At 45.2% G+C, this 56717-nt stretch carries 61 protein-coding genes and 1 riboswitch (2 of these 62 cut by a window edge); of the genes, 38 read left to right on the top strand and 23 right to left on the bottom strand.

Translation table 11 applies throughout. The features are described 5' to 3' along the window. The 4 genes from MSG38_RS20020 to MSG38_RS20005 form a co-directional block, all read left to right on the top strand. Nucleotides 1-714, top strand: the 3' portion of a protein-coding gene (locus MSG38_RS20020) for an ornithine carbamoyltransferase (RefSeq protein WP_248402459.1). It extends 291 nt beyond the left edge of the window; the window shows 714 of its 1005 coding nt (coding positions 292-1005); its start codon lies beyond the left edge, outside the window; the stop codon is at nt 712-714. 287 nt (nt 715-1001) lie between these two features. Next, nucleotides 1002-1931 carry an aspartate carbamoyltransferase gene (gene pyrB / locus MSG38_RS20015; RefSeq protein WP_012604860.1) on the top strand — a complete coding sequence of 310 codons (930 nt, stop codon included), beginning with the start codon at nt 1002-1004 and terminating at the stop codon, nt 1929-1931. Between the two features lie 12 nt (nt 1932-1943). Next, nucleotides 1944-2405 carry an aspartate carbamoyltransferase regulatory subunit gene (gene pyrI / locus MSG38_RS20010; protein WP_017058927.1) on the top strand — a complete coding sequence of 154 codons (462 nt, stop codon included), beginning with the start codon at nt 1944-1946 and terminating at the stop codon, nt 2403-2405. Between the two features lie 136 nt (nt 2406-2541). Next, entirely contained in the window at nt 2542-2931 is a 390-nt protein-coding gene (locus MSG38_RS20005) for a RidA family protein (RefSeq protein ID WP_004735319.1), read from the top strand. A gap of 126 nt (nt 2932-3057) precedes the next feature. Here the strand turns inward: MSG38_RS20005 and MSG38_RS20000 are convergent, their stop codons facing one another. From MSG38_RS20000 to mlaF, 8 genes are all read right to left on the bottom strand, one after another. Continuing rightward, complete coding sequence (locus MSG38_RS20000) at nt 3058-3783, bottom strand: 1-acylglycerol-3-phosphate O-acyltransferase (RefSeq protein WP_017058926.1); 726 nt, start codon at nt 3781-3783, stop codon at nt 3058-3060. 152 nt (nt 3784-3935) lie between these two features. Next, complete coding sequence (gene murA / locus MSG38_RS19995) at nt 3936-5201, bottom strand: UDP-N-acetylglucosamine 1-carboxyvinyltransferase (protein ID WP_248402458.1); 1266 nt, start codon at nt 5199-5201, stop codon at nt 3936-3938. Between the two features lie 8 nt (nt 5202-5209). Beyond that, nucleotides 5210-5464 (bottom strand): BolA family iron metabolism protein IbaG, encoded by a 255-nt coding sequence (gene ibaG / locus MSG38_RS19990; RefSeq protein WP_017058924.1) that lies wholly within the window; start codon nt 5462-5464, stop codon nt 5210-5212. 13 nt (nt 5465-5477) lie between these two features. Beyond that, nucleotides 5478-5786: a lipid asymmetry maintenance protein MlaB gene (locus tag MSG38_RS19985; RefSeq protein WP_019821470.1), complete on the bottom strand. Its 309-nt coding sequence runs from the start codon at nt 5784-5786 to the stop codon at nt 5478-5480. After that, the gene (locus MSG38_RS19980; RefSeq protein WP_157367687.1) at nt 5786-6415 is read right to left on the bottom strand and encodes a phospholipid-binding protein MlaC; all 630 of its coding nucleotides are present in this window, start codon (nt 6413-6415) and stop codon (nt 5786-5788) included. The genes MSG38_RS19985 and MSG38_RS19980 overlap by 1 nt, the downstream gene beginning before the upstream one ends. A 70-nt stretch (nt 6416-6485) precedes the next feature. Beyond that, the gene (gene mlaD, locus MSG38_RS19975) at nt 6486-6977 is read right to left on the bottom strand and encodes an outer membrane lipid asymmetry maintenance protein MlaD (RefSeq protein ID WP_017058921.1); all 492 of its coding nucleotides are present in this window, start codon (nt 6975-6977) and stop codon (nt 6486-6488) included. 2 nt (nt 6978-6979) lie between these two features. After that, on the bottom strand, nt 6980-7759 hold the full coding sequence (gene mlaE / locus MSG38_RS19970; RefSeq protein WP_008220420.1) for a lipid asymmetry maintenance ABC transporter permease subunit MlaE: 780 nt from the start codon (nt 7757-7759) through the stop codon (nt 6980-6982). Nucleotide 7760: 1 nt separating this feature from the next. Continuing rightward, nucleotides 7761-8555 carry a phospholipid ABC transporter ATP-binding protein MlaF gene (gene mlaF, locus MSG38_RS19965; protein WP_050652136.1) on the bottom strand — a complete coding sequence of 265 codons (795 nt, stop codon included), beginning with the start codon at nt 8553-8555 and terminating at the stop codon, nt 7761-7763. A gap of 265 nt (nt 8556-8820) precedes the next feature. Here mlaF and MSG38_RS19960 point away from each other — a divergent pair, with 265 nt between their 5' ends. From MSG38_RS19960 to mgtE, 12 genes are all read left to right on the top strand, one after another. Further along, a complete protein-coding gene (locus tag MSG38_RS19960; RefSeq protein WP_050622165.1) occupies nt 8821-9786 on the top strand; it encodes a calcium/sodium antiporter in 966 nt (321 codons plus the stop codon). 34 nt (nt 9787-9820) lie between these two features. Then, nucleotides 9821-10792 carry an arabinose-5-phosphate isomerase KdsD gene (gene kdsD, locus MSG38_RS19955; RefSeq protein WP_017632284.1) on the top strand — a complete coding sequence of 324 codons (972 nt, stop codon included), beginning with the start codon at nt 9821-9823 and terminating at the stop codon, nt 10790-10792. Then, complete coding sequence (gene kdsC, locus MSG38_RS19950) at nt 10792-11349, top strand: 3-deoxy-manno-octulosonate-8-phosphatase KdsC (protein ID WP_048605890.1); 558 nt, start codon at nt 10792-10794, stop codon at nt 11347-11349. The genes kdsD and kdsC overlap by 1 nt, the downstream gene beginning before the upstream one ends. Continuing rightward, the gene (gene lptC / locus MSG38_RS19945; protein ID WP_019821456.1) at nt 11346-11909 is read left to right on the top strand and encodes an LPS export ABC transporter periplasmic protein LptC; all 564 of its coding nucleotides are present in this window, start codon (nt 11346-11348) and stop codon (nt 11907-11909) included. Before kdsC ends, lptC begins: the two co-directional genes overlap by 4 nt. After that, nucleotides 11890-12384 carry a lipopolysaccharide transport periplasmic protein LptA gene (gene lptA, locus MSG38_RS19940; protein ID WP_048605896.1) on the top strand — a complete coding sequence of 165 codons (495 nt, stop codon included), beginning with the start codon at nt 11890-11892 and terminating at the stop codon, nt 12382-12384. The genes lptC and lptA overlap by 20 nt, the downstream gene beginning before the upstream one ends. A gap of 2 nt (nt 12385-12386) precedes the next feature. Further along, a complete protein-coding gene (gene lptB / locus MSG38_RS19935; protein WP_004735304.1) occupies nt 12387-13112 on the top strand; it encodes an LPS export ABC transporter ATP-binding protein in 726 nt (241 codons plus the stop codon). A gap of 54 nt (nt 13113-13166) precedes the next feature. Then, nucleotides 13167-14627 (top strand): RNA polymerase factor sigma-54, encoded by a 1461-nt coding sequence (locus MSG38_RS19930; RefSeq protein WP_017058913.1) that lies wholly within the window; start codon nt 13167-13169, stop codon nt 14625-14627. Nucleotides 14628-14689: 62 nt separating this feature from the next. Then, nucleotides 14690-14977: a ribosome hibernation promoting factor gene (gene hpf, locus MSG38_RS19925; RefSeq protein ID WP_009847742.1), complete on the top strand. Its 288-nt coding sequence runs from the start codon at nt 14690-14692 to the stop codon at nt 14975-14977. 1 nt (nt 14978) lies between these two features. Continuing rightward, nucleotides 14979-15437, top strand: coding sequence for a PTS IIA-like nitrogen regulatory protein PtsN (gene ptsN / locus MSG38_RS19920; RefSeq protein ID WP_048605899.1), 459 nt, complete (start codon nt 14979-14981; stop codon nt 15435-15437). Nucleotides 15438-15441: 4 nt separating this feature from the next. After that, the gene (gene rapZ, locus MSG38_RS19915; protein WP_048612605.1) at nt 15442-16311 is read left to right on the top strand and encodes an RNase adapter RapZ; all 870 of its coding nucleotides are present in this window, start codon (nt 15442-15444) and stop codon (nt 16309-16311) included. 2 nt (nt 16312-16313) lie between these two features. Further along, on the top strand, nt 16314-16589 hold the full coding sequence (locus MSG38_RS19910) for an HPr family phosphocarrier protein (RefSeq protein ID WP_017066670.1): 276 nt from the start codon (nt 16314-16316) through the stop codon (nt 16587-16589). Between the two features lie 148 nt (nt 16590-16737). Further along, entirely contained in the window at nt 16738-18093 is a 1356-nt protein-coding gene (gene mgtE, locus MSG38_RS19905; RefSeq protein ID WP_048605905.1) for a magnesium transporter, read from the top strand. 128 nt (nt 18094-18221) lie between these two features. On the opposite strand, the gene pmbA is transcribed toward mgtE, so the two are convergent. Beyond that, entirely contained in the window at nt 18222-19565 is a 1344-nt protein-coding gene (gene pmbA, locus MSG38_RS19900; RefSeq protein ID WP_017058910.1) for a metalloprotease PmbA, read from the bottom strand. 118 nt (nt 19566-19683) lie between these two features. Here pmbA and yjgA point away from each other — a divergent pair, with 118 nt between their 5' ends. Further along, nucleotides 19684-20208 carry a ribosome biogenesis factor YjgA gene (gene yjgA, locus MSG38_RS19895; protein WP_017058909.1) on the top strand — a complete coding sequence of 175 codons (525 nt, stop codon included), beginning with the start codon at nt 19684-19686 and terminating at the stop codon, nt 20206-20208. A 108-nt stretch (nt 20209-20316) separates the two neighbouring features. Here yjgA and thiQ read toward each other — a convergent pair whose 3' ends face one another. The 5 genes from thiQ to mpl form a co-directional block, all read right to left on the bottom strand. After that, the gene (gene thiQ, locus MSG38_RS19890) at nt 20317-21021 is read right to left on the bottom strand and encodes a thiamine ABC transporter ATP-binding protein (protein WP_248402467.1); all 705 of its coding nucleotides are present in this window, start codon (nt 21019-21021) and stop codon (nt 20317-20319) included. Then, a complete protein-coding gene (gene thiP / locus MSG38_RS19885; protein WP_248402457.1) occupies nt 21021-22634 on the bottom strand; it encodes a thiamine/thiamine pyrophosphate ABC transporter permease ThiP in 1614 nt (537 codons plus the stop codon). The genes thiQ and thiP overlap by 1 nt, the downstream gene beginning before the upstream one ends. A 92-nt stretch (nt 22635-22726) precedes the next feature. After that, a complete protein-coding gene (thiB, locus tag MSG38_RS19880; RefSeq protein ID WP_048618648.1) occupies nt 22727-23719 on the bottom strand; it encodes a thiamine ABC transporter substrate binding subunit in 993 nt (330 codons plus the stop codon). Between the two features lie 53 nt (nt 23720-23772). Further along, nucleotides 23773-23892: riboswitch (TPP riboswitch) on the bottom strand. A 43-nt stretch (nt 23893-23935) separates the two neighbouring features. Then, nucleotides 23936-24559: a flavin prenyltransferase UbiX gene (locus MSG38_RS19875; protein ID WP_248402456.1), complete on the bottom strand. Its 624-nt coding sequence runs from the start codon at nt 24557-24559 to the stop codon at nt 23936-23938. Nucleotides 24560-24597: 38 nt separating this feature from the next. Then, nucleotides 24598-25956, bottom strand: a complete 1359-nt coding sequence (gene mpl, locus MSG38_RS19870; RefSeq protein ID WP_248402455.1) for a UDP-N-acetylmuramate:L-alanyl-gamma-D-glutamyl-meso-diaminopimelate ligase — start codon at nt 25954-25956, stop codon at nt 24598-24600. Between the two features lie 270 nt (nt 25957-26226). Between mpl and fbp the strand changes: the two genes are divergently transcribed. Next, entirely contained in the window at nt 26227-27237 is a 1011-nt protein-coding gene (gene fbp / locus MSG38_RS19865; protein ID WP_017097551.1) for a class 1 fructose-bisphosphatase, read from the top strand. 88 nt (nt 27238-27325) lie between these two features. Here the strand turns inward: fbp and MSG38_RS19860 are convergent, their stop codons facing one another. The 3 genes from MSG38_RS19860 to MSG38_RS19850 form a co-directional block, all read right to left on the bottom strand. Beyond that, nucleotides 27326-27679 (bottom strand): gamma-glutamylcyclotransferase, encoded by a 354-nt coding sequence (locus MSG38_RS19860; RefSeq protein ID WP_248385003.1) that lies wholly within the window; start codon nt 27677-27679, stop codon nt 27326-27328. 73 nt (nt 27680-27752) lie between these two features. Continuing rightward, a complete protein-coding gene (locus MSG38_RS19855; protein ID WP_248402454.1) occupies nt 27753-31511 on the bottom strand; it encodes a translocation/assembly module TamB domain-containing protein in 3759 nt (1252 codons plus the stop codon). Further along, nucleotides 31508-33220 (bottom strand): autotransporter assembly complex family protein, encoded by a 1713-nt coding sequence (locus tag MSG38_RS19850; protein WP_248402453.1) that lies wholly within the window; start codon nt 33218-33220, stop codon nt 31508-31510. Before MSG38_RS19850 ends, MSG38_RS19855 begins: the two co-directional genes overlap by 4 nt. Before the next feature lie 195 nt (nt 33221-33415). Between MSG38_RS19850 and msrA the strand changes: the two genes are divergently transcribed. Then, a complete protein-coding gene (gene msrA, locus MSG38_RS19845; RefSeq protein WP_248402452.1) occupies nt 33416-34045 on the top strand; it encodes a peptide-methionine (S)-S-oxide reductase MsrA in 630 nt (209 codons plus the stop codon). Between the two features lie 110 nt (nt 34046-34155). Here msrA and MSG38_RS19840 read toward each other — a convergent pair whose 3' ends face one another. Beyond that, nucleotides 34156-34356: a DUF1107 family protein gene (locus tag MSG38_RS19840; RefSeq protein WP_017632273.1), complete on the bottom strand. Its 201-nt coding sequence runs from the start codon at nt 34354-34356 to the stop codon at nt 34156-34158. A 252-nt stretch (nt 34357-34608) separates the two neighbouring features. Here MSG38_RS19840 and MSG38_RS19835 point away from each other — a divergent pair, with 252 nt between their 5' ends. The 7 genes from MSG38_RS19835 to MSG38_RS19805 all read left to right on the top strand — a co-directional run bounded on the left by MSG38_RS19835 (nt 34609) and on the right by MSG38_RS19805 (nt 40387). Continuing rightward, nucleotides 34609-35160: a YtfJ family protein gene (locus MSG38_RS19835; protein ID WP_248402451.1), complete on the top strand. Its 552-nt coding sequence runs from the start codon at nt 34609-34611 to the stop codon at nt 35158-35160. Between the two features lie 90 nt (nt 35161-35250). Further along, nucleotides 35251-35541, top strand: a complete 291-nt coding sequence (locus MSG38_RS19830; protein WP_017063722.1) for a DUF2607 family protein — start codon at nt 35251-35253, stop codon at nt 35539-35541. Between the two features lie 41 nt (nt 35542-35582). Next, nucleotides 35583-36320 carry a DUF2796 domain-containing protein gene (locus MSG38_RS19825; RefSeq protein ID WP_248402450.1) on the top strand — a complete coding sequence of 246 codons (738 nt, stop codon included), beginning with the start codon at nt 35583-35585 and terminating at the stop codon, nt 36318-36320. 141 nt (nt 36321-36461) lie between these two features. Beyond that, nucleotides 36462-37178, top strand: coding sequence for an ABC transporter ATP-binding protein (locus MSG38_RS19820; RefSeq protein WP_248402449.1), 717 nt, complete (start codon nt 36462-36464; stop codon nt 37176-37178). Continuing rightward, complete coding sequence (locus MSG38_RS19815) at nt 37175-38434, top strand: ABC transporter permease (RefSeq protein ID WP_048605937.1); 1260 nt, start codon at nt 37175-37177, stop codon at nt 38432-38434. The genes MSG38_RS19820 and MSG38_RS19815 overlap by 4 nt, the downstream gene beginning before the upstream one ends. A gap of 14 nt (nt 38435-38448) precedes the next feature. Further along, nucleotides 38449-38964 carry a DUF3299 domain-containing protein gene (locus MSG38_RS19810; protein WP_017058892.1) on the top strand — a complete coding sequence of 172 codons (516 nt, stop codon included), beginning with the start codon at nt 38449-38451 and terminating at the stop codon, nt 38962-38964. A gap of 514 nt (nt 38965-39478) precedes the next feature. Beyond that, nucleotides 39479-40387: a TIGR03899 family protein gene (locus tag MSG38_RS19805; RefSeq protein ID WP_248402448.1), complete on the top strand. Its 909-nt coding sequence runs from the start codon at nt 39479-39481 to the stop codon at nt 40385-40387. A gap of 165 nt (nt 40388-40552) precedes the next feature. On the opposite strand, the gene cysC is transcribed toward MSG38_RS19805, so the two are convergent. The 4 genes from cysC to cysD form a co-directional block, all read right to left on the bottom strand. Continuing rightward, the gene (cysC, locus tag MSG38_RS19800; RefSeq protein WP_017067555.1) at nt 40553-41173 is read right to left on the bottom strand and encodes an adenylyl-sulfate kinase; all 621 of its coding nucleotides are present in this window, start codon (nt 41171-41173) and stop codon (nt 40553-40555) included. 24 nt (nt 41174-41197) lie between these two features. Further along, nucleotides 41198-42922, bottom strand: a complete 1725-nt coding sequence (locus MSG38_RS19795; RefSeq protein ID WP_017067554.1) for an SLC13 family permease — start codon at nt 42920-42922, stop codon at nt 41198-41200. 65 nt (nt 42923-42987) lie between these two features. Next, complete coding sequence (gene cysN, locus MSG38_RS19790) at nt 42988-44418, bottom strand: sulfate adenylyltransferase subunit CysN (protein WP_248402447.1); 1431 nt, start codon at nt 44416-44418, stop codon at nt 42988-42990. 18 nt (nt 44419-44436) lie between these two features. Further along, entirely contained in the window at nt 44437-45381 is a 945-nt protein-coding gene (cysD, locus tag MSG38_RS19785) for a sulfate adenylyltransferase subunit CysD (protein ID WP_348983507.1), read from the bottom strand. Between the two features lie 414 nt (nt 45382-45795). On the opposite strand from cysD, the gene MSG38_RS19780 reads away from it, so the two are divergent. From MSG38_RS19780 to MSG38_RS19730, 11 genes are all read left to right on the top strand, one after another. Then, the gene (locus tag MSG38_RS19780; RefSeq protein WP_248402445.1) at nt 45796-47772 is read left to right on the top strand and encodes a bifunctional 2',3'-cyclic-nucleotide 2'-phosphodiesterase/3'-nucleotidase; all 1977 of its coding nucleotides are present in this window, start codon (nt 45796-45798) and stop codon (nt 47770-47772) included. Between the two features lie 285 nt (nt 47773-48057). After that, on the top strand, nt 48058-48645 hold the full coding sequence (locus tag MSG38_RS19775) for a DedA family protein (protein WP_248402444.1): 588 nt from the start codon (nt 48058-48060) through the stop codon (nt 48643-48645). Beyond that, on the top strand, nt 48642-49775 hold the full coding sequence (locus MSG38_RS19770; RefSeq protein WP_248402443.1) for an ATP-grasp domain-containing protein: 1134 nt from the start codon (nt 48642-48644) through the stop codon (nt 49773-49775). The genes MSG38_RS19775 and MSG38_RS19770 overlap by 4 nt, the downstream gene beginning before the upstream one ends. Nucleotides 49776-49794: 19 nt before the next feature. Then, nucleotides 49795-50337: a hypothetical protein gene (locus MSG38_RS19765; RefSeq protein ID WP_048618622.1), complete on the top strand. Its 543-nt coding sequence runs from the start codon at nt 49795-49797 to the stop codon at nt 50335-50337. A gap of 2 nt (nt 50338-50339) precedes the next feature. Beyond that, nucleotides 50340-51089: an NRDE family protein gene (locus MSG38_RS19760; RefSeq protein WP_122082847.1), complete on the top strand. Its 750-nt coding sequence runs from the start codon at nt 50340-50342 to the stop codon at nt 51087-51089. Between the two features lie 12 nt (nt 51090-51101). After that, nucleotides 51102-51539, top strand: a complete 438-nt coding sequence (locus MSG38_RS19755) for a YHS domain-containing (seleno)protein (protein ID WP_248402442.1) — start codon at nt 51102-51104, stop codon at nt 51537-51539. A 10-nt stretch (nt 51540-51549) separates the two neighbouring features. Then, nucleotides 51550-51993 (top strand): hypothetical protein, encoded by a 444-nt coding sequence (locus MSG38_RS19750; protein WP_248402441.1) that lies wholly within the window; start codon nt 51550-51552, stop codon nt 51991-51993. A 12-nt stretch (nt 51994-52005) separates the two neighbouring features. Then, nucleotides 52006-53760, top strand: a complete 1755-nt coding sequence (locus MSG38_RS19745) for a lysophospholipid acyltransferase family protein (protein WP_248402440.1) — start codon at nt 52006-52008, stop codon at nt 53758-53760. Between the two features lie 71 nt (nt 53761-53831). After that, nucleotides 53832-54398 carry a Crp/Fnr family transcriptional regulator gene (locus MSG38_RS19740; RefSeq protein WP_248402439.1) on the top strand — a complete coding sequence of 189 codons (567 nt, stop codon included), beginning with the start codon at nt 53832-53834 and terminating at the stop codon, nt 54396-54398. A gap of 57 nt (nt 54399-54455) precedes the next feature. Further along, the gene (locus tag MSG38_RS19735) at nt 54456-54908 is read left to right on the top strand and encodes a GNAT family N-acetyltransferase (protein WP_248402438.1); all 453 of its coding nucleotides are present in this window, start codon (nt 54456-54458) and stop codon (nt 54906-54908) included. Further along, nucleotides 54908-55756 carry a DMT family transporter gene (locus MSG38_RS19730; protein ID WP_248339176.1) on the top strand — a complete coding sequence of 283 codons (849 nt, stop codon included), beginning with the start codon at nt 54908-54910 and terminating at the stop codon, nt 55754-55756. Before MSG38_RS19735 ends, MSG38_RS19730 begins: the two co-directional genes overlap by 1 nt. A gap of 59 nt (nt 55757-55815) precedes the next feature. Here the strand turns inward: MSG38_RS19730 and MSG38_RS19725 are convergent, their stop codons facing one another. Then, nucleotides 55816-56400, bottom strand: a complete 585-nt coding sequence (locus MSG38_RS19725; protein ID WP_048605967.1) for a LysM-like peptidoglycan-binding domain-containing protein — start codon at nt 56398-56400, stop codon at nt 55816-55818. A gap of 213 nt (nt 56401-56613) precedes the next feature. On the opposite strand from MSG38_RS19725, the gene MSG38_RS19720 reads away from it, so the two are divergent. Next, nucleotides 56614-56717, top strand: partial view of an FKBP-type peptidyl-prolyl cis-trans isomerase gene (locus MSG38_RS19720; RefSeq protein WP_008220519.1) — the 5' end (the start) only. The gene runs 517 nt beyond the window's last position; the window shows 104 of its 621 coding nt (coding positions 1-104); the start codon lies at nt 56614-56616; its stop codon lies off the right edge, out of view.

Genomic DNA, 56717 nt, shown 5'->3' with positions numbered 1-56717 from the left:
TTAGGGCGTATGTACGATGGCATCGAATATCGTGGTTTTGGCCAAAGTATCGTTGAAGACTTAGGCGCTTATGCGGGCGTGCCGGTTTGGAACGGCTTAACCGATGAGTTCCACCCTACTCAGATCTTGGCTGATTTCCTCACTATGCTTGAGCATGGTCGCGGAAAACATCTGCACCAAATCAGCTTTGCTTACCTAGGCGATGCACGCAATAACATGGGTAACTCTCTGTTAGTCGGTGCCGCGAAGATGGGCATGGATATTCGCCTTGTCGCGCCTAAAGCGTTCTGGCCAGAAGAGCAGCTTGTCGAAGAGTGCCAAGCTATCGCGCAAAGCACAGGTGCCAAAATCACTCTAACAGAAGACGTTGCTGAAGGCGTGAAAGGTTGTGATTTCCTATACACCGATGTTTGGGTTTCAATGGGTGAAGCCCCTGAAGCTTGGGACGAACGTGTAGCGGTAATGAAACCATACCAAGTGAATATGGAAGTTATTAAGCTCACTGGTAACCCTCAAGTGAAATTCATGCACTGCTTACCTGCTTTCCACAACAATGAAACCGTAATCGGCCAGCAAGTCGCAGACAAGTATGGAATGAACGGTTTAGAAGTCACTGACGAAGTCTTTGAATCGGATTACTCAATTGTGTTTGATGAAGCTGAAAATCGCATGCATACCATCAAAGCGGTAATGGTTGCGACACTGGGTCAATAGCGAATACTGAAAGTAAACAAAAGCTTGATGTAATCGCTTGCGCTCACAAATTGAAAGCGTATAATTCTCGGCAATTTGTCTGAGAGTAGTGAAAATGACGCCAAGCAATGTTGTGATAAAACATAATGATATTGTGATAACACATAATAAAATTGTGAAAACACCAAATATTGCTCGTAAGCTAAGATGCTTACCAGGCCGTCTATTCTGCTTTTCAGCACTTTTTTAAAGCCTCCCATTATGGGGGGCTTTTTTATGGCCAATACATTATTGTGGGGAAGAAGATCATGGCGAATTCGCTCTATCAAAAGCACATCATCTCAATTCCAGAGCTTTCTCGTGAAGAGCTAGAATTAATTGTTCAAACGGCAGGTCAGCTAAAGGCTGAACCAAACCCAGAACTCATCAAGAACAAAGTTGTTGCCAGCTGCTTCTTCGAACCTTCTACGCGAACTCGTCTCTCTTTTGAAACTGCGATTCAACGCATCGGTGGTGATGTGATTGGTTTCGACAGTGGTGGTAACACTTCTTTGGCAAAGAAAGGCGAAACGCTAGCGGACTCGGTACAGGTTATCTCTTCATACGTTGACGCTTACGTGATGCGTCACCCTCAAGAAGGCGCAGCGCGTCTGGCTTCTGAGTTCTCAAATGGTGTACCTGTTATTAACGCAGGTGACGGCGCAAACCAACACCCAACACAAACGTTATTAGACCTATTCTCTATAGCTGAGACACAAGGCCGCCTCGACAACCTAAACGTTGCATTCGTTGGTGACCTTAAGTACGGCCGTACGGTTCACTCGTTGACGCAAGCACTAGCGAAATTCGACAACATCTGTTTCTACTTCGTGGCTCCAGAAGCTCTAGCGATGCCTGACTACATTTGCGAAGAGCTTGATGAAGCGGGCATCAAGTACCAACTATTGACGGACATGGAAGATGTGATTCCTGAGCTAGATGTCTTGTACATGACTCGAGTTCAAAAAGAGCGCTTCGATGAGTCAGAATACGCGCACATCAAATCCGCATACATCCTGACCGCTTCGATGCTGGAAAATGCACGCGATAACTTGAAGGTTCTGCACCCTCTTCCTCGCGTTGATGAAATTACTGTTGATGTCGATAAAACACCTTACGCTTACTACTTCCAGCAAGCAGAGAATGGTGTTTACGCCCGTGAAGCACTGCTAGCCCTTGTTCTTAACGAAACGCTGTAGAGGAGAGATATCATGTCTAAAGAGACTCAATTAAAAGTTGAAGCAATCAGAAACGGTACTGTTATCGACCATATCCCAGCCAATATCGGGATCAAGGTGCTAAAACTGTTCGACATGCACAACTCTCATCAGCGCGTGACGATTGGCCTAAATCTGCCGTCTTCTGCACTAGGCGGAAAAGATCTGCTCAAGATTGAGAATGTGTTTATCACAGAAGAACAGGCGAGCAAGCTGGCACTTTATGCGCCTCACGCAACCGTGAATCAAATCGAAGATTACGAAGTGGTTAAGAAGCTACCACTAGAACTTCCTGAGCAAATCAACGATGTGTTCGAGTGTCCAAATACCAACTGCATTACTCACAATGAACCGGTTGAAAGCAGCTTTAAGATCTTTGAAAAGAAAGAAGATATTCGATTGAAGTGTAAGTATTGCGAAAAAGTCTTCTCTCGCGAGATCGTGACAGAAAGATAACGTCATACGGCAAAGAAGACCGAATGTAAAAACTATCAAATACCTCGCCTGTGCGGGGTATTTTGCGCTTTACCTATCCAAAGTTTGAAGGCACACTGAAAATTGATTTTTATCTAATAACTGATGGAATAAACCAATGACTAAAGTACTTCACACAGAATCTGCTCCAGCTGCAATCGGCCCATACGTACAAGGCGTTGACCTTGGCAACATGGTACTGACTTCTGGTCAAATCCCAGTAAACCCAGCAACTGGTGAAGTATCTGCTGATATCGCAGAGCAAGCTCGCCAATCTCTAGACAACGTTCAAGCGGTTGTTGAAGCTTCAGGCCTGACTGTAAAAGACATCGTAAAACTAACGGTATTCGTTAAAGACCTAAACGACTTCGGCACAGTAAACGAGGTGTACGGCAAATTCTTCGATGAGCACGGCGTTGCAAACTACCCTGCACGTTCATGTGTTGAAGTAGCTCGTCTACCAAAAGATGTTGGTATCGAGATCGAAGCTATTGCGGTTCGCAAATAGGTTTTAATATCTACAATAAACGGTTTCTAGTAAACGAATAAGGCATAATGCTGAGCGTTTATCAGATACAAAAAAAGGTTGCCCTGTTGGCAACCTTTTTTATTGTTCATCGTTTCGCTTAGATAATTACTTTTTATTAAGCTCAACCACTTCTTTGTCTAACTCTTCAAGCTTAGCAGCCATCTGCTCACGAGCTAGGTTAGCCAGTTCACGAACATTAGACTTGTCGTAACCTTCAGTGCTGATTGGTGGCAACATTTCAACAATCACATGACCATTGTTCCAACGGTTTAGCTTCACGCCACCGGTTGAGCTACACACGATAGGGATGATAGGCAAGCCAGCACCAATCGCAGCATGGAATGCACCTGTTTTGAATGGCAGCAGACCACGGCCACGAGAACGAGTGCCCTCAGGGAACATCCAAACTGAAACATCGCTCTCTTTTAAACTCGTCACGACCTGATCAATCGTACCTACCGCTTTGCTGCGGTTAGCACGGTCAATTAGGATGTTACCCGTCAACCAGTAAAGCTGACCAAATAACGGCATCCACACTAGGCTTTTCTTACCAACCGTCACCACTTTTGGCGTTACCGCAGATGAAATCGTGAATAGATCCCAGCTGTTTTGGTGATTCGCTACATAAACATGTTGGCCGCGAGAGTAGGCATCTTCTGGGATGCGAAGCTCTAACTTCATGCCGAAGATCTTCGACATTCGACCGAAATAACGGCCAAAAGTAAATACGTGTTTTGGATTGCGTGGACTTAATAGGCAGTAACCACAACCAAATACAAACATAAGAATCGCAAATATCGCCACTGCGAAAATACGTAATATTGCTATCATTTTGTTCCTCACCGACCGCCAAGTTGATTCATCTATTCGCGCAAAAATGAGCAATAGATTTACTTGCGGTAAATACAACTATAAAAAAGCCGAAACCAAGGTTCCGACTTTTATGTTTTCATCTTACTGATTCATGAACCCACTAACCTAGGTTAGCTCGACTCACGAAATCGTGTAATGTTTGCGCCTAAGGCTGACAATTTATCTTCAATCTTATCGTAGCCACGATCGATGTGATAAATACGGTCAACGATGGTTTCGCCTTGAGCGATACAGCCAGCAATCACAAGGCTCGCAGATGCGCGAAGGTCCGTTGCCATTACTTGAGCGCCGCTCAGTTTTTCCGTTTCACCACAGATAGCCGTGTTGCCTTCGATTTCGGCTTTTGCACCCATTCGCTGTAACTCAGGAATGTGCATAAAGCGGTTTTCAAAGATAGTCTCAGTGATAACACCACTGCCCTTCGCCATCATGTTAAGCAGAGTAAACTGTGCTTGCATGTCGGTTGGGAAGCCAGGGTGGGGTGCTGTTACGATTTTCACCGCTTTCAGTTCACGACCCGTCATATCAAGGCTGATCCAGTCTTCGCCCGTTTCAACCTTCGCACCCGCTTCTTCAAGCTTCGCTAAGGCAGCTTCAAGAAGATGAGCGTTGGTGTTGTGACAAACCACTTTACCGCCAGAAACAGCAGCAGCAACCAGGAAAGTACCTGTTTCAATACGGTCAGCAACCACAGAGTGTTGGCCACCACCAAGACGTTCAACGCCTTCGATAGTAATCGTATCTGTACCTGCGCCAGAAATTTTAGCACCCAGTTTGTTTAGGAAGTCAGCCGTATCAACAATCTCAGGCTCACGCGCTGAGTTATCGAGTACTGTTGTTCCTTCCGCTAGCGTTGCTGCACACATGATAGTAATGGTGGCACCCACACTTACTTTATCCATCACGATGTGCGCGCCTTTCAGACGGCCATCAACACTTGCTTTCACATAACCATCTTCCAACTTAATGGTCGCACCTAGTTGCTCTAGGCCGTGGATATGCAGATCAACAGGTCGAGCACCAATTGCACAACCGCCTGGAAGTGACACTTGGCCTTCACCAAAACGAGCGACTAGAGGACCTAAAGCCCAAATAGAAGCACGCATTGTTTTCACTAAATCGTAAGGCGCACAAAATTCATTAATTTCGCTGCCATCAACATGAACACTACCATTACGTGATACTTTTGCGCCTAAACGCTTAAGCAGTTCCATCGTAGTATCGATGTCGCGTAGGTGAGGAACGTTACTTACTTCTACTGGCTCTTCAGCAAGAATTGAAGCAAATAAGATAGGTAGCGCTGCATTTTTTGCGCCTGAGATCGTCACTTCACCGCTTAGCGGCTTATCCGATCCAATAACTCGAAACTTTTCCATCATAAACCTTAAAGTGACATCAGTTTCTTATCACGTTCCCACTCTTCCGGCGTGAAAGCCTTAATAGAAAGAGCATGGATGTCATTGCGTTGAATGTATTCCATTAGTGGGCCGTAGATTAGTTGCTGCTTCTTAACTCGATTCATGCCGTCAAAACATGGATCAACCGCAACAACTTCGTAATGACTGCCTTCACCTTTCACGAAAATTTCCTGAAGGTTCAGTGCTTCTGCTAATAATTCTTGTACTTTTGTGCTGTCCACAAATAGCTCCTGCCTAATTTTTTATGTGTTCTGCCATCATTGGCTGGATATTGCTCAATTGGAACAACGTTCGTAATTGTTCTGGCACGAAACTGAGCATTATATGACAGTTTTGATTTTTTGCATGCTCTAATAAGTGAATTAGCATCACCATTCCTGCTGAATCGACTCGATTTATATGGCTAAGGTCAATTTCAACGCTCGATTCCGTCGTTTGCCACTTTTCCAATATACGCCAGATTGCAGGGACACTGTCTCGGTCTAAATCACCAAGCAGCTGATACTCTTTAGAGCTTAGTGCTTGCCATTGAGAATGGCTCATTATTTGTTACTCTCAAAACGAATTGGTTGTGCGGCTAATTTCTCTAGTTCGTCAGCAACTTGTAAGATGCCTTCTTGACGAATCTTAGTATTCCACTCCGATTGCTTGCTCGACAACAAGCTAATACCTTCGGCAACCATATCAAATGCTTTCCACTCGCCAGATTTCTTGTCTTTGCGAAGCTTAAATTCAAGCTTAATGTTTGGTCGCGGTGTATCGATGATGTCGACCTTGATACTGGTAATGCGGCTATCCGCTTTGATTTTTGGTTCTGGACCAAATTCAATCGTCTGATCCGTGTATTGAGTCAGCACTTGGGCATAAGAAGAAACCAGGTATTTACGGAACGCATCGATAAACACGCCCACGTCTTTTCTATCCGCGCCTTTCAAGTTTGGTCCAAGTAACTTAAGAGCTGCATATTGTGCATTCACATAAGGCATCAACTCTTCTTCCACGATGACCTTCAATAATTCAGGATCTTGGTGGATGTTGTCTTGTTCACTCTTCAAACGCTCAAATGCCACTTCGGCAACTTGAGTCATCATCTGGTAAGGCTGAGTACGGTCAATCGATTCTGCAGCAAAGGCTTGGGTAGAGATAAGCAATGCCATTGCCGCCATAAACATTGATTTCAAGTAACCAATAGCTTTTAAATGACTAATATCTTTTAAATAACTAATAGTTTTCAACATCATCTTATTCCTTAGCTTCGCTGTCATTAGAACCACCAACGCTATACAGCACTTGGCCAATCAAATCTTCTAGTACTAATGCTGACTTGGTGTCTTCAATTGAATCACCATCGACCAACATCTCTTCATCATCAAAAATGAAGCCTGGAACCAGACTAATGTACTGCTCACCAATTAAGCCAGATGTTAAAATTTGAGCACTAGAGGTATCTGGAAATTGTGAGTATTTCCCGTCAATAGACAGTTCAACGACAGGAAGGTAGCTCTCGGTATCAAGCTCAATGCTTTTAACTCGTCCAACAACGACGCCACCCACCTTCACTGGAGAACGAACTTTTAGGCTGCCAATGTTGTCAAAGGTCGCTTTTAGATTGTAAGTATGGTTCGAACCTATGCCTTTTACGTCAGCGACTTGAAAGATCATGATTAAGATTGCGCAAATTCCGGCAATAACAAAGGTGCCGACCCATAATTCTAATTTTCGAGTTTGTTGCATGATTAATTCCCAAACATCAATGCGGTAAGAACAAAATCTAGCCCTAGTACCGCTAGAGAAGAGTGCACTACAGTGCGTGTGGTTGCCTGACTGATACCTTCTGAAGTCGGTACTGCGTCATAACCATTGAAAAGTGCGATCCAAGTTACGGTGATAGCGAAGACCATACATTTGATCATGCTGTTACCAATATCTCGGCCAAGTTCTACTGAAGACTGCATCGCAGACCAGAAACTACCGTGATCAATACCTTTCCAATCAACACCAACTAGTTGACCGCCCCAAATACCTACCGCCATAAAGATCATAGCAAGCAATGGCATTGAGATAAGCCCGGCCCAAAGACGTGGTGCAATAATGCGTTTAAGAGGGTCAACGGCCATCATCTCAAGGCTTGAGATCTGCTCTGTTGCTTTCATTAAACCAATCTCTGCCGTGAGTGCTGAACCGGCTCGACCTGCAAATAATAACGCAGTCACCACAGGCCCCAACTCACGTAACAGTGAAAGCGCGACCATTTGGCCAAGGTTTCCCTCAGCGCCGTAGTCAATTAACACGACATAGCCCTGTAGACTCAGCACCATGCCGATGAACAAACCCGAAACTAAAATAATAGCCAATGACTGAACGCCAACGCTATAAAGTTGTTTTACTAATAAAGGGAAGTTTTTTAGTCGCGGGATGCCAAACAAAGCTCCAAATAACATCAGGCTTGCTCGACCAAATGACTCACAGATCGCAAGTGTACGCTTACCGACACCCGCAATAGTTTTAGCAATCATATTAAAACAAATCCTTTTCTAAGCTCTTCGCAGGGAATCTAAATGGTACTGGGCCATCGGCTTCACCTTGCAAAAATTGCTGCACTCTCGGATCGCTATTGTTGTACAACTCATCAGGTGACCCAGACGCAATGATCTTGCTATCCGCCATGAGGTAAACCCAATCAGCAATACTCATCACCTCAGGCACATCGTGAGAAACGACAATAGAGGTTAAACCTAGGGCTTGATTGAGATTTCGTATCAATTCAACCAATACGCCCATGGTGATGGGGTCTTGGCCAACAAACGGCTCATCGTACATGATAAGTTCTGGATCCAACGCGATCGCACGAGCCAACGCTGCTCTCCTCGCCATACCGCCAGACAACTCACTCGGCATTAATTGCGCTGCCCCTCGTAATCCTACCGCTTCAAGCTTAAGTAATACGATGGTACGAATGAATTTTTCATTAAGTTCCGTGTGCTCTCGCAGCGGAAAAGCCACATTATCAAAGACATTGAGATCCGTAAAAAGCGCACCCGATTGGAATAGCATGCTCATTTTCTTACGTGCTTGATACAGCTTTCGACGTGATAATGCAGGGATGTTGTCGCCATCAAACCAAATTTCGCCTTCATCTGGCGGCAGTTGCCCACCGATCAAACGCAGTAAAGTCGTTTTGCCGATCCCAGACGGCCCCATGATTGCGGTTATCTTGCCTTGAGGCACCTCTAAACTGATGTCATCAAAGATAACGCGCTCACCGCGTGAGAAGCTGAGGTTCTTAACTTTCACAAGCTCAGTGTTCAACATATTTTTGTTGTTTCCTTGCTTTAAAAAACGCCAATTATGGCTGCAATAATAATGAGTCTACTTTAGAATTAAAAGCACTGTTCAATTAATTCATATTAAACAGGAATCGATGCAGGGATTTGAAAGCATTAGAAAATTATCTATTGAGCTCTCTTTCTTGCCTGCTAACTGGTAATTAATTTGCCGAGTGACTTCCCTTTTATCTAGCAACAGGTCAAAATTAGCGGTTAATTCTCCGTTTTTTATTAATTTTTTAGGAATCATCATGCTTGAAGCGATTGCGTTTCTTATTATCGGTCTAGGTTTTTTGGTGTGGAGTGCAGATAAGCTGGTTTACGGCGCCGCTGCTCTTGCTCGCAACTTCGGTATCTCACCACTAGTTATCGGTATGACGATCTTAGCAATGGGATCTTCGGCTCCTGAAATGATGGTTTCTGCGACAGCGGCCCTTGATGGCAAAACAGATACCGCTGTAGGTAACGTATTAGGTTCAAACATCGCCAACATTGCGCTTATTTTAGGTATTACTGCCCTAATCAAGCCGCTATCGATTAGCTCTGGCGTGATTCGCCGTGAACTACCATTAATGATTGGTGTCACTTTATTAGCTGGCGCACTGCTTTGGGATAACCATTTAGGTTTCTATGAAGGTGTGTTGTTGTTTGTTCTTTTCGCCGCTTTCTTATTTGCCATGCTGCAAATCAGCCGTAGTGAGAAAAAGAACGGTGATGCCTTCCTTGACGAGCAAGAATCAGAAATCCCAGAGGGCGTAAGTAACCCTAAAGCCGCAATGTGGGTCGTGATTGGCCTGATCATCCTGCCTTTGGCTGCTGATATGCTGGTAGATAACGCTGTAATCATCGCTAAATACTTCGGCATGAGCGATCTTGTCATTGGTCTAACTATCATAGCCGTAGGCACTAGCTTGCCAGAGCTTGCGGCATCACTTGCCGGCGTTATGAAGGGTGAAGATGATATGGCTGTAGGTAATATCATTGGTTCAAACGTATTCAACATCCTTGCTGTTATGGGTATCCCGGGCATCCTGAACCCTTCTATCTTGAGCGAGTTCGCTATGGGTCGTGACTTCTGGGTAATGCTAGGCGTATCGCTACTGCTTGTTGTGATGGCACTAGGAAAATCTCGTAGTGTGAATCGTATTGAAGGCGGCGTGTTAATTGTGACGTTCGTGGCCTACCAAGCTTACCTACTAATGAACATGTCGGCTTAATTGTTGATTTAACTTCCCGTACTTGGAGTATTTGATGTCTCAGCCATTTGATTACCGCAGCGTTGCAAAACAAGTTTTGGAAACCGAAGTTGCAGGTCTCACTCAATTAGACCAATATTTTAATGATGATTTTTGTAAAGCTTGCGACCTTATCCTGAACAACAAAGGCAAAGTCGTTGTGATGGGCATGGGTAAATCAGGCCACATTGGCAACAAAATCGCAGCCACATTGGCAAGTACCGGCACATCGGCTTTCTTTGTTCACCCAGGTGAAGCAGCGCATGGCGACTTAGGCATGATCGAACCTGGCGATATTGTGATTGCAATATCCAACTCAGGCGAATCGGGAGAAATCCTCAGCCTGTTCCCGGTATTAAAGCGTTTGAACATCAAGATCATCAGCATGACAGGTAAGCCAGCATCGAACATGGCGACCTTGTCTGATATCCATTTACAAATTTCAGTACCGGAAGAGGCTTGTCCTCTGGGCTTAGCACCAACAACCAGCACCACAGCGACTTTGGTCATGGGTGATGCATTAGCCGTTGCACTTTTACAGGCTCGAGGCTTCACCGCTCAAGACTTTGCACTGTCTCATCCAGGTGGTGCTTTAGGTCGTCAACTGCTGTTAAAACTGGACGACATCATGCACACAGGTGACGCACTCCCTGTTGTGGCACCGGATGCGCTAGTTCGAGACGCTCTATTAGAGATCTCTCAGAAAGGCTTAGGCATGACAGCAATCGTTGGTGAAGATGGCCAAATGGCCGGTATTTTTACCGATGGTGATTTACGCCGTATCTTAGACAAACGCGTTGATATCCATAACACGCAGATCGGTGATGTAATGACGCTAAACCCGACGGTAGCCGAGCCAAACATGCTCGCAGTTGAGGGCTTAAACTTGATGCAAGCGAAGAGCATCAATGGCCTGATGTTATGCCAAGAAGGTAAATTAGTCGGAGCGTTAAACATGCATGACTTACTGAAAGCAGGAGTAATGTAATGACACAGACAGTCGAAACTCTATACGGCACTGTTAACTCAGATGTATTTGCAATCGCAAAAGAGATCAAATTGCTGATTTGCGATGTCGATGGTGTCTTCTCTGATGGTCGCATCTACATGGGCAACAACGGTGAAGAGCTGAAAACCTTCCACACTCGTGACGGTTACGGCATAAAATCACTGATGAACGCTGGTATTGAAATCGCGATCATCACGGGTCGCAAATCTCAAATTGTTGAGAATCGTATGACCGCTCTAGGCATTAAGCTGATTTATCAAGGTCAAGACGATAAGGTTAAGGCATACCAAGATATTTGCGATAAGCTTTCTGTAAATCCTGAAAATACAGGTTACATCGGAGACGATCTGATTGACTGGCCTGTAATGGAAAAAGTTGGCTTGAAGGTCTGTGTGGCAGATGGTCACCCGCTACTTGCAAAGCGTGCAAACTACGTGACAACCATTAAAGGTGGTCATGGCGCAGTACGCGAAGTCTGCGACCTGATTTTACAAGCAAGAAATGAACTCGACGTGCATAAAGGTTTAAGCATATGAGTTTTACTCGTATTATCTATTTAATACTCATATTTATTGCCTCTTGGTCGACCTATTACCTGTACGACAAAGAGCAAACATCAACGATACAAGTGGCTCCCAATTTGGAGCTGCCCGCGTTTAGTGGCAAAAGCCTGAACAACATTAGCTACGACGAAAGCGGTATTCGCAGCTATCAGGTTGAATCGACGTATTTAGAACACTACTCAGTGGTTGGCGATACGCACTTTCAAAACCCAGTTCTTTCGGTATTCCGTGAAGGGCACACGATTGAATGGCAAGTCACCGCTGATCGCGCGATTATGGATAAGAATCAAGTTGTCACTTTTTATGACAACGTTGTGGCAAAGAACCTGTTACCAGAAGCCAGCTTCGATACAATGACCACTGATAAAATGGTTGTTGAGCTGCCTAGCCGAGATTTTTATTCAGATACTCCGGTCCATATGATCGGTACATTTTTTGAAACTGAGGGACAAGCAATGAAAGGTAACTTCGGTACCAACAATGCGACCCTCTTTAATTCTGTTCAAGGTAGATATGAAACTCTTACACCTTAGTTTATTCGCTTTGACCCTTGCGGCACCTAATGTCTATGCTCTGTCTTCGGATAGCGAGCAACCTGTCTACATTGACTCAGACAGCCAGCAATTGGATATGAAAAGTAACCAAGTGACTTTCCTTGGTGATGTGAACCTTAAACAAGGCAGCATCAATATCAATGCCGATAAGGTTATTGTTACTCGTAACGCCGTAAATGGTGAGATTGAAGAAATTCAAGGCTTCGGTAAGCCAGCAACCTTCTCTCAGCTTACTGACGACGGTAAGACACTCTACGGTGAAGCTGATGACCTGCATTACCAGCTTATTGCTGACCGACTGATCATGACCAAAAATGCGATGCTATCTCAAGATGGCAGCATCATTCGCGGCTCTAAGATCACTTACCAGATCGGTTCTCAGAAATTAGTCGCTGACAGTGGTGAAAACAAACGAGTGTCAACGGTTTTACAACCAACGGAAGTGAATAAGTAACGATGGCTGTTCTTAAAGCAAAAAACCTAGCGAAAACCTACAGTAAACGTAAGGTTGTGACCGATGTAAGCTTACAGGTAGAGTCTGGCCAGATCGTCGGTCTGCTTGGACCTAACGGTGCGGGTAAAACCACGTCTTTCTATATGATTGTTGGTTTGGTGGCGCGTGATGAAGGTACCATCAGCATTGATGACCGAGACATCAGTATCTTGCCAATGCACAGCCGTTCTCGTCTTGGTATCGGTTACCTGCCTCAAGAAGCATCGATTTTCCGTAAGTTGTCTGTAGAGAACAACATCATGGCGGTTTTACAAACCCGTGATGAAATGACCAACGAACAACGCCAAGATAAGCTGGAAGACCTGCTAGAAGAGTTCCACATCCAACATATCCGCACCAGCAATGGTATGGCTCTGTCAGGTGGTGAGCGTCGTCGTGTAGAGATTGCTCGTGCACTCGCAGCAAACCCGCAGTTCATTCTATTGGATGAACCATTCGCCGGTGTTGACCCGATCTCAGTAATCGATATCAAAAAAATCATTGTTCACCTGCGTGATCGCGGCTTGGGCGTTTTGATTACCGACCACAACGTTCGTGAAACATTAGACGTGTGTGAAAAAGCTTACATCGTAAGCCAAGGACACCTGATCGCTGAGGGGACTCCTGAAGATGTTCTCAATAACGAACAAGTTAAACAAGTTTATCTAGGCGAACAATTCCGTCTATGATTATATAGAGAGTATCGAGAGTTCTAAGAATAATAACTAGGTAAGTCACACTGAATGAAACCCTCATTACAACTTAAGCTAGGCCAACAGTTAGCAATGACTCCTCAATTGCAGCAAGCGATTCGTTTGTTGCAATTGTCTACTTTAGATTTGCAACAAGAGATCCAAGAAGCACTTGAATCTAACCCACTACTCGATGTCGAAGAAGGCAATGAAGATACGCCAACATCGGAAGAAAAACCTAGCAGTGACGAAAAAGAAACAGTTGAAGCCACAGAGCAAGACTTACCTGATAGCTCAGACTTAATCGAAAAATCAGAGATTGGCAACGAACTAGAAATCGACACAACGTGGGAAGACGTCTACAGCGCAAACACCGGTAATACGGGTATTGCGATTGATGACGACATGCCGGTTTATCAAGGCGAAACTACTCAAAGCCTGCACGATTATCTACTTTGGCAACTCGACTTAACACCATTCACTGACACCGACCGAAGCATCGCTTTTGCACTAATCGATGCCATCGATGACTATGGCTACCTCACTGTAACTTGTGAAGACATCCTTGAAAACTTCGACAATGAAGAGATCGAGCTTGATGAAATTGAAGCCGTACGTAAACGAATTCAGCAGTTTGACCCGCTAGGTGTCGGTTCAGTCAACCTGCAAGATTGCTTGTTACTGCAACTGGCAACCTTTCCCCAAGATACGCCTTGGCTCAACGAAGCTAAGTTAGTACTTACTAGCCATATCGACCAACTCGGCAATCGCGATTACAAACTGGTTATCAAAGAGACCAAGTTGAAAGAAGCAGAACTACGTGAAGTTTTGCAGCTTATTCAACAACTGGATCCTCGCCCTGGCAGTAAGATTACCCCGGATGAAACTGAGTATGTGGTTCCGGATGTATCTGTCTTCAAAGACCTTGGCAAATGGCTAGTGACCATTAACCCTGATAGCGTGCCTAAGCTGAAAGTGAATCAGCAGTACGCTGATCTGGGTAGTAAAGGCAACAGCGCCGACAATCAATACATCCGCTCAAATTTGCAAGAAGCAAAGTGGTTAATTAAAAGCCTAGAGAGCCGAAATGAGACGCTACTCAAAGTTGCGCGATGCATTGTTGAACATCAGCGTGATTTCTTCGAACATGGCGAAGAAGCGATGAAGCCAATGGTTCTTAATGATGTTGCGTTAGCTGTTGATATGCACGAATCCACGATCTCTCGTGTAACGACTCAAAAATTCATGCATACGCCACGTGGCATCTTCGAACTCAAATACTTTTTCTCAAGCCATGTCAGCACTGACAATGGCGGTGAATGTTCATCTACAGCAATTCGCGCACTCATTAAGAAGCTTGTCGCAGCGGAAAATACCGCGAAGCCTCTAAGTGATAGTAAGATTGCTGCTTTACTGGCTGACCAAGGAATTCAGGTAGCTAGACGTACTATAGCGAAATACCGTGAGTCTCTGGGCATTGCCCCATCGAGTCAGCGTAAACGCCTGCTATAAGCTCATTTAGTCGCTAGTTACTTAGCAACTATAATCAGGCAACCAACTGAAAAGGAAAGTCTATGCAAATCAATATTCAAGGCCATCACGTTGATCTTACCGATTCAATGCAAGACTATGTTCACACCAAATTCGACAAACTTGAGCGCTTCTTTGATCATATCAATAGCGTTCAGGTTGTTTTAAAAGTTGAGAAAATCAATCAAATCGCAGAAGCTACCCTGCATATAAATCAGGGGGAAATCCATGCGACAGCAACAGATGAAAGCATGTATGCCGCGATTGATTCATTGGTTGATAAACTCGTCCGCCAACTCAACAAGCACAAAGAAAAGCTAAGTAGTCACTAACATGCAATTAAGCGAAGTACTTTCATTGGACTGCACCAAAAGTGCAGTCCAATGCACAAGCAAAAAAAGAGCCCTTGAACTCATCAGTCAGATCGCAGCAGAAAGCTGTGGTCAAGATTCAACAGAACTGTTTGAGTGCATGTTGAGCCGTGAAAAAATGGGCAGTACAGGTATTGGTAATGGCATCGCTATTCCTCACGCTCGTATGAATGTCAGTGATAAAGCGATTGCTGTATTACTGCAATGCCAAGATCCCATCGAATTTGATGCGATTGATAATCGTCCTGTCGACCTACTATTTGCCCTGCTTGTTCCAAGTGAACAGTGCAAGGAGCATCTAAAAACCCTCTCTTGTATGGCAGAGCGACTCAACGACAAGCAGACGCTTAAACAGCTGCGTAATGCTCAAAGCGATCAAGAGCTTTACGACATAATGATTCAAGTGCCAACTTGCGAGTAATAACATGCGATTAATCGTTGTTAGTGGCCAATCGGGGGCCGGTAAAAGTGTTGCGCTGCGAGTCCTTGAAGACTTGGGGTATTACTGTGTCGATAACCTTCCAGTAAACCTGCTCAACGACTTCGTCGAATCAGTACGTGAGATCAATCAAAACGTCGCCGTTAGCATTGATATCCGTAACCTACCGAAAGAGCCTCAGTTAGTCACAGAGATGCTAGAACAGCTAGACTCTGCCACTAATATCGATGTGAACGTCTTATTCCTAGATGCGAGCAAGCAGACGTTACTCAAGCGCTACAGCGAAACACGCAGAATTCACCCTTTATCGATCGGCCAAGAAAAGCTCTCTCTTGAGCAAGCGATTGATTTAGAAAAGACACTCCTGACACCTCTCGCTGAGCACGCCAGCATTGTGATTGACAGTAGTGACTGCAACCTCTACGAATTGAGTGAAAAGGTTCGTTTTAAAGTTGAAGGCAAAGAGAAGCAAGAGCTGATTATTGTCTTTCAATCTTTCGGTTTTAAGTATGGCCTGCCAAGTGATGCCGACTACGTGTTTGATGTTCGCTTTTTGCCGAACCCTCACTGGGAACCCGCACTACGACCACTAACCGGTCTAGATGCTCCCATTCACTCTTTTCTTGAAGAACACTCAGAAGTTCTAGAGCTCAAGCAACAGATCCAAGGCTTTGTTGAACAGTGGTTACCAATGTTAGAGAAGAACAATCGCAGTTACCTAACGGTAGCGATTGGCTGTACTGGCGGCAAACACCGCTCGGTTTATCTAACTCAGAAAATTGGTGAGTACTTCGAGCAACTTGGCCATCAAGTTCAAATCAGACACGCCTCCCTAGAGAAGCACCAACAGGGCTAACCATGGAATTAACTCGAACTGTACTGATCCAAAACCGCTTGGGTCTTCACGCTAGAGCAGCCGTAAAGTTGGTTGAGCTTGCACAAAGCTTTGATGCAACCATCACGATCCATAGCGAAGAAGATAAAACAGCGACAGCAGACAGCGTAATGGGGTTACTTATGCTGGAATCAGCGCAAGGGCAACATATTACTATTCAAGCAGCAGGCACCGATTCACAGCAAGCACTGGATGCCGTCTGTCATCTCATTGAAGACAAGTTTGATGAGGGTGAGTAGCGAAAACGCTTCACTCGCAACGCCTAAGACTCAAACAACGAACCAACCAATATTAAATCTTAGTTCTATCTAAGTTTATGATTTAAATAAGCCCCAGAATTAAGTTACTATTCCAACCATTGTTAGAATAATGAGATAGGAGGAAAATATGGCAGAGCAATTAGAATTCGACCAAGCTCACCAAACCCTCCAAGAAGTCAGCGAAGCCCTAGAAAACGGCCGATTTGTTCACGTACGCCGACAACTTCAGGACATGGAGCCTGAAGATATTGCACACCTTTTAGAAGCCTCCCCTCGCAAAAGTCGTGACGTACTCTGGCAACTCACCGATCCTGAAGACTACGGTGAAATTCTTGATGAACTAAACGAAGACGTCAAAGATGCTCTTGTGTCGAAAATGGCACCTGAGACCTTGGCAGAAGCAACCGAAGGTATGGAAACCGATGACGTCGCGTACGTACTTCGAAGCCTACCCGACGATGTTTCTCGCGAAGTCCTTTCTCAAATGGACTCCGTCGATCGTGCATTAGTTGAAACTGCCCTGTCGTACCCTGAAGATTCAGCGGGTGCGATCATGAATACCGACGTAATCACGATTCGTGGTGATGTCGATGTCGACGTTGTATTGCGCTACATGCGTATGCGTGGCGAACTGCCTGATGCAACTGACGCTCTGTATGTTATTGATGAAGAAGAACGTCTTATCGGTAACCTATCACTTACTACACTGGTAACGACTCAGCCTGATGTCGCAGTTTCCGAGGTGATGGAAGATGCCGACGAAGCGATCGCGGTTGAAACCAGCGCTTCCGATATTGCGAGCCTGTTCGAACGTCGTAACTGGGTTTCAGCGCCAGTAGTCGATAGCAATCAACATCTTGTTGGTCGTATCACCATCGATGACGTGGTTGATGTTATCCGTGAAGATGCCGAGCACTCAATGATGAGTATGGCGGGTATGGACGATGACGAAGATACCTTCGCACCAGTCGTAAAATCTGCTCGTCGTCGTAGTGTATGGCTTGGTGCTAATGTTCTTGCTGCGCTGGCGGCAGCATCAGTATCGAATATGTTTGAAGCAACGCTCGACCAAATGGCAGCGATTGCAGTACTGATGACGATTGTACCTTCGATGGGTGGTGTTGCCGGTAACCAAACCGTTGCTCTAGTAATTCGTGGTTTGGCACTCGGTCATATCGGTGACAGTAACAAACGCGAACTACTACTTAAAGAGGCGGCCATCGGCTTCCTAAATGGCGTTCTATGGGCCGTTATCATTGGTGGTATTGTGGTAGCTTGGAAAGGTAACTGGATACTGGGAGGCATCATCTCAGCGGCGATGATGACCAACTTGATTGTTGCAGGTATTGCCGGGGTAACCATCCCAGTGATGTTGAAGAAGATGAATATCGATCCAGCCCTTGCTGGCGGTATGGCACTGACCACAGTAACCGATGTTATTGGCCTATCGGTGTTCTTAGGCTTAGCAACCATACTTATCTAGCTTGATTACCGACTCGGTAAATACAAAAAGGGAGCCATTGGCTCCCTTTTTTAGTGCATCAGATTTTAGCTTCAGGTCTAAACCTCATATTTAAACCTCATGTTTAAACTGAAGCAAATTAGGCAAAATTACTCACCCGCGACTTTCATCGACTCAAGCAGGATAGAACCCGTTTGAATTTGCGAACGTGTTTCTACGTCGTTACCCACAGCAACAATCTGAGTAAACATGTCTTTTAGGTTACCTGCGATTGTGACTTCTGAGACTGGGTATTGGATCTCTCCGTTCTCAACCCAGAAACCCGCAGCGCCACGAGAGTAATCACCCGTTACGGTATTAACGCCTTGGCCCATCACTTCAGTCACTAGGAAACCCGTACCCAACTCTTTTAACATCTGCTCAAAGTTTTGGCCGGTCGATTTAACGAACCAATTATGAATACCACCCGCATGGCCGGTTGGTGTCATGTCCATTTTACGTGCTGCGTAACTCGTCAGTAGATAAGTCGCCAGAACACCATCAGTGATGATTTCACGATCTTGAGTGAACACACCTTCGCTATCGAATGGGCTTGAAGCCAAACCACGCAGGATATGTGGTCGCTCAGAAATGTTAAACCAGTCAGGTAAGATTTTCTGACCTAGATGATCCAATAAGAACGATGATTTACGGTAAAGATTACCGCCACTGATTGCCATCACAAGGTGACCAATCAAGCCAGTAGCAACATCGTTAGCGAACATAATTGGGTATTGGCCTGTTGGTAGCTTTTTCGCATCCAAACGGCTAATGGTCTTTTCTGCTGCTTCTTGACCTACGCGCTCAGGCGTCCATAGCTCATCACGGTGACGTGCAACGGTATAGCTATAGTCACGCTCCATCTCACCGTTAGCGCCTTGTCCAATCACACAGCAGCTCGTGCTATGACGGCTTGAAGCGTAGCTTGCTAGTAAGCCATGGCTGTTACCATAAACCTTAACGCCATAGTGGCTGTCGTAGCTTGCGCCATCACTCTGTTTGATCTTGTCGCTATAAGCTAACGCTTGCTTCTCAGCAGCAATCGCAATCTCAGCGGCATAGTCAGGGTTTGGTTCATCCGGGTGGAAAAGATCCAAGTCTGGAATTTCTTTTACCATGTATTCTTTTGCTGCAGGACCGGCAAATGGGTCTTCAGACGTGTACTGAGCGATATCAAGCGCAGCCGCGACTGTTTGAGCAATAGCCTTTTCACTCAGATCAGATGTAGATGCGCTGCCTTTTTTCTGGCCGCGATAAACAGTAATACCTAGCGCACCATCGCTATTAAATTCAACGTTTTCCACTTCACACATACGTGTTGAAACACTTAAACCCGTTGACTTAGTAATAGCAACCTCAGCTGCGTCTGCACTCACTGATGCCATATCCAACGCTTTAGCTACTGCGGCTTCTAGCTCAACTCTTTGCTGGGCGACTTGCTGTTTTACATCCATATCTATTCTAATTTTTTAGGTCAATATTACGTAGGATAACAAGAATTTCGCTTTCTCCCCAAGATTCTTGCTAAAATAGGCAATATATTCGTTTGAGATAGTGACATAGGCAGAAAAGATGGCTCGCAAAAACCAAAAAGCCCCATGGGAACCAGAAGAAGAAATCATCTGGGTAAGTAAGACAGAAATGAAAACGGACATGGATGCCCTGCAAAAGCTGGGAGAAGAGCTTGTTGGTCTAAAGCCTTCTGTATTAGACAAATTTCCGCTGTCTGAAGATTTGGCACAAGCGATTAAAGATGCACAACGCTTTAAAAATGAAGCGAAGCGTCGTCAACTTCAATACATTGGTAAAGTGATGCGTAATGTCGATCCTGAGCCAATTCAAGCGGCTTTGGATAAAGTACGTAACAAACACTCACAAGCAACAGCTGAACTACATAAGCTTGAGCAACTGCGTGATCGTGTTGTTGCTGAAGGTGATGCGGCTATTTCAGAAGTAATGGAAATGTACCCTGAAGCAGACCGTCAGCGTCTTCGTCAGCTAGCTCGCCAAGCTAACAAAGAGAAATCAGCGAACAAGCCTGCGAAGTCTTCTCGTGAGATCTTCCAAATCTTAAAAGAGCTAAAGCTAGAAGACTAATCGTTATCTCGCTTTACTCATAGAGTGAATAAAAGACCTAGCACATGCTAGGTCTTTTTGTTTTCTACGTACTCAATATCAGAGAGATTAAACAGGAGTGATGAGTCGTCACTCACCCGCTTTAACAAATGAGCTTAACTCTGCCTGTGGATGATCCGCCGTCAGTGCCTCTATCGAGTCTTCAACCAACACCTTACCTAGCGTCACAAATACAAACTTATTCGCGATACTGCGTGCGTCACCTAAATGGTGAGTCACCATCAAGACCGTAATATTTCGCTCTGCCGCTAATCGCTTCACTAAGCTAAGCATCTCTTCACGCAACAAAGGGTCAAGCGCAGAGAAAGGTTCATCAAGCAGCCAAATGTCATGTGGCTGAACAAAACAACGCGCTAGTGCGACACGCTGGCGTTGACCGCCGGATAAGTGCTCAGGCAATCTATCCAAATACTCAGAGACGCCAACTTGTGCTGCGGCTTGCTCCACAGCTTGCTTTTGGGTTGCGGTAAGCTTTAAACCTGGGTGCAGACCTAAACCAATATTCTCTCGCACCGTAAGGTGAGCAAACAGGTTGTGCTCTTGAAACAACATCGCCAATGGGCGCTGATGTGCTTCTTTACCAATAAGCGATTGCCCAGCCACTGAGATCTCACCCGATGTAGGCTCGATGAAACCAGCAACTAGCGCCAACAGTGTAGATTTACCCGCACCACTCGGCCCCATAAGCGCAACAATATCGCCCTGCTCAGCTTGAAAATCAAAGCTAAACAACTCTCTGTGATAGTGGTAATCCACATCTTTCATCACTAACATCATCGGTTCCTTAATTCTTTAGCATCGAGCTTAGATCTTCGAGTAAATAAGAATTCTATTAAGCTAAAGCTGCCGACACTCAATAACAGTAAGCTCACAGAAACTACCGCCGCAGCTTCCATTTGATAACTGCCTAACAATTGGAATAGGTACAAAGGCAGAGTTCTAAAATCTTGGCTACCAAACAAGGCAATCGCGCTTAAGTCACCCATCGCCAACATAAAGCTGATCGAGAAGGCTTGCGCCATCGGCTTACGCAATGCGCGCCATTCCACGAGCCTGAATCGGGTGAAGCCAGTCATCCCTAAACTCGCACACACATACTGATACTGCTGAGACAGGTGCAGCATAGGTTGAGCCAAGGTTTTAATTACGTAAGGCAGCGCCATTAAACTGTTGACGGCAATCACGATAAAGAAAGCTAAACTGAATACATCGGTGAATGAACGCAGTAATAAGAAGATACCCGTACTGATCACCAGCCCCGGAGTCACTAAGATAATAGTGCCAATCAGCTCGATTTTATCGGCTCGAAAATTATAGTTCTGTAAACGCCATGCTCGGCTAGTCAGCAGTATGGCGATACCAATGCCAACTGCGATAACACTTGCTAATGACGCAACTTTAACCGAGGTCATTAACGCCGCCCAAAACGGCTCGCTGCTGAGTACGGTTAATGCCTGCGAGTTAATTCCACTGACGATAACCATAGCTAATGGCGGCAATACCAGCATTGAGACTATGATGATCCAAAAGCTATCCCAGGCTTTTGACCACCAGCTGTCCTTAACCAAATATTTCTCTTCCGACAGCTGACTGGCCGTCACTGAAATAGGTTTCGATAGCCGTTGAATGCTCACCGCTAGCACACCACACAGCAGCATTTGCCATATCGCGAGCAAAGCACCAGCTTGAAGGTCAAAGTCGAATTTAATCGCCTGATAAATAGCGAGCTCGATAGTGGTTGATTTTGGTCCACCGCCTAGCGCCATCACGGTAGCAAAGCTGGTAAAACACAACATGAAGACTAAGCCACACACATGTGGCAATTGCTGTCTTAAGCGAGGCCATTCAACCCATCTGAATTTGTTCCAATGACTCATACCCAAGTGAGCACAAAGCTTGTGTTGCTCGGCAGGCACGGTATCTAACGCTTGCAGAAGTAAGCGACTGGCATAAGGCAAGTTAAAGAAAACGTGCGCCAGCAAAATACCATTCAATCCGTATATGGAGAATGGTAATTCAATATCGAAGTTCGCCAAAAACTTAGCTAACCAACCGCTATTACCATAGATCGCAAGTAAGCCAAATACACCGACTAACACCGGCAGGACTAAGGTCGACGCGAACAGCCTTAACAACAAAGCGCGTCCCAAAAATTGTCTACGACACAGCGCATGAGCAATAGGTATAGCAAAGCCAACACTCAGCACCGTTGAGAGTGTCGCCTGATAAAAACTGAATTTCGTTACATGCCAATAGTAGGGATCTGACCATACTTGGCTGATATCAAGAGAAGGGGCATTGCTAAGCAATGCCCCAACCGCTGAAACCACGAAGACGGTAATGAGTATCGCTACCCAAATCCCAACCTTAGGTGTTTTCTTTATCATAGATTGATTTTTTACCGTAAATGGTTCGCTCAGTTAATCTCGAACAAACCTTTAAATACAGAAAGTTAGAACGCTAATTTTTTAAAAGCAAATTAAAAAGTAAGTGCACTCTGCCATTCACGAATCCAAGGCTTACGCTTCTCGGCGATCTCTTCTGAGCTAAAGCTCAGCGCTTTCTGAGGAACCGTAAGTTGCTCAAACCCTTTTGGTAACTCAACATCCGTCACTGGGTACATCCAGTTACCTGTTGGCATCGCCGATTGGAATTCATCACTTAGGATAAACGCCATAAACTCATCAGCAAGTTTTTCGTTCTTGCTGCCTTTAACCTTAGCGGCCACTTCCACTTGAGTGTAATGCCCTTCTTCAAAGCTTGCTGCTGCGTACTTAGAATCGCTCTCAGCAATAATGTGGTAAGCAGGAGACGTTGTGTAAGACAACACTAAATCTGACTCACCTTCTAGGAACATTGAGTAAGCTTCAGACCAGCCTTTGGTTACAGTCACTGTTTTCTGAGCAAGCTTCTTCCATGCTGCTGTCGCTTCATCACCGTATACTGATTTCATCCAAAGCATCATGCCTTGGCCTGGTGTTGATGTACGTGGGTCTTGGTAGATAACCTTAAGATCATCACGCTGCTCAACCAGTTCTTTCAAGCTCTTCGGTGGGTTTGCCAACTTCTCTTTGTTGTAAACAAAAGCAAAGTAGCCAAAGTCATAGGGTACAAAAGTGCTGTCGTTCCAACCATTAGGAAGTGTTACTGATGAAGTATCAACATTATGCTCAGCCAATAAGCCCGTCGCTTTCGCTTCAGCCATCAGGTTGTTGTCGAGACCTAGCAAGATATCGGCTTTGCTGTTGCCGCCCTCAAGACGTAAACGGTTCAGGATAGACACGCCATCTTCTAGAGCGACAAAATTCACATCACAACCACACTTCTCTTCGAATGCTTTTTCAACGGCAGGACGAGGGCCCCAGTCCGCAGCAAAAGAGTCATAGGTGTATACAGTCAAAGTGTTGTCTGCAGCAAAGGCAGAAAAAGAAATAGCTGTAGTAACAGCAAGGGTAGTTAATGTGAATTTCACTGGACGCTCTCCATGGTCTGAGCGGCACAGGTTTGAGGGAGGAGAACGGTAGAGGTTGTTCCTAACTCAATTCCTACGCCAGCATTATCTGGTTCAGGTTTACGGGTCCCAAGCATCTGCTTGATCTCAGCTCGCATTCATTATTTGAATGGTTCGCTCCCCGATGAGTGTTCAGAATTGTAATTTGATTTTTAACAATAAGCTATCAAGTTTGGATCAATTACGTTGATCGTAGCCCCAACGTGGCACTAAACCTTGTTCGATACCAAGGTGGTCGAGAATACGCGCCACCATAAAGTCGACCAGATCTTCAATTGACTTAGGTTGATGATAAAAACCCGGGGCTGCAGGCATGATCGTCACGCCCATGGTCGAAAGCTTGTGCATGTTCTCGAGATGAAGCGTCGAAAATGGCGTCTCACGAACCACCAACAACAATTGGCCTCGCTCTTTCATGACCACATCTGCTGCTCGCTCAATCAGGTTATCCGACAAGCCATGTGCAATCGAAGCCAAACTTCCCGCGGAACATGGGCACACTACCATCTGCCTCGGTGCAGCTGAACCAGAGGCAACTGGCGAGAACCAATCATCTTTGCCACACACCACCAGCTTTTCAGGGTCGCAGCCAAGGTGTTTAACCAAAGCTTGCTTTGCCGCATCTGGCCCAGCAGGTAACTTAAGTTCATGCTCGGTCGCCAATACCACTCGCGCTGCCGATGAAATCAGCAAGTAGACCTGATAATCAGCCGCCAAAAGGCATTCAAGTAAACGCAGGCCATAAGGCGCACCAGATGCGCCAGTGAAAGCAAGAGTTATCGCTTTATCGTGTTTTGTCATGTTCTCAATTACTTCAAATTATAAGGTCGTGGATGCCGTTAGCCTTTGAGTGCCAATCCATCCAACAGTTTTTGGTGAATGCCACCAAAGCCACCATTACTCATTACCAAGATTTGGTCGCCAGCTTGTGCCTCTGAGACAATTTTAGCAACGAATGCATCCATGTCATCACTCACGTGTGCAGGTTGGTGACAAGCGTCTGCAACATCTTGAACTGACCAATCAATGTTATCCGGTTGGAATAAGTAGGTAGAATCCGCCTGCTTCAACGAATCAGCCAGTATTTCTTTGTGCACACCACGTTTCATGGTGGCAGAACGAGGTTCTAAAACGGCAATGATTTTCTTAGTGTCGACGTTATTACGTAACCCGCCGAGTGTAAGTTCAATCGCCGTTGGATGATGAGCAAAATCGTCATAAACAGACACACCTGCCACCTCTCCTTTAAACTCCAAACGACGCTTAGTATTAATAAAGGTAGCTAGCGATTCACAAGCAAGGTCAGGTGTCACGCCCACATGACGTGCAGCTGCTATCGCCATCAAAGCATTATTTACGTTATGGTCGCCCACTAAATCCCAGTTTACCGTTCCAACACATTCATTTTGGAAGTAAACCTCAAATTGAGAGCCATCTTTGACCAGTTTCTTGGCATCCCAGTCGCCTTGCTCGCCACTCGATTCAGTTTCACTCCAACAACCGCGAGCTAGAACATCTTCAATAGCGCTGTCTTGCTTAGGTGAAAATATACGGCCATTGCTCGGCACAGTACGCACCAAATGATGGAATTGTCGCTTAATCGCTTCAAGATCGTCAAAGATGTCCGCATGATCGAACTCTAGGTTATTCATCACCAAGGTTCTTGGGTGGTAATGAACGAACTTAGATCGTTTATCGAAAAAAGCACTGTCGTATTCGTCGGCTTCTACCACGAAGAACATACTTTCACCAAGGCGAGCAGAGATACCAAAGTTACCCAACACACCGCCAACTAAGAAGCCCGGTGCATAGCCACAGTCTTCCAAGATCCAAGCCAACATGCTTGATGTCGTGGTCTTACCATGCGTTCCCGATACCGCTAACACCCAACGGTCATGCAGCAGGAACTCTTGTAACCACTGAGGACCAGAGGTGTATCTAAGGTTGTTATCCAACACATACTCAACACACGGATTACCGCGGCTCATTGCGTTACCGATAACCACGAGATCTGGCCTTGGTTCTAATTGGCTAGGGTCGAACCCTTCAATAATTTCAATCCCTTGCGATTCCAACAAGGTGCTCATTGGTGGGTAAACATTCGCGTCACTACCCGTAACCTTGTGACCTAATTGACGAGCCAATACTGCAGCACCACCCATGAAGGTGCCACAAATTCCTAAGATATGAATATGCATAAATTGCTTCCAAACGCTTGGCTAAATAAACGATGCCTAATTAAAACGGCTTGCACTCATTATCATTAAATGGCGATTAAAAGCGAGCGGCAATGCAAAACAAATTGAGTCGACATAGTAAGTGAGATCTGTGTCGCTTAGTTCATTACCATTAAAAAGATCTAACCTTTAGAATTTAGGTAAGCGTCTAGATGAATAAAGCCCACTTAAGAGGCCGAATCTACAGTGCTCAAATCCCCCCTAATATTGAGAGAAGTTTAAGGAAATAACATGTCTGAGATGCGCACCCTTGGTGAGTTCATTGTTGAGAAACAGAGTGACTTCCCCCATGCAAGCGGTGATCTATCATCCCTTTTGTCGTCTATTCGACTTGCTGCAAAAATTGTTAACCGTGAGATCAACAAGGCTGGCCTAGTCGACATCACTGGCGCTGTTGGTACAGACAACGTGCAAGGTGAAGAGCAACAAAAGCTAGACCTTTACGCGAACGACAAATTTAAAGCGGCTCTAGAAGCTCGTGACCAAGTTTGTGGTGTTGCAAGTGAAGAAGAAGACGAAGCTGTCGCCTTCAATAAAGAGCTCAACAAAAACGCAAAATACGTTGTACTGATGGATCCACTTGATGGCTCTTCAAACATCGATGTGAATGTCTCGGTTGGTACAATTTTCTCTATCTACCGTCGAGTATCACCGATCGGTACGCCACCAACACAAGAAGATTTCCTACAGCCAGGACACAAGCAAGTAGCCGCGGGTTACGTGATTTACGGTTCTTCAACCATGCTTGTATACACAACAGGTGCTGGCGTAAATGGCTTCACCTACGACCCATCACTGGGTACCTTCTGCCTATCTCATGAAAACATGATGATTCCAGACGAAGGTAAGATTTACTCAATCAACGAAGGTAACTACATCCGCTTCCCTACGGGTGTTAAGAAGTACATCAAGTATTGCCAAGAGAATGAGCCAAGTGACAACCGCCCTTACACATCACGTTACATCGGTTCTCTAGTTTCAGATTTCCACCGTAACCTGCTGAAAGGCGGCATCTACTTGTACCCAAGCACGCAAAGTCACCCTCAAGGTAAACTGCGCCTGCTTTACGAGTGCAACCCAATCGCTTTCCTTATGGAACAAGCGGGCGGCATCGCTTCAGACGGTGCTCAACGTATCATGGATATCAAACCAACTGAGCTGCACCAACGTGTACCTTTCTTTGTTGGTTCAACAGACATGGTTCGCAAAGTAGAAGAGTTTCTTGAACTGAACCGAGACTAAACCTCTCATTCATTTCTCAAAATAGCGTCATTAAAAAGCCAGCATTCACATGCTGGCTTTTTGTTTGATAACTCAGAATATATAGCGACTAAGCGTTGTTCCGCTTACACCAGTTACCCGAAAGTATTTCTTTATTAGCTGTTAGATCAAGCTGATACAAATATACCCATGCTAATCCAAATATAGTCTCTATTTGCTCGCGACGATACTCAACAGGAACATCTTCTAGCCGATCGAGCGACTCTAAAATTTCGTCGTTAATGATATAGACCTCACCAGCGACACTTTTCTTTCCCAAAATCATCGCCGGATAGGCACCTAAATCAAAAAGTGCGTATTCCTTATGTGTATCAAACTGCCCTAATAAATCGCAGCCCTTCAAATAGTGGTGATTGGACTGACCTTGTCTCAAGGTTCCATAAACAAAAACAAGATGCTGCATACGCCCTCCATGAGCCTTTCTACTTGCATTCCAACCAATGGATAAAACCAGAGCGACTCGATCTCAAACTGCTTTACTCGAATTCAAATTGATAGAGAAGGTCTACGGCACTGTCGAGACCTGACACAGCTTCAACATAGAGATCCTGCATCAATCGATAACGAACGGTAAACTCACCGAGCGAGTTGAAGATACCCACACCATACTTCACCTGTAAGCCTGGCAGGATGTAACCACTTACCGTCACTTGAGAGTCATCACCAGAGCCTGCGGTATCCAGTTGCAAGTCCTGTACACCAAAGGCTTCACCGATTTCGCCAACAACCTTACCACTCTTCGCTAAACTCAAACCGATTAAGGTCGTTGTCATCGAACCGCTCGACTCACCGTCGATATCTTGGCCACGCAAAATATAAGACAGCGCGTTCGCTTGTGGCATCGCTGGATCAGAGTAAATCTCGATGGTCGGCTCTGTCGCAGGGCCTGTCACTCGAATACCTGCGGTCACGTCATCCTGAGTATTATCAGGATTACGAATCGCATTGATGGCTACGTATGGCTGATCCGGTGGACCATTCATTAGAATCTTACCCTCTTCGATTAAGAGGTCTTGCCCGAATGATTGGTAAGTACCATCGACGATGTTCACTTCACCTGTAATAAATGGACCTTGGTCTTTTTGAGCCACGTTGAGCTTACCGACCAAATCACCCTCAAGACCGAAAGCAGACAATTTAAAGTCATCACCAATGGAGATATTAATATTCGTCATCACGTTGAATGGGATCGTATCTTCGTTTTCTGGCTCTAGATCTTTATTCAGAATAACCTGATCAGAAGAGACGCCAACCGCTGACGGTGGTAAATCTTCAACAACAATTCGTCCCCATGGTAATGCAATATCACCGGTGATTTTCGCCAGTTCTGGTGTGACATCAATAGTCATATCAGGCACGACCTTCACTTTAACCATAGGTGGGATATCAACCATCAACTCATCAGCGAAAACTCTAACGTTAGAGTGCCATGCTGTAAGATCTTGCCAATCTCCGGTTCCCTCAATATCAAGGTGACCATCAGGCGTTTCCACATTCGCATCCAGTTTTGCACTATAACCATCAAAGTCGAGGTCGATGCGGCCATCTTTCACATCAACAGGCGTGACGTCGCCTTTCACTTGAATACCATCAACAGAGAATTGGCCGAATACTTGAGGGTGCATCAGAGAGCCTTTAACTTGAAGATCACTCTCAAGGTCAGCTTTCAATAAGCTGTATTCACCTAGAATGGGTTGTAAGAAATCAAGATGGAACGTGGTCAGCTTAATTGCAGCATCGACCATTTTGTCTTCGGCAAGAATATTCGGTAACGACACCGTGCCAGACAGGTCACCATTGTCGGAAACATCCAACTTAAAGTCGGCATCCAGTTTGTTGTCTTTCAGTTGGGCATTCAATGCAATGCTTTCCCAACCCAGTGTAATTGGCTCACCCACTTGTTGAACAACCTGACCTTTCGGCATATCAACGCTTACCGTAACCTCAGGCTCACCTTGTTCAGACCACTTAGCATGAGCGGTCGCATTGACTAAGCCCTGTAATTGCGTCTCTTTAGGCACAAAGGCTTTAATCTGATCGAAATCGAATTGATTGATGGCTACCTTGGCCTCACCCGATTTTCCGACACGAACGTCTTCAGCCAAACACACGCTCGAACCCGATTGTTTCCAACAGTGCGCTTGAACATCGGCAAACTGTTTATCAACATCCGCCTTTATCGCGACAGGTTGGTCTAATACCCAAGGGCCTTGCTGAGTGGTGATTTTGACTCTATCTAACGACCCATCCCAAATAAGAGAAGGCTTTTGAATCAACTCTCCGGAAATAGCTAAGCTTGTAGACACGATGTCGGATATCACATCAAGTGTCACTGTGTGTTTCTTCTCACCACCACTCACCGTGAGATCAATGCTTTCTACGCTCTGATCTTGATAGGTTAGGTTGTTAGCTTTTAATTCAAGATCAGCTTGAGCTTCAGGCAATGGCAGAGGAACCACAGAACCATTAAGCGACAAGGATTCTAGTGTTGCTTCGTTATTCCAATCTACCTTATCCACATTTAGAGCGAGATCGACTTCAGGCTCTTTCGTTGGACCACTGAGCTGGATGTTACCAATCACTTTACCTTTCAAATCAGGGACGCTTTTTACAAGCTCAGGGAAATCAATCTCAACGCCCATATCCCATTTCTTATCAAGCTCACCCTGAGCCTTAATCGAGTTAACACCGTGAGCTAAGCTCAAACCACTGGTTTTCAGTTTTGGTTCACCGCTCGCGCTGCGATCCGACGCTGACAACTGACCTTCGATATCCAGAGGGTATTCTCGCAAGATCCCTTCAATATCCAATTTAGGCAGTTCAATCGCCCAGCCGCCCGCTTCCGTCAACTCACCAGAGGTGACGATGCTTCCACTAATGTTACCCTCGGCTTCTGGCCATTGCAGGCCCGGCTGAATGTCTTTGAGTGTCACGTCAGCTTGCCAGTTAACGAGACTCTTCCAATTCGCTTTAACGACGCCGTTAAGCTCACCGCCTAGCGTGTTGAGATTTAGACGCTCGAGCTCAATTTGTTCCGTCGTGCCTTTACCCTGTAGATCGATGGCTAATTCAGGGATTTCCTTACCATCGGCTTCACCTTTAAGAAGAACATTGAAACCATCTAGTGAGCCATCAGCTTTGAATTGCTCAATTGTCGCTTGGTAATCGCTTTTTCCGGTAAGGGGCCATTGCGCTTGCCCGCCCTCTAAAAGAAGGTCAAATGGTAAAGTCGGCTCTAAGGGTTCGATATCCCCAGACAACTTTGCCTCAATCAGCTCAGAAAATTGGGAATCTAGGTTTAGCTTAGCCACGCTGCCTTGTGCTTTCAGAGACAACTTCTGACCAGCAAGGTCGGTTTCTTTCACTAACGCATCCAAAGAAAGCTCTAACGGATAACCGCTCTTGAGCTCAACCTTAGTCGTTAGGTTTGCACTGGCTTGTGGCATATCGAGTTCGAGAGTTGAAACATCAACCGTGTGTTTGCCCGCGCGAGCTTCTAGCCCAAGGTGGTTCACAACGATTGGTGTTTCTTGTTCTAAGGTGAAACGGTTAAGATCAAAACGCTCCAACACAACCTGTAAAGGAATCCAGACTTCCGGCAATTCAATAGCCGTTTTCTCGGTAGCTTCTGGCTCAACCTTTTCTGCTTGCGGTTCTTCTGTCGACTCCGCGAGTTTAACCTTAAGATCATTGAATAATGTTGGCGATACCGTTAGCTTCTCGCCCTGCATGCTCAAAGCCGTAGAGAACAGGCTCCATTCAATTTCATGCCCTAAGATATTCAACTTGATATCAGATAAAGCGATACGGTTGATTACGATTGGCAGCGGTGTTTTTACCGATGTTACGGGCGGAGTCGGTTCTGTTTCTTCTGTAGAGGCAGGAGGCAGCTCAGTAAATGCGAAGTCCAACCCTTGAATCGCTAAACGATCGACACACAGCTTAGGGTCGAGCAGACAGCGAGGATTAATAGCCAAGTTCAGCTTTTTAACCTTGGTGTCGATATGAAGGCTATCATCTTTGAACTGGACATTATTAAGCGTAAAACTTGGAAAAAGTGCCCCTTTGGTGCTTTCCACTTTAAGTTGTGGCAATGCTTTTTCAGCACCCCACAGCACAGTGTTCAACCCTGGGTTGGTGAACAAAACAAAACCTAGCAGGGCTACCAACAACAGCAAAATAGACGTCAATGAGATCGACGTCCACTTAATGAATTTGCCCATCACTTTGATCATAATTCTGGCCCTAAACTAAAGTGTAACTGGAACTCATCACCTTTTGCTGCATCTAGACCCCAAGCAAAATCTAAACTCACTGGACCAACAGGTGACGCCCAACGAACACCGACACCAGTGCCGTGTTTCCATTCAGGTTTATCATTAAATGCATCACCAATGTCGTAGAATGCCGCTCCCCACCAGTTTCCAACCAAGCGGTATTGGTATTCAAACGAACTGGTTGCCATGAATTTTGCACCCGTTAGTGCACCACTTTCATCTCGAGGAGAGATCGACTCATAACCATAACCACGAATGCTATTGTCACCACCAGCAAAGAATCTTAGGGAGGGAGATAGCTTATCAAACTCGTCAGCAAAGTTGCCGCCAAATTGAAGTCGAGTTAAGCCTCGGTGATTGTCGCCAATGCTTCGAATCCAAGCGGTTTGACCTTGAAAACGGACAACCTTAGTTGCAGATAACAAGGTATCATCAGCAGCTTCAAACATAATGGTTTGTTTGTCGCCCCACATCGGCATCGAACCACCTCGTGTTCGAGTGCGTGAGAAAGCAATACCCGGCAGCACAAATTGCGCCAAGTCATCCTGCAAACCTTGCTCATAGTTTTCGACCAAGTATCGAATGAACACCGTGCGTTGCCAGCCATTATCCAGACGCCAATATCTTTCTAGCGCTAAGTTTGATTCCAAACTCTTGGTATCACGATTATCCAAATTCTTCATACCATACTTAACTTGGTAGTAGTCATTAAGTACGTCATCCAATGGGATTTTATAAGCAGCCGTGATCGTCTGCTCAGGCTTCGAGATCGACAAGCTACTATTAAAGCTATGGCCTCGATCATTAACCCAAGGTTTTTTCCATTTGAGAGTGCCTTTCACACCAAGGTCGGTTGAGACACCGATACCCGTTTCGATTTGGTTACGAGCTTGCGGAGCAAGGCTAACCTTCATCGGGATTTCTCGGCCTTCGCCTAACTGGCTTAAATCTGGTTCAACAAATACCGAGGAGAACCAATCCGTATTAGACAGGTTTTGGTTGTACTCACCAACTTTGGTTATTGAGTAAGGTTCGCCATCCTCAAATGGTTTAAGTGACTGCACCTTATCTTCTTCTATCTGGCTACCAGTAACCTGAGTAGTACCAAAGTGATAGCGGATACCACTGTTATAATGAAGACGAACATAAGCGCGATTCAATTCAGGAGCGACTTCTAGCTTACTAAGATCATAAGCACCATCGAAGTAGCCTTTCGCTAAGCCAAGGTTGCGGATCGACGATTTCAAAGAGTCATAATTACCATGGTTCAGAGTCGAACCTTTAGACAAGTTACTCTTCGCTATCAAGGCTAAAAAGTCTGGGTCATCTTTGGCTTCACCCGTCAGAACGATATCTGAAGTATAAATAACAACAGGCTCTCCCGGCTCAACCGTAACGGTCATTTCGGTATCATCTTCGGAGTGAGTAAATGTGATTTTAGGGTGGTAGTAGCCTAACGCATTCAGGGCTTCTTTAATCATAGATTCCAAGCGGGATTGGAATCTTAGTGAAACCGAATACTCTTCTTCAGGGATCGCACTCAGATAAGCATCAACATTATCCTCAAGCGCTCCATCTAGCCCTTTGATTTCAAGGGAAACGTCAGCGAAAGCGAGCGTCGATGACAATAGAGTGCCAATCAGAACTGGTAAAGTTTTTCTTATCATGTTTAATTGGTGAAGAAGTTATCAATACGTTAATAAGTGAAAAGAAATAATACCGCTAAATAGGCATTGAGTCTGTAATAAATCCTGGAATAACACGGTCTAATTTAAAGACTTATTCAATATTGACCAACAGTTAATATGAACCCACGTTAAATAAAAGCCAGCGCGGTAAACGTATGCGAAAAGGAATATAACATGCTAAACAAACAACAACTGGTTTCTGCAGCAACCGCACTACCGGGAAATGCTGACCCAATTCGAATCACTGAGCGCCATTTCGTCAATCAAACCGACCTGCTCGATGCGCCTACGGACTCTCAACAAGAAGTCCTGTTTGGTATGGGATGCTTCTGGGGAGCTGAGCGTTTGTTTTGGCAATTGGATGGCGTTATTTCAACATCCGTTGGTTACGCTGGCGGATACACAGTTAATCCCACTTATGAACAAGTATGTACTGGGCAAACCGGCCATACCGAAGTCGTTCGTGTCATATTTGATAGTGAACAAACCTCTCTAGCTCGAATACTTGAGACCTTTTGGGAGCGTCATGACCCAACTCAGGGAATGCGCCAAGGCAACGATTTAGGAACTCAATACCGCTCCGCTATCTACACTTTCAGTGAAGAGCAACAGTCTATCGCCGAGCGCTCTAAACAAGACTATCAAAGAGCAATGACTGAATCTTTAGGCAACGAGATCACAACGGAAGTTCTACCTGCGGGAAAATATTTTTTTGCTGAAACCTACCACCAGCAATATTTAGCTAAAAACCCTAACGGTTACTGCGGACTAGGTGGAACAGGGGTTTGCTTCCCGCCACAATAGAGGGCATTTAGGCACCCTATCTCAAACGATATCCATTAAAAAAGGGCTTCCATTAGGAAGCCCTTTTCGTTGTTAATCTATTTGAAGCAAGACCAATCAATAAAGCTCAGTTACATCGGCAGAGCAGCAATCGTGCCGTTCACTTCTTTAAAAATAGTAAGCTTTTGTTTGTCAGACACTTCAGGAAGAAGCACCTTGCCGTGGTCGAAGCGAAACTCTCCAACACCTTCGATAGCAAACTGGCCCTTGAACAGGACTTTAACGAAACGCGCCACCTGATGTGGGCGGTAAGTAGAAAATTTTCTTAACATAATACAACCTCAATTCCATTTGAGTACTACAGTCACGCACCTGAACACCACCGTATTCAAAGCACATTTAATCGCTAATTCCTTTAGCAAACAGCAAGATAATCTATTGTTCATCTTGATATTGATGCATTATACCTTTTGATAACAAGCTCGCAACTTATTTCTACATCGTACGATAAAAAAGTTAAAGAGGCATTTTTCAAATTTCATATTATACTTCCAGTGCAAACCAATAAGCGGAACAAAAATATAATGAAAAACAAAACTCTACTGGCTTTTCTAGCCGCAGCCTCTCCACTCTTCGCCAATGCTCACAATCTATCTGTAGGCTCAACTCTGCCTGCTGTCGATGTTAGCAACTATGGTGAAATCGTTCTAAACGACGGTAATACCGGATATCAAGCATGGGCAACCAGCAATCTCCTAGGTAAAGTTCGCGTCGTTCAAGCTATCGCTGGTCGTAGCAGCTCTAAAGAGCTCAACGCACCATTGATGGCAGCCATCACTGCATCGAAGTTCTCAGAAGACAGCTACCAAACCACGACCATCATCAACCAAGATGATGCTATCTGGGGTACGGGTTCTTTTGTTAAATCGTCAGCAGAAAGCAGCAAAGAAGAATTTCCATGGTCTTCTATGGTCCTAGATGAAGACGGCGCCGTTGCGTCATCATGGGCTCTAAAAGAAGAAAGCTCAGCGATTATCGTTCAAGACAAGCAAGGTAAAATCTTGTTTGTAAAAGAAGGTGCATTAAACGAATCAGAAGTCACTCAAGTCATTGAGTTGATTAAAGCGAGTCTTTAATAAGATATTCGCGTCTTTTTCGAGACCTAACCAAAGGATATTGTTATATTATAACAGTATCCTTTTTTAATTCTGTGGTTAATCATCCTGATGTGGCAAAACACACCCAACAATGTGAAACGCAAAACAGGCTTCTTGCTTGGGCTTATGCTCATGTTAAGCGTGTTAGCCGCAACACACATCGTGGATATCGCACCAGAGCACCACACCTCACACCATTGTGAGCTGTTTTCGCTTAATCAGTTCATCACAGCGCACTCACTACCACAGATTCCAGAGTTCCATTCAGAATTTACTGTCGCTATCACAGAGTCAGTAACTTCACTACAGCGGTTATATTTCGCTTATTTGGCACGCTCACCCCCTGTAAATATCGCTTAATTACCACTACTTTTTAATTAACCTTTATTCAGGAAAAAAACATGAAACCTACTATTTTAGCCGTTGTTATCGGCATGACTGTCTCTACAAATGTTCTAGCTAACGAAGAATTCCGCTCTCATGATGCACACGTACATGGTCAAGTTGAAGTAAACATCGCGCAAGATGGGCAAGAACTGCTTGTTGAAGTAACAGCTCCAGGCGCGGATGTGGTTGGGTTTGAACATGCTCCAGAAACTGCAGAACAGAAGAAAGTGTTTGAGCAGGCTATCGCACAATTAAACAAGCCAGAAGAGCTGTTTAGTTTTAACAATGCGAGTTGTACTCTGAAGTTCAAGTCAGTGGCAAACACCTTAGAAGGCGATCATGACGACCATGAAGGCCATGACCATGCGGAACACGGTCATGACGACCACGAAGGCCATGACCACGCTGAGCACGATCATGATGACCACAAAGACCATGATCACGCTGAGCACGATCATGACGACCACAAAGGCCATGACCACGCTGAGCACGATCATGATGACCACAAAGGCCATGACCACGCTGAACACGATCATGATGACCACGAAGGTCATGACCACTCTGAAGGTGGCCACGGCGAATTCACCGTTGAGTACCATTACCAATGTTCAGACGTTGCTAAGCTAGACACAGTTAGCACTCAATGGTTCTCTAAGTTCGGTAATACAGAAAAAATGACTGTGAACTTACTGACAGACACAGCTCAAGTACAAGAAGTGCTTAACGCAGAGCGTATTAGTTTCCGATTCTAATCACTCCTAGATCGGATTAAACGTAAAATAAACAGCCAGGTAAGTCATCGCTTACTTGGCTGTTCAAATCGGTGTGTTCTGGGGAATTTATGCTTCAAATTACTGTCCAGTAGATACACCGCTTTAATTATTGGAGCTAGCATGTCTTCTGACAGTTCATCATTTGTGGTCAAACTCGAAAATATCAGCTTTCGTTGGAAGCCTGAATTACCACCAACGCTAGAGATCCCCTCTCTGTACATCCAAGCCCAAGAGCACCTTTTTATTAAAGGGCCAAGTGGTTGTGGAAAATCAACTTTGTTAGGGCTACTGACCGGAATCAACCAAGCTGAGCAAGGAGAAGTCTCAATCCTTGATCAAGACCTCACTCAGCTTACACCTCGTCAAAGAGATAAATTCAGAGCCGATCATATTGGTTATATTTTCCAACAATTTAACCTGCTTCCTTATCTATCAGTTATCGATAACGTGACGCTTCCTTGCCAGTTTTCACAGATTCGTAAACAGCAAGTCACAGAAAGCCAGAAAAGCTTACAAGAGACGGCTCGAGAGTTATTACTCCGATTAAAGCTACCTCAAGCTTTAATGGACAAGCCCGTTACCGAGTTAAGCATAGGTCAACAACAACGTGTTGCTGCCGCTCGTGCTTTGATTGGCCAACCCAAAATCATTATTGCCGACGAGCCAACCTCGGCTTTGGATCATGACAACCGAGAAGCTTTTATCGAACTGTTGCTAGAACAAGCTAACCAGGCAGGTTCTACTCTTATCTTTGTTAGCCATGATCCAACACTAGAAAAGTTGTTCACTCGAACCATAGATTTAAAAACCGTTAACCAAGCTAAGGTTGTCGTATGAAAGTAATTACTCACTTAGCCTTAAAAAGCGTACTCAACCGTAAAGCCACGGCTATTCTCACTATTCTCACGGTAGCTGTATCTGTCATTCTCTTGCTCGGCGTAGAACGCGTTAGAACCGAAGCAAAAAGCAGCTTCGCCAATACGATTTCAGGTACTGACCTTATCGTTGGTGGCCGTTCTGGTCAGGTAAACCTGCTGCTTTACTCAGTATTCAGAATCGGTAATGCGACCAACAACATCGACTGGAAAAGCTATGAAGAATTTAGCCAGCACAACGCAGTAAAGTGGGCGATACCAATCTCATTGGGCGATTCACACAAAGGCTTCCGTGTGATGGGTACAAATCATAGTTACTTTGAAAACTATCGCTATGGAAGTAAGCAACCACTTACTTTTCAGCAAGGTAAAGAGTTTAATCAACTATTTGACGTAGTGATTGGTGCCGATGTCGCGAAGAAGCTAGATTACAAAATCGGTGATCAAATCATTCTTGCGCACGGTATCAGTGATGTTGCGTTTAGCCGTCACGATAATCTGCCCTTCAAAATTGTCGGAATACTGGCACCAACCGGGACACCAGTAGATAAAACAGTGCATGTTTCGTTAGAGGCTATTGAAGCGATTCATGTTGGCTGGGAGTCAGGTGCTAACCTAGGACACACGCCGGATGCCGAAACCTTAAAGACTTTTGATTTCCAACCGAAGCAGATTACCGCGATGATGCTCGGGCTGAATTCGAAGATTCAAACCTTCGCACTGCAACGAGAAATCAATAACTACCGCCAAGAACCTTTGAGCGCCATTATGCCGGGCATTGCGCTTCACGAATTGTGGGGAATGATGGCTGTAGCAGAACAAGCACTACTGATTGTTTCAGGGTTTGTTGTTGTCGCCGGTTTATTGGGCATGCTCAGTAGCCTACTCACTAGCTTGCAAGAAAGGCGTCGAGAGATGGCTATCCTGCGTGCGATGGGCGCAAGACCTCGTCATGTGTTTGGTTTACTGATCAGTGAAGCCAGTGCGCTAACCTTCCTTGGCATTACATTAGGTGTTGCGGTGTTGTTTGCGCTGATCGCAGTGGTTGCTCCTATTGTGCAACAAAGCTATGGTATCAACATATCGATATCCGCAATCACACCGCATGAGTGGAAACTGCTTATGCTGGTACAAGTTGCCGGAATCATTATCGGCTTTATTCCCGCTTTCAGGGCTTACCGCCAGTCATTGTCTGATGGCATGACGATTCGAATCTAAAATAGGAACCTACGATGCAACGCAAATTCCTACTGATACTTGGGCTACTTCTGTTCCCATTTATCAGTACAGCTCACGCTGAAACCACTCAGAATGACGAATCGGTATTAACACTTGAATGGATTGATTTGATTCCGGAATCAGAGCGCGCTCAGCTAGATTCATTTGGTATGCCGATGGTTGACCACAATAGTATGGACAAACCTCAACAATCGACACTTGGTGCTGTTCGCCCAGAATTGAATGGCAGCACAGTGAAGATTCCTGGCTTTGTGATTCCATTGGAAGGTGATGAGAATATGATCACTGAGTTTCTGCTGGTACCGTACTTTGGCGCATGTATCCACGTGCCACCGCCGCCACCGAACCAAATCATCTACGTGAAGTTCCCGAAAGGTGCACCAATACAGCAGTTATGGGATGTAATCTATTTGGTCGGAACGCTGAAAACTGAGTCAATCAGCCATGACTTAGCGCAAACCGGTTATCTTATTGAAGGTACTGCGATTGAAGAATATGACGACATGTAGTCATTAGAAGGGTGGCTCAAGGATGAGCTGCCGTCACTGAACGAGTGTGATCATTCAATAACAGTTTAATAACGATAATTTTATTCTGAATTACGCGATGTAATTAGATAAGTAAGCTAGAACAGCGACATAAGTCGCGAGTAATAACCCTATACTAAGCTGTTTCTTCAGCTTGTTATCATTGGCTTGATTCATAACTCCTCCTTGAGAATTACAACAAATTTAACATTTTATTATCATTAGCAAAAGTAAAATTTTGTTGAAACCTTCAACTCTGCACGCAAAATCTAGCCACCAATAAGATAAAGAGTTACATTTTAGACAGTTATACCAATCACAATAAGTAAGTGTTCAGAAATAGCGTAGGAAAAAGGCTTGAGGACCAGGCGGAGCTTTTTGATAAGTAGTTATTCTACAATCAAAAATTCTAACGCAGTTATCGAGCGTTTTAACAAGCTAGAGCGAGCAATTATTTACTACGATTGGTATTGAGTCGTCTCCTAACGGTACTCTTATGTCAGAAACCAAACAGCCAGTGATCATTGAGCATGCTAGCGATACACAGCAAAAGCATGAGAAAAAGCCTCATATTGCCGACAGTGCTAGCAGAATGCTGCACATCGCACAAAGCTTCGGCCTCGATTCCTTAATTAGTCATAGTGCAAAGCCAAACGATAAAGCTGAGAGTACGCTTATCGAACGGGCACTATTGCGAGAGAAGAAACGTAGAGAGCTTCGCCAAAAGAATCTAGAACAGATTCTTAAGTTGGCACACTCTTCGTGTAAGGATGAAGCGGCTGGAGACCCAGATCAGGACTGGCTATACCGTTTCTTCGATATGGCACAAGAGATCCACAATACATCGATGCAGAGGCTATGGGCTCAAGTACTGAAACGAGAAGTCACCAATCCAGGCTCGACATCGATGAAGGCGCTTCAGATCTTAAAAGACATGACACCAAAAGAAGCGTTAACCCTACAAAGGGCGGCATCGCTGGGTTGTAGCTTTGGTAGCGATAACAGCAGAAAGCTCTTACTCGGCTTTAAATCTCATGCTGGGCTATTCAGCTTTGGTAAAAGGGATACCACCAACACCATCAACCTTGGTGGGCACAACCTGCCCTATTCTAGTCTGCTCCACTTGATAGAGCTCGGGATTATTCTGGGTACAGAGTTAGAGTCTGGTGAGATTGATTTCGACCCAGCACTGCACCTAACCTATCAAGGTAAGAGCATGTCACTGGCACCGTTATCAAAAGGGGTAAAGCTGGTTTACTATCGATTCAGCCCTACAGGCAATGAGCTTTGTACCTTGCTTGGCAATAAGCCAAACACGCAGTACTACGACCAACTGATTGCTCTACTGAGCCAGAAATTCACGGTTCAGACCGAAGTGAAAAGCAGTGTGAATTACACCGTCTAGACACTCGACGGTGTAAAGAGTAGACGGTGTAAAAGTGAAGAGTATTGAGAGGAATAAAGAGAATCTAGAGGATAGGTTTCTTGTCTCGGTAAACCAAGGCTGCATTACTTATCAGTCATGAATAAGCCGATAAGTAAGTAAACAGCCTTAGTCATACCAACGCTCTCAATTGGCTAAAATATTTCGCTTCTCCAACGCATCAATACACAGTTCGACCAATTCATCGAGCGTCTTCTCACCTGCGGGTAGATCAATCTCAGGGTTCTGAGGCGCTTCGTACACTGAACTAATACCTGTAAAGTTCGGGATTTCTCCGGCACGTGCTTTCTTATACAGACCTTTAGGATCACGCTGTTCGCAAACCTCTAATGGCGTATTGACGAAAACCTCAAGAAACTCACCTTCCGGCAATAAATCTCTCACGAGTTGCCTTTCAGCTTGGTGCGGAGAAATAAAGGCTGACAACACGATCAAGCCTGCATCTGCCATCAATTTAGCAAGCTCACCAATACGACGGATGTTCTCTCTACGATCTTGCTCAGAGAAGCCAAGGTCACTACATAATCCATGACGCACATTGTCGCCATCCAATAAGTAAGTATGGTAACCAAGCTGTGCCAAGCGATTTTCTAATGCGCCTGCGACTGTCGATTTACCAGAACCAGACAATCCCGTGAACCAGAGCACGGCTGGCTTTTGTGATTTCAGATCCGCGCGAAATGTTTTATCAATCGAGTGTTGATGCCACACAACATTCTCATCTTTGGGTTTGAGTACTGCGGTCATAATTAGTCCTTTAAATAAACAGCATTAAAATGGGAAAAAATAAGGAATTAGGGTCAGCACCAAGCCCGAATATACAATCGAGATTGGAATGCCGATACGCAGGTAATCCGTTAAATGGTAATTACCTACGCTATAAACAAGTAAATTGGTTTGGTAGCCGTATGGCGAGATAAAACTGGCACTGGCACCAAACAGTACCGCCATGATGAACGGCATAGGGTCAACGCCATAACCTACTGCCATACTGTAGCCAATCGGAAATGAGAGTGCTGCGGCCGCATTATTGGTCACCAGCTCTGTCAAAACCAAAGTCATAAAGTAGGTAGCAACTAACGCTCCGAATACGCCCCAACCATTAAACGCCTCCATGAACATCAGCCCCATGCGCTCAGACAAACCCGATGAAATCATCAGTTGAGCAATAGACAGAGCAGAGCCCACGATCACCACAATATCAACCGGAAAACGGCGACGGAGCTCACCCAGTTGCACCACGCCAAATGCCACCAGCAACAGTAGAAAACCAGCTAAGCCTTTGATAATCGGTACTGCATCGATAAGAGCGAGGCCAATCACACTGGCAAAACCAAGCAACACAAACGTCGATTTATCGGCATCAAGCTTGGCACTCGAATCTAAGTCATTCATCAACACAAACTCTTTGTTGTGTTGCTGACGCTGCTCTTCAAAGCGTTTGCCGGGAACCAAAATTAAGGTATCACCAGCGGTCAATGTGATGTTACCAAGGCCGCCTTCAAGGCGTTCATGGCCACGACGAATTGCAACCACAACCGCATCGAAACGGTCTCTAAACTGGCTGGTTTTCAGGGTTTTATTACAGAAGCTTGCCGACGAACTCACCACCACTTCAACGAAGCTCTGGCCGTTCAAGTGGTGCTGACCAAACAGAGTCAGTCCTTGAATTTCTTGCAGTGTCGCCACACTTTCGACATCACCACAAAACAGTAATCGATCACGAGCTTGAAGAATGAAATCAGGGTCTATCGAAGCCGTGGTTTTACCGTCGCGAATCACTTCCGCTAAGAACAGTTTTCTCAATGCTCGAAGGTTATTCTCGCTAACACTACGACCAACCAACGGTGAACCGGGCTCCACTCTGGCTTCTAAAAAGTAAGGCAGATCATCTTGAGAACCATCATCGTAGCTGGGTAGAAAATAGCTAAGAGGGATAAGGATCAATACGCCACCGACCAAAACCGCTAAACCGATCAAGGTAGGTGTGAAAAAGTTTAAGCTCGGCAATCCTGCATCTTCAACAAAACTATTGATGATCAAATTGGTAGAGGTGCCGATCAATGTCAGGGTGCCACCTAAGATGGCAGCGTATGACAAAGGGATAAGTAACTTAGACGGCGCGTGCTGTTGATTACGTTTGATCGCCCCGATCAAAGAAACAACCACTGCCGTGTTATTGGTAAAAGAAGAAAGTAACGCTGTGGAAATACCCAACTTCGCAACCACGGTACCTAGCCTACCTTCAGAGATATTGCGGCTAACCCAGCTGATTAAGCGAGTTTTCTCCAACGCACTTGATGCGAGGATCAGAAGAATTAAAGTCAGTAACGAGGAGTTAGTGAAGTTATTAGCCAAGCTCGACAAGTCGATCATGCCAGCCATAAAAGCAATAAACGCCGCGCCAGCAAAGATAAAGCTTGGCTTAATACGGGTAACGAGCAGGCAAGTTATGATGCCGAGCAAAATCGCTAATACAAATCCTTGTTGCCACATATACCCGTCCTTTATGGCGGAAACGATCGGTTTCCGCCTGATTCAATAAGCTGTTACTTAGTCGTTTATGACTTCAGTAGTTGGCTTAGATCTTTGGCATCCCAATGAGGGAAATGTTTGCGAACCAATGCGTTGAACTCAAGTTCAAATGCAGAGAAGTTACCGACTTGCTGTTCAACAGAGTCCAAACGGTCTCGAATCAAACCCGCACCAACCGTCACGTTGGTCAGGCGGTCGATAACAATGAAACCACCGGTATCGGCACTCTCACGGTATTTATCCAGCGCGACAGTCTCGTTCAGTGACCATTCACACAAGCCAATCCCATTCAATGGCAACTCATCAACGGCGTGAGTCGATAGGTTGTTGATGTCGTACTGGTGACGAACGGTTTCAACCTGACCAACGGTTTTCTTGCCTGCGATCTTGATGTCGTAAGCTTTGCCCGGTTGCAATGGTTGTTCAGTCATCCACACGATGTCAGCCAATACGTGGTTAGTGGATTCAATCTGCGCGTTTTCTAGCACAATTAAATCACCACGGCTGATATCAATCTCATCTTCAAGGGTCAGTGTTACCGCCAAGCCCGCTTGTGCAGACTCCAAATCACCATCAAAAGTTACAATGCGTGCAACTTTCGACTTTTTACCCGACGGCAGCGCCTTGATTTCATCACCGACACTGACGCGGCCAGAGGCCACTGTGCCGGCAAAACCGCGGAAGTCTAAGTTAGGACGGTTTACGTACTGAACTGGGAATCGGAATTCACCTGCCGAACGTTTTTGATCGATGTCAACGTTCTCTAACACTTCTAGCAGAGATGGGCCTTCGAACCATGCAAGCTCTTTACTTGGTGCAGCAACATTGATGCCTTCAAGCGCCGATACTGGCAAGATCTGAATATTGGTTTCGCCTTCTAGGTTTTCTGCAAACTCTAGGTATTCATCGCGAATTTCTTCAAAACGATCTTGTGCGTAATCCACGAGATCCATCTTATTTACAGCGACAATAAAATGCTTCAAACCAAGCAGGTTAGAAATAAACGAGTGACGACGCGTTTGATCCAGAACGCCCTTACGAGCATCAATCAAGATCACCGCCAGATCACACGTTGAAGCGCCTGTTGCCATGTTACGCGTGTACTGCTCATGCCCTGGGGTATCAGCAATAATGAACTTACGTTTTTGTGTCGAGAAGTATCGGTAAGCGACATCGATCGTGATGCCTTGCTCACGTTCAGCCTGCAAGCCATCAACAAGCAGTGCCAAGTCAGGCTTCTCACCTGTAGTACCCACTCGTTGGCTATCCGAGTGAACTGCAGCTAGCTGATCTTCATAAATCTGTTTTGTATCATGGAGTAAGCGACCGATTAACGTACTTTTACCGTCATCTACTGAGCCACAAGTTAAAAATCTAAGCATAGATTTATGCTGATGCTGACTTAGATAACCTTCAATCCCTAGTTCAGCCAATTCGGCTTCTACTGCACTGTTCATTTTTCTTTCCTTAGATTCTTAGAAATAACCTTGGCGCTTTTTCAGCTCCATTGAGCCCGACTGATCATGGTCAATCGCTCGACCTTGACGCTCACTAGACGTCGCCACCAGCATCTCTTCAATAATGCCTGTTAGCGTATTCGCCTCAGATTCAACCGCTCCGGTTAATGGGTAACAGCCTAAAGTACGAAAACGAACGCTTTTCTCTTCAATCACTTCACCTTCTTGCAGCTCCATACGGTCATCATCAACCATGATAAGCATGCCATCACGCTCAACAACCGGGCGCTTGTCTGAAAGGTAAAGTGGAACAATATCGATGCCCTCTAGATAGATGTATTGCCAGATATCTAGCTCAGTCCAGTTTGATAAAGGGAATACACGGATGCTTTCTCCCTTGTTAACCTGACCGTTATAAGTGTGCCAAAGCTCTGGACGCTGGTTCTTTGGATCCCACGTGTGGTTCTTATCGCGGAAAGAGTAAACACGCTCTTTCGCTCGAGATTTTTCTTCATCACGACGTGCACCACCAAAGGCTGCATCGAACCCATACTTGTTTAACGCCTGCTTAAGGCCCTGAGTTTTCATGATATCTGTGTGTTTCGAAGAACCATGTACGAATGGGCTACAACCCATCTCGATACCTTCAGGGTTCTTATGTACCAAAAGGTCAAAACCGTACTTTTCTGCTGTGCGGTCACGAAACTCAATCATCTCGCGGAATTTCCAGTCCGTATCAACGTGTAATAATGGGAATGGAATCTTGCCTGGGTAAAACGCTTTGCGAGCTAAATGAAGCATCACAGAAGAATCTTTACCGATGGAGTACATCATCACTGGGTTATCAAACTCAGCCGCCACTTCACGGATAATATGAATACTTTCCGCTTCGAGCTGTTTTAGGTGGGTTAAACGTTCTTGGTCCATTTCAGTGCTTCCTTTAAGGCTCGCGTTACGAGCAATTCATTACTTGATCTTGCCAAGCATGGGATTTAACTCATCCACTTGAGTGAATGGGAGTATTGGCACTAGAAGAAAACAGAAGCTTCGTGTTGAGCTATCCTTGCTATTCGTCTGCCTGATACGTCCTTGATATAGGCATTATGACGAGCCTCTCATATTACTGGAAATTCTAAAATTTCATTTTTTATTCGAAAAGCTGATAAGGGATTTAATTCATCGATAAGCAGGTGAAATGAATGGACTAATATTATCGATATCAGTTGCGCATCGATTGAGCAGGTTTGGGAGGCGTCTTGCAGAACACCATAAAGTAATCGATCTAAGTCACGAATTAACATTCGTTGTAATCATTGTTTCATTCCATTTTGTTACATTACGCAACGAATTTTCTACTATCCACTTTGGAGCTACAAAATGAAAGTTGCAATGAAACCTTTGTCATTGGCTGTACTTGCGGGTCTTGGTTTGACTCTAGCAGGCTGTACAACAACACCAGATACCGATGAAGTGATTAAACTACGTGTCGTAGAGACAACGGACATCCATACCAACCTAATGGATTACGATTACTACAAAGACAAGCCATCGAAAAAAATCGGCTTAGCACGTACTGCAACTTTAGTAAAAGAAGCTCAAAACGAAGTAACCAACAGCGTATTAGTTGATAACGGTGACTTGCTGCAAGGTAGCCCAATGGGTGACTACATGGCAGACAAAGGCATCGAAGCTGGTGAAGTTCACCCTGCATACAAAGCTATGAACCAGCTAAGCTACGACGCTGCAAACCTAGGTAACCACGAATTCAACTACGGTCTTGAGTTCCTAGAAGAGTCGATCAACGACGCTGATTTCCCGTACATCAGTGCTAACGTTTACGACGCAAAAACCAAAGAACACTACTTCACGCCTTACATCATCAAGACGCACACGTTTGAAGATACTGCTGGCGTAGAGCATGAAGTAAAAGTCGGCTACATCGGTTTCGTTCCACCACAAATCATGACGTGGGATAAGAAGAACCTTGAAGGCAAAGTAATCGCTCGCGATATCATTGAGACAGCTAACGAGTTAGTGCCTCAAATGAAAGCGGAAGGCGCTGAAGTTATCGTTGCTATCCCTCACTCAGGCGTATCAACTGACCCATACAAAAATGGCGAAGAGAACTCAACCTTCTACCTATCTGAAGTAGACGGCATTGATGCAATCGCGTTCGGCCACTCTCACGCAGTGTTCCCAGGTAAAGGTTTTGATGACATCCAAGGCATCGACAACGAAACTGGCACAATGAACGGCGTTGCGGCAGTAATGCCAGGTCGTTGGGGTAGCCACGTTGGTGTTATGGATCTAACACTTGCACAAAAAGACGGTAAGTGGGAAGTAGTAAAAGGCCAATCAGAAGCACGCCCTATCTACGACAAGATCGAGAAAAAATCGCTTGCTGCAGCTGATGAAGGCATCGTAACAGCACTAGAAAAAGACCACGCAGGTACTCGTGAGTTTGTTAACCAACCGATTGGTAAAGCAGACGACGTGATGTACAGCTTCTTGTCTCTAGTACAAGACGATCCAACAGTACAGATTGTTAACCTTGCACAGAAAGATTACGTTGAACAGTTCATCCAAGGTGACCCAGACCTAGACGGAACACCAGTACTTTCTGCTGCTGCACCATTCAAAGCGGGCGGCCGTAAGAATGACCCAGCGAACTTCACTGAAGTTGAATCTGGCCAACTGACATTCCGTAACGCAGCTGACTTGTATCTTTACCCGAACACGCTAGTTGCAATGAAGGTAACTGGTCACGAAGTAAAAGAGTGGCTTGAGTGTTCTGCTGGTCAGTTCAACCAAGTGGATGTTAACTCAACGGCACCACAACAGTTGATCGAGTGGGATAACTTCCGTACTTACAACTTCGATGTTATCGACGGTGTTGATTACCAAATCGACGTAACTCAACCTGCGAAATACGATGCAAACTGTAAAGTCGTTAACCCGGACTCACAGCGTATTGTTGGCCTAACTTACCAAGGTAAGCCAATCGACATGAAGCAAGACTTCCTGATCGCGACCAACAACTACCGTGCATACAGTGCTAAGTTCCCTGGTACAGGTGAAGACTTCATTGCATTTGATGCACCAGATGAGAACCGTACTGTACTTGCGAACTACATCTCTCGCGTAAGCAAAGAGCAAGGCCAAGTGAGCCCAACAGCTGACAACAACTGGTCATTCGCACCAATCAAAACGGATAAAAAGCTAGATATCCGCTTTGAAACGTCGCCAAGTGAGAAAGCGGCACAGTTCATCAAAGAGAAGGGTCAATATCCAATGAAACGTGTTGCGACTGACGATGTTGGTTTCGGCGTTTACCAAATTGACCTAACTAAATAGATTACTCTAGTAATCAATAGTTAACCTTCTAAAAGGCTGAGTTTAACGACTCAGCCTTTTTCTTTTCTTATCTCAATTCTCAGTCTAAAGCCTTAACTTTCTCCCCTTAAACACCTGCTCATTCTTCATCTAAATCGCACATCTCAAATCATCTATTGAATCCAATCAAGGTAAAAAAGCAGCAATTCGCTGTAAGTTTTTCAGAGCTCCTCCTGTCTATTTAATTTACTACACTCAATGAATGGCCGACAAGCCATTCATCTATAGGATAGATAAGGACATTTGATGGGCACCGTCGAGAGCATTCAAACATGGTTAAATTCAGGGGAGGAGTCGCTGCTATGGCTGATGCTTGGCATTATCGCGCTTTCTTACCTGCTTGAAGATCTGGCCATCGTTACGGCCGCAGGTTTAGCCACTCAAGGGCTCATCCCACCTCAATATGCGTTACTTGCGATTTTTATCGGCATTGCCACAGGTGATCTCGGTCTCTATTACCTTGGGAAATCAGGCCGTTATTTCCGAGGCGTTCGTTACAAAGCCCTCACCAACCGATACTTTCGAGCGCTTCGCACCAAATTACGTCAAAACGCATTCAGCAGCCTTTTTGTTATCCGCTTTATTCCTGGGCTACGCACCGTTGGTTTTACCCTGAGTGGCTTTTTCGCCATCCCACTGCCTACTTTCTTATTTGCCGTCATCAGCGCAACTGCGCTCTGGACTGGCATTGTCTTCTCTGCCATCTACTATTTAGGGACATCAGCGTGGCTGCAAGCCTCTGAATATCAATGGATCGTCATTCCGTGTGCCATCGTTTTGCTGTTTATCGGCAATCGATTAATGAATAAAACCTACTCTAGAGGGCTATCATGAGTTCACCGCAAGATATTCGCATCATTCCCGCACATCAAATTAATGCAGGTATGCCTCTGCTTGAAAAAGATACCGTGCGCAGTGTCTCTCCTTATGAGTTTCTTCCGACTTGGTTCTTCTACACGCCAGTGGTCATTCAAAGCCTGATGCAAGGGTTACGGCACTTTGACTGGGCACTTCCGCTCATCGCCAATCCAAGCATTAAGTTAAGTGGCATGGTAGGCGAATCAAAACATGAGATATTGAGCCTTGCCGGATCTTCAAGTCAGCGTTGGATCTCCCCGTTTATTACCCTAACCAAAACGGATCTCAGCAGTAAAAAACAAGCCGAAGATGCACGCAGCGCACTCATACAATCGGATCTTGATTTCCCAATCGTGGCAAAGCCGGATCTTGGCTGTCGAGGTGTTGGTGTTAAGCTGATCAACACACAAGATCAACTTGAGCAGTATGTTGAATCTTTCCCAAATAATGCTCGCTTTCTACTGCAGAAAAAGGCGCCTTATCAAGCCGAAGCGGGTGTTTTCTACGTTCGTTACCCAAACAAAAAGCAAGGTGAGATCATCTCGATCACACTCAAATATGCGCCAATGGTGATGGGTGATGGCAAGTCGACACTTAAACAGTTAATTGAAAATAGCCCGCGTGCTGGGCAGCTTAGTCACCTGTATCTACCAAGGCATGAAGATAAATTGGATCAAGTGCTCGCAGAGGACGAAGAGTTCCAACTCGCGTTTGCAGGCAGCCATAGCCGTGGTTGTATCTTCCGAGATGGTAATCAATACATCACTCAGGCTTTAACCGAACGCTTAGATGAGATATTCGACGACTTCGATGGCTTTCACTTTGGTCGACTCGACGTCAAGTTTAAAGACATGTACAGCCTAATGAACGGTGAGGATTTCACGATTCTTGAGGTCAATGGCGCAAGCAGTGAGGCTGGACATATCTGGGATCGCGACACCCCATTACGAGAGATATTTTCTACGCTACTCCTGCAATACCGCATTCTTTTTGATATTGGCGCTCAGCAAAAACAACGAGGTCACCAATCCCCTCCTTTCAAGAGCTTATTTGCGGCGTGGCAAGAAGAGCGACGTCTTGTTCAACAATATCCGACTACCGACTAACTTTGCACGAGGATCATGAATGAACCCCATAGCCCAACCGAGCGCCCTTACTTCTTTCTCTCCTAGCATCAAGGGAGCGGTAGAGATATTGAATCAGGGTCTAGAGTTTTTGTTAGCGATTTCTGACAGCGATTACCTAACACGAGCAAAGCCACACGTTACAAGCTCTATCGGTGAACATACTCGTCACACACTGGATCTTTTTCACGCCTTGATTTTAAAAGAGGATGAGACCGTTGATTACAACACTCGTCGTCGTGGTCATCCCGTCGAATACGACCGCTCTATTGCAGTCAAAGAGATCCACTATGTGATCAACTGGCTTGAACGATTAGACCGTCGAGATCTCGAAGCGCCTATCATGATCCAAACCGAAGTTTCGATGGACGCTCAAGTGTTCGCAAGCCTGCCTTCAACGCTCGAAAGAGAGGTCACCTTTGCCGCACTGCATGCCAATCATCATTACGCGATGATCAAGGTGATCACCACCTTCCTAGACGTCGAGACCTGCAACACCTTTGGTTATGCCCCAACCACCAACAGCTATCTGAGGGAGCAATAATCATGTGTTCAGTATCTTGGCTGCTTGAAGAGAATGGTTATCAGGTCTTTTTTAATCGTGATGAACAAAAAACACGAGCACTGGCAATGCCACCCAGACAATATCGAGTCAACGGTGTCGATATCATTATGCCACTCGACCCAACTGGCGGCGGTAGCTGGATAAGTATTAATGAGTTCGGGCTTTCGCTGTGCCTACTCAATAACTATCAAGGCTCAGTACCTGTTGGGCCTTTAGTAAGCCGCGGTTTGCTACTTAAAAATCTATCATCGAGTCGTAATATCAGTCAGCTCTCTGAAGCATTTCACAAGCTAGACCTACACTCTTTTGCCCCATTTACCTTGCTGGCTTTCGCGCCCAATCTAACCCAACACAATGGTCTGGTTATCGCCTACATGTGGGATGGTATTCAACAGCAAATAGTCGACACAGATTCTCCACTGTTCTCATCCGGTGTTGATTTAGAGCGAGTGCAAGCTTACCGACAAGCAAAATACGATCAGCTTATGGCAACAGGTAAGAATCAACAGAACTTACTTAAGTTTCACTCTCACCATCACAACGAACAACCTCATTTAGCAACCTGTATGCATCGCGAAGACGCACATACAGTGAGCTTTACACACTTACGTAATCTGCATGGCCAAGCCTCTATGTTTTATGCACCCGGCTCACCATGCGAACCCATAAAACCATGCCAGATAAATCAGCAGCGCTTTACCTTTGATTTATCACCCGCAATCAATCTATAGATGGAGTCCATCATGAGAAAACTAATCACCATGGTCATGCTACTTGTTAGCCCGTACGTATTTGCTGCCGATGAAATCTACACTGGTTTCTTTAGCAGTAAGGCGCTCGATGGCTACGATACCGTCGCGTATTTCACTTCCGGTAAGCCCATTGAAGGCAGTAAAAAATTCAGCACTGAGTACAAAGGAGCGGATTGGTATTTCTCTTCTGAAAAGAATCTGACTTTATTTGTTAATAATCCTGAAAAATATGCCCCTCAATATGGTGGCTATTGCGCTTGGGCAGTATCAGCGAAGAGTGACTTTGCACCGGGTGACCCACATCAATGGACGATTGTTGATAACAAGCTTTACCTCAACTACGACCAAGAGATTAAGCAGCGCTGGGAACAAGACCAAGCACAGCATATCCAACAAGCCGATAAAGTTTGGCCGCAACTGATTAAGTAAGGGAATAACGATGACATTCACTCCAGCCAAACATATCCCTGCGGCATTTATCGCGTTTGTGTTTATTCAGTCGTTGTTCTTTAAGTTCACCGGCTCATACGAGACAGAGCATATCTTTGGCACGCTCGCGACATGGTCAGGGCTCAGTTGGTTCGGCTCGTTTGGCGGTTACTTGATTGGATTCGCTGAACTAATTGCAGCCATTTTGCTGTTCACCCGTTGGCATGGTTTGGGTGCCATCATGAGCGTGGGGATCATGAGCGGCGCGATATTTTTTCACCTGTTTACGCCGCTCGGTATTCAGATGCCTGAGTTCAATGCTGCGGGTGAAATTATCGGTTACGACGGCGGATTATTGTTTGGCATGGCATGCCTAGTGTGGTTATTCGGCGCGTTTTTAAGTGTAAAAGATTTCAAGAATCAAGACGGTTTCCTAAACAACTTTAGTCAATAAGGTAGCTTCATTATGATTGATAGTCCTTTTCGTTTACCACGTTACACGCCTTTTGGTTTAGGTGAGTCTGTTGTCGAGTGGGCAACTGGGCTATCTAAGCTAGACCGACTCTATCAAGATCGACCAAACGAGTTATCTAGCTTTGAATTCATGCATCACACCCTGTCGGCGCTCAATATCGACTACTCGGTTTCATCTGGCACCACAGAAAATATCCCAGAAGAAGGGCCAGTGGTGATTGTGGCCAACCATCCGCTTGGCGCAATCGAAGGCGTGATCCTTGCCGATCTCGTAGGATCAGTAAGGAAGGATGTGAAAGTGTTGGCGAATGAGTTACTTAAGCGCCTGCCGGAGCTGGATGATCTTTTCATCGGTGTCGATGTCTTTAATAGTAAAGAATCAAAACGCACCAATGCCAAAGCCATTCGAGACGCCAATCGTCATTTGGCTGATGGCGGACTGCTGATTGTATTCCCTGCGGGTGAAGTATCGAGCTACCGTAAAGGGGCAAAAACACTGACAGACATCGAGTGGAGCAAGTCGGTCGCCAAATTCGTAAAACGTCATCAAGCCACCACGGTGCCTATCTTTATCAATGGTAAAAACAGCGAGTTTTTCTACCAAGCTGGTCGTGTTCATCCACTATTAAGAACCGCTCTACTCGGGCGTGAACTTCTTAATAAACAGGCGACGACTATCTCTATCTCGATTGGCTCATCGATTCCGTATTCAGAGATCAAATCGTTTGAAAAAGAGATGGATATCGTCAACTACCTACGACTCAATACCTACCTAATGAGTCAACAAGACAGCCCGAGCACGCCAATCCACGCCCCCTCTTTTGATACCCAAGTGATAGCGCCTATTCCGCCAGAAGTGTTGGCAATAGAGGTCGATTCTCTTCCGGAAGAGATGAAGTTACTCGAGCAAGGGGACTTTGAGGTCTACTGCACACCAAGCCAATCTATTCCTAACTTAATGCGCGAGATTGGTCGAGTAAGAGAAGAGAGCTTTAGAGAAGTCGGAGAAGGCAGCGGGCTGGCCTGTGATTTAGATGAGTATGACCTTTACTACCATCAACTGTTTGTATGGAATAAAACCAAGGCAGAACTGGTTGGCGCGTATCGACTCGGTATGGTCGATAAACTCATCGCTGAGCACGGGCTTGATCAGCTCTACTCTCGTAGCCTGTTTAACTACAACCAAGAATTCATTGATACGTTAGAAAACAGCATTGAGCTTGGGCGATCAGTGGTAAGTAAGCCTTACCAAAAGAGCCTGAACTCACTGTTACTATTGTGGAAAGGCATCGCGACCTTTGTGTCTCGTCACCCTCAATACACCCATCTGTTCGGCCCAGTCAGTATCAGTAATGATTACAGTCACAATGCGCGTCTGTTGATCGCGACCACCTTATCGATCCATCACTACGATGAGGAAAAGGCGAATTTGGTTTCACCTTCGTCACCTCTCAATACCAGTAGTCATGTGTTCTGGCAGAATCACCTGCTCTCTTCACTGGCGAGTGTGCCTCTGCTCTCTAAAGTGTTAGCACGCATGGAGCAAGGTAAAGGCCTGCCGGTGCTGCTGCGCCAATATCTAGGGATGAACGGTAAACTGGTGTGTTTTAATGTCGACCCATCATTTAATGATGCCTTGGATGGCTTGATTGTGGTGAACCTTAAAAAGGTACCACTGAAGACTCTGGGTAAATACATGGGCAGAGAGCTTGCTCAAGACTATCTAGAGCAACATGCTCAACGCTGATTTCGCCTACTCTGTACCTACACTCAAATAAGTGCGATGATTTCGACACTTATTTGGGTTAGGTTATTTTCATGCACACCTCTTTTATCGAACAACTACAAAGCTTCGACTTCTCAGAAAGCCAGATTGAATCTCTAGTTGCTGTCGCCAAGCCACTTGAACTGCCAACAAGACACATCTTGATCAATCAAGGTGAGATGGCGAGTTCAATCTACTTTGTACTTGAAGGCTTGTGCCACGCCTGCTACTTGACCAATGACGGTAAGCAATACAGCAAAGAGTTCTATTGGGAACAAGATTGGATCATCGGCTTTGAGAGTCTGATAAAAAGCCAAGCGTCCCCTTACCTATTAGAAACGCTGACTCCCATCACCATGTTAGAGCTGCCAATGAATGCGGTTATCGAGTGGCGTGCATCAAATAATCTTTTGTATTTAAAGCTGTTAGAAACACAACTGATGCATAAGGAAAACAAAGAACGCTTCATGCTGCTCTATACACCAGAGCAACGCTATCAGCTGTTCTGCGAGCACTATCCCGACCTTGAGCAGCGCTTGAATGACAATCAAATTGCAGCCTACCTAGGAATAACCGCAATCAGCCTGAGCAGAATTAAAGGTCGAATTAACAATAGTTAATGCCAACAATCATCGCGCATAGTACATTCAGAGCATCGATAATCTCTGGATGTAAACATGATCACTTGGCACTCAATTCCCTTTTCTGAACTCTCAACACAACAGCTTTATCAACTACTTAAATTAAGAGTCGATGTATTTGTGGTGGAGCAAACTTGTCCTTATCCAGAACTCGACGGAAAAGATACACTCGCAGGTGTTGAGCACCTGCTTGGCTATTCTGATGAAGAGTTGGTAGCGTGTGCACGTTTATTACCACCAGGTACCTCTTACGACAACACCAGCATCGGCCGAGTCGCAACCAAGCAATCAGCAAGAGGTGATGGCTTGGGACATCAATTAATCAAAGAAGCATTAACACGCTGCGAGGCTCTTTGGCCAAATACGGCCATTGATATTGGCGCGCAGCAACACCTAGAAAACTTCTATGCGAGCCACGGCTTCAAGACCATCTCGGCTATGTACCTCGAAGATGACATTCCTCATATAGACATGAGATTAGAAAAATAATGACGAATATCACTGCCGGTATTCTATTGTTGGTTGCAGGTAACTTGTTTGCCTCACTTTCCGACGTAGCGGTAAAGCTGTTAAATGGCGAAGTACCGCCCTTGCAGTATATTTTTTTCCGACAGTTGATATCTCTGCTCATCATCACCCCTTTGTGGCTTCAGCAGAAAAAAGAACAACGACGCTTACAGCAGGCTAAGGTAACCTTCATTCGAGGTCAGTTAATTCTGATCGGCAGTGGATGTATGGTGGTCGCGATCACTCACTTGTCTTTAGCAACCGCCAACGCAGTATTTTATGTCGCGCCTTTACTGATGTTGCCGCTCTCAATGTTGCTATTGAAAGAGCAACCGGCACTCGGAAAGGTTATCGCCACAACCATAGGTTTTATTGGCGCATTGATTGTTTTGAGGCCATCACAATTTCATTGGGCAGCACTGTTTGCTTTGGGGACAGCACTCACCCTCGCACTATTCAATGTATTGGTAAGAAAGCTTCCTAGTGAGCAAACGGTGGTCACTACGCTGTGGTGGACAACCTTATTCTCTATTCCAGCCTCATTAGTACTGTGCTTCTTATACTGGCAGCCGGTGTCTGTGGAGCACTTGGGATACATAGCCCTGAGTGCAACACTCATATTGAGCTACAACGGCCTTGCGGTTGCAGCCTATCAAAAAGCACACTCTAGCCAAATTGCCTTGGCTGAGTATTCAGGATTGGTGTTTGTGGCGTTAATAGGTGCGATATGGTTCGATGAGATTCCAGATACATTAACCTTTATCGGAATCATGCTTATCATCTTGCCACTCGCCCCTTTCAAGCGACCAAAAAAAAGAGCTAATGCTTAGCTCTTTTCTATCGTTTATCTGTGTCTGGTGAAGTGCTTTAACTCAGGTTTACAGTTCATCTACTTACTGCGACCGAAGCCACCATCGGATAAGCGGAAGAACATCACCGAAGTGTCGCCTTTCTCTAGCTGAAGAATGTCCAACTGCCCAGTTTCAGCAAGTTTGAAACGAACCAGTTGGCCTTTACGAATCTGACTGAGTGGCTTATCTGCACCTTCAATACGCACTAACGCATTCAAGTCAGACAATGGCAAATCGTTGTTTCGAAAAACCTGCGCTAACGTATCCCCTTGCTTAACAAGGTACTCCTGCCAATTTTTGTTACTCGGTTCTGATGAACTGCTCTTGGCATTTTGCTGTTCGCTTAAGCCGACGGTGTTTATTTCAAGCTCAACGCGCGATGTTGTTGGAGCGGTGTCTACTTTTGGTTCTGGTAGCGGTACAAAAAGTAATATCAGTACGATCGGAGAAATCACCATCAACAGTCTTTGGTGTAACTTCGGCAATGAACCCCAAGTTTGCGCTGTTGAGGTTTTCATTTTCTTCACATCGATCGAACTCAATTTCTCTTTGACCTGATTCAGTCGATCCTTGAATTCTGCTAAGTGGTCAACTTTCTGTTTTTTCTTTTGACGACGATTCATACCACTGCGTCCTATACATTGAATAACTACAGTATAAAAACCAAAGTACCAACAGTATAGATCTTTCCGTCACAACAAGGCCCAAAGCGAGAAAATTGACATGGCTGTGATTTGGGCACGGTAAAGCGCAAGTGATCAGGGACTAGCCGTTTCTTCACGCTGCTAATACTGGTATTCTTACCCTTTTCGTACTGACAAAAAGAGTGACTTTTCATGTCTGAAGTAAAATTTGAAACTGTAGAGCAAAAAGCTAGCTACGGTATCGGTCTACAAATGGGCCAACAACTTGCTGGTTCTGGTCTTGAAGGCCTAAACGT

The organism is Vibrio sp. 1CM24A, from assembly GCF_023161725.1.
Lineage (GTDB): Bacteria > Pseudomonadota > Gammaproteobacteria > Enterobacterales > Vibrionaceae > Vibrio > Vibrio coralliirubri.
This window is presented reverse-complemented; position numbering and strand designations above follow the sequence as displayed.

Excerpts from the sequence above, each read along its gene's own strand:
- MSG38_RS19910 (WP_017066670.1), top strand. The coding sequence starts at position 16,314 with ATGGAATTAACTCGAACTGTACTGATCCAAAACCGCTTGGGTCTTCAC.
- MSG38_RS19780 (WP_248402445.1), top strand. The coding sequence starts at position 45,796 with ATGAAAGTTGCAATGAAACCTTTGTCATTGGCTGTACTTGCGGGTCTT.
- MSG38_RS19740 (WP_248402439.1), top strand. The coding sequence starts at position 53,832 with ATGCACACCTCTTTTATCGAACAACTACAAAGCTTCGACTTCTCAGAA.
- mgtE (WP_048605905.1), top strand. The coding sequence starts at position 16,738 with ATGGCAGAGCAATTAGAATTCGACCAAGCTCACCAAACCCTCCAAGAA.
- MSG38_RS19860 (WP_248385003.1), bottom strand. The coding sequence starts at position 27,679 with ATGCAGCATCTTGTTTTTGTTTATGGAACCTTGAGACAAGGTCAGTCC.
- MSG38_RS19930 (WP_017058913.1), top strand. The coding sequence starts at position 13,167 with ATGAAACCCTCATTACAACTTAAGCTAGGCCAACAGTTAGCAATGACT.
- MSG38_RS19815 (WP_048605937.1), top strand. The coding sequence starts at position 37,175 with ATGAAAGTAATTACTCACTTAGCCTTAAAAAGCGTACTCAACCGTAAA.
- mpl (WP_248402455.1), bottom strand. The coding sequence starts at position 25,956 with ATGCATATTCATATCTTAGGAATTTGTGGCACCTTCATGGGTGGTGCT.
- lptC (WP_019821456.1), top strand. The coding sequence starts at position 11,346 with ATGAGTTTTACTCGTATTATCTATTTAATACTCATATTTATTGCCTCT.
- MSG38_RS19985 (WP_019821470.1), bottom strand. The coding sequence starts at position 5,786 with ATGAGCCATTCTCAATGGCAAGCACTAAGCTCTAAAGAGTATCAGCTG.
- MSG38_RS19745 (WP_248402440.1), top strand. The coding sequence starts at position 52,006 with ATGATTGATAGTCCTTTTCGTTTACCACGTTACACGCCTTTTGGTTTA.
- MSG38_RS19770 (WP_248402443.1), top strand. The coding sequence starts at position 48,642 with ATGAGTTCACCGCAAGATATTCGCATCATTCCCGCACATCAAATTAAT.
- kdsC (WP_048605890.1), top strand. The coding sequence starts at position 10,792 with ATGACACAGACAGTCGAAACTCTATACGGCACTGTTAACTCAGATGTA.
- pyrI (WP_017058927.1), top strand. The coding sequence starts at position 1,944 with ATGTCTAAAGAGACTCAATTAAAAGTTGAAGCAATCAGAAACGGTACT.
- mlaD (WP_017058921.1), bottom strand. The coding sequence starts at position 6,977 with ATGCAACAAACTCGAAAATTAGAATTATGGGTCGGCACCTTTGTTATT.
- MSG38_RS19795 (WP_017067554.1), bottom strand. The coding sequence starts at position 42,922 with ATGTGGCAACAAGGATTTGTATTAGCGATTTTGCTCGGCATCATAACT.
- hpf (WP_009847742.1), top strand. The coding sequence starts at position 14,690 with ATGCAAATCAATATTCAAGGCCATCACGTTGATCTTACCGATTCAATG.
- lptB (WP_004735304.1), top strand. The coding sequence starts at position 12,387 with ATGGCTGTTCTTAAAGCAAAAAACCTAGCGAAAACCTACAGTAAACGT.
- MSG38_RS19775 (WP_248402444.1), top strand. The coding sequence starts at position 48,058 with ATGGGCACCGTCGAGAGCATTCAAACATGGTTAAATTCAGGGGAGGAG.
- thiP (WP_248402457.1), bottom strand. The coding sequence starts at position 22,634 with ATGATAAAGAAAACACCTAAGGTTGGGATTTGGGTAGCGATACTCATT.
- MSG38_RS19765 (WP_048618622.1), top strand. The coding sequence starts at position 49,795 with ATGAACCCCATAGCCCAACCGAGCGCCCTTACTTCTTTCTCTCCTAGC.
- fbp (WP_017097551.1), top strand. The coding sequence starts at position 26,227 with ATGTCTGAGATGCGCACCCTTGGTGAGTTCATTGTTGAGAAACAGAGT.
- MSG38_RS19755 (WP_248402442.1), top strand. The coding sequence starts at position 51,102 with ATGAGAAAACTAATCACCATGGTCATGCTACTTGTTAGCCCGTACGTA.
- MSG38_RS19760 (WP_122082847.1), top strand. The coding sequence starts at position 50,340 with ATGTGTTCAGTATCTTGGCTGCTTGAAGAGAATGGTTATCAGGTCTTT.
- MSG38_RS19875 (WP_248402456.1), bottom strand. The coding sequence starts at position 24,559 with ATGACAAAACACGATAAAGCGATAACTCTTGCTTTCACTGGCGCATCT.
- mlaF (WP_050652136.1), bottom strand. The coding sequence starts at position 8,555 with ATGTTGAACACTGAGCTTGTGAAAGTTAAGAACCTCAGCTTCTCACGC.
- rapZ (WP_048612605.1), top strand. The coding sequence starts at position 15,442 with ATGCGATTAATCGTTGTTAGTGGCCAATCGGGGGCCGGTAAAAGTGTT.
- murA (WP_248402458.1), bottom strand. The coding sequence starts at position 5,201 with ATGGAAAAGTTTCGAGTTATTGGATCGGATAAGCCGCTAAGCGGTGAA.
- MSG38_RS20000 (WP_017058926.1), bottom strand. The coding sequence starts at position 3,783 with ATGATAGCAATATTACGTATTTTCGCAGTGGCGATATTTGCGATTCTT.
- MSG38_RS19820 (WP_248402449.1), top strand. The coding sequence starts at position 36,462 with ATGTCTTCTGACAGTTCATCATTTGTGGTCAAACTCGAAAATATCAGC.
- MSG38_RS19855 (WP_248402454.1), bottom strand. The coding sequence starts at position 31,511 with ATGATCAAAGTGATGGGCAAATTCATTAAGTGGACGTCGATCTCATTG.
- mlaE (WP_008220420.1), bottom strand. The coding sequence starts at position 7,759 with ATGATTGCTAAAACTATTGCGGGTGTCGGTAAGCGTACACTTGCGATC.
- ptsN (WP_048605899.1), top strand. The coding sequence starts at position 14,979 with ATGCAATTAAGCGAAGTACTTTCATTGGACTGCACCAAAAGTGCAGTC.
- cysN (WP_248402447.1), bottom strand. The coding sequence starts at position 44,418 with ATGAACAGTGCAGTAGAAGCCGAATTGGCTGAACTAGGGATTGAAGGT.
- MSG38_RS19840 (WP_017632273.1), bottom strand. The coding sequence starts at position 34,356 with ATGTTAAGAAAATTTTCTACTTACCGCCCACATCAGGTGGCGCGTTTC.
- pyrB (WP_012604860.1), top strand. The coding sequence starts at position 1,002 with ATGGCGAATTCGCTCTATCAAAAGCACATCATCTCAATTCCAGAGCTT.
- MSG38_RS19805 (WP_248402448.1), top strand. The coding sequence starts at position 39,479 with ATGTCAGAAACCAAACAGCCAGTGATCATTGAGCATGCTAGCGATACA.
- MSG38_RS19835 (WP_248402451.1), top strand. The coding sequence starts at position 34,609 with ATGAAAAACAAAACTCTACTGGCTTTTCTAGCCGCAGCCTCTCCACTC.
- MSG38_RS19730 (WP_248339176.1), top strand. The coding sequence starts at position 54,908 with ATGACGAATATCACTGCCGGTATTCTATTGTTGGTTGCAGGTAACTTG.
- pmbA (WP_017058910.1), bottom strand. The coding sequence starts at position 19,565 with ATGGATGTAAAACAGCAAGTCGCCCAGCAAAGAGTTGAGCTAGAAGCC.
- MSG38_RS19750 (WP_248402441.1), top strand. The coding sequence starts at position 51,550 with ATGACATTCACTCCAGCCAAACATATCCCTGCGGCATTTATCGCGTTT.
- MSG38_RS20005 (WP_004735319.1), top strand. The coding sequence starts at position 2,542 with ATGACTAAAGTACTTCACACAGAATCTGCTCCAGCTGCAATCGGCCCA.
- MSG38_RS19980 (WP_157367687.1), bottom strand. The coding sequence starts at position 6,415 with ATGTTTATGGCGGCAATGGCATTGCTTATCTCTACCCAAGCCTTTGCT.
- lptA (WP_048605896.1), top strand. The coding sequence starts at position 11,890 with ATGAAACTCTTACACCTTAGTTTATTCGCTTTGACCCTTGCGGCACCT.
- MSG38_RS19725 (WP_048605967.1), bottom strand. The coding sequence starts at position 56,400 with ATGAATCGTCGTCAAAAGAAAAAACAGAAAGTTGACCACTTAGCAGAA.
- cysC (WP_017067555.1), bottom strand. The coding sequence starts at position 41,173 with ATGACCGCAGTACTCAAACCCAAAGATGAGAATGTTGTGTGGCATCAA.
- yjgA (WP_017058909.1), top strand. The coding sequence starts at position 19,684 with ATGGCTCGCAAAAACCAAAAAGCCCCATGGGAACCAGAAGAAGAAATC.
- msrA (WP_248402452.1), top strand. The coding sequence starts at position 33,416 with ATGCTAAACAAACAACAACTGGTTTCTGCAGCAACCGCACTACCGGGA.
- MSG38_RS19825 (WP_248402450.1), top strand. The coding sequence starts at position 35,583 with ATGAAACCTACTATTTTAGCCGTTGTTATCGGCATGACTGTCTCTACA.
- MSG38_RS19960 (WP_050622165.1), top strand. The coding sequence starts at position 8,821 with ATGCTTGAAGCGATTGCGTTTCTTATTATCGGTCTAGGTTTTTTGGTG.
- MSG38_RS19735 (WP_248402438.1), top strand. The coding sequence starts at position 54,456 with ATGATCACTTGGCACTCAATTCCCTTTTCTGAACTCTCAACACAACAG.
- thiQ (WP_248402467.1), bottom strand. The coding sequence starts at position 21,021 with ATGTTAGTGATGAAAGATGTGGATTACCACTATCACAGAGAGTTGTTT.
- MSG38_RS19850 (WP_248402453.1), bottom strand. The coding sequence starts at position 33,220 with ATGATAAGAAAAACTTTACCAGTTCTGATTGGCACTCTATTGTCATCG.
- kdsD (WP_017632284.1), top strand. The coding sequence starts at position 9,821 with ATGTCTCAGCCATTTGATTACCGCAGCGTTGCAAAACAAGTTTTGGAA.
- MSG38_RS19830 (WP_017063722.1), top strand. The coding sequence starts at position 35,251 with ATGTGGCAAAACACACCCAACAATGTGAAACGCAAAACAGGCTTCTTG.
- MSG38_RS19810 (WP_017058892.1), top strand. The coding sequence starts at position 38,449 with ATGCAACGCAAATTCCTACTGATACTTGGGCTACTTCTGTTCCCATTT.